50 protein-coding genes, 1 pseudogene and 1 riboswitch (1 of these 52 only partly in view) are annotated in these 55,627 nt (G+C 67.9%); of the genes and pseudogenes, 17 read left to right on the forward strand and 34 right to left on the reverse strand.

All coding sequences use genetic code 11. The annotated features are described in order from the left end of the window. Window positions 1–49, forward strand: the 3' end of a protein-coding gene (locus tag AC1RRR_RS03800) for an IclR family transcriptional regulator (RefSeq protein WP_492810684.1). It extends 680 nt beyond the left edge of the window; 49 of the gene's 729 nt are visible here — the last part of the coding sequence; its start codon lies beyond the left edge, outside the window; it ends in the stop codon at window positions 47–49. A gap of 18 nt (window positions 50–67) precedes the next feature. Here the strand turns inward: AC1RRR_RS03800 and AC1RRR_RS03805 are convergent, their stop codons facing one another. From AC1RRR_RS03805 to AC1RRR_RS03825, 5 genes are all read right to left on the reverse strand, one after another. Next, complete coding sequence (locus AC1RRR_RS03805; RefSeq protein WP_492810686.1) at window positions 68–1,474, reverse strand: glycoside hydrolase family 30 protein; 1,407 nt, start codon at window positions 1,472–1,474, stop codon at window positions 68–70. Further along, entirely contained in the window at window positions 1,471–3,774 is a 2,304-nt protein-coding gene (locus AC1RRR_RS03810) for a beta-glucosidase (RefSeq protein ID WP_492810688.1), read from the reverse strand. The genes AC1RRR_RS03805 and AC1RRR_RS03810 overlap by 4 nt, the downstream gene beginning before the upstream one ends. A gap of 20 nt (window positions 3,775–3,794) precedes the next feature. Next, a complete protein-coding gene (locus AC1RRR_RS03815) occupies window positions 3,795–5,327 on the reverse strand; it encodes a tryptophan halogenase family protein (protein ID WP_492810689.1) in 1,533 nt (510 codons plus the stop codon). A gap of 114 nt (window positions 5,328–5,441) precedes the next feature. Then, a complete protein-coding gene (locus AC1RRR_RS03820; protein WP_492810691.1) occupies window positions 5,442–8,279 on the reverse strand; it encodes a TonB-dependent receptor in 2,838 nt (945 codons plus the stop codon). 155 nt (window positions 8,280–8,434) lie between these two features. Beyond that, window positions 8,435–9,475: a LacI family DNA-binding transcriptional regulator gene (locus AC1RRR_RS03825; RefSeq protein WP_492810693.1), complete on the reverse strand. Its 1,041-nt coding sequence runs from the start codon at window positions 9,473–9,475 to the stop codon at window positions 8,435–8,437. Between the two features lie 185 nt (window positions 9,476–9,660). Between AC1RRR_RS03825 and AC1RRR_RS03830 the strand changes: the two genes are divergently transcribed. Continuing rightward, the gene (locus AC1RRR_RS03830; RefSeq protein ID WP_492810694.1) at window positions 9,661–10,728 is read left to right on the forward strand and encodes an alginate lyase family protein; all 1,068 of its coding nucleotides are present in this window, start codon (window positions 9,661–9,663) and stop codon (window positions 10,726–10,728) included. A 54-nt stretch (window positions 10,729–10,782) separates the two neighbouring features. Beyond that, window positions 10,783–11,355 carry a DUF2939 domain-containing protein gene (locus AC1RRR_RS03835; RefSeq protein WP_492810696.1) on the forward strand — a complete coding sequence of 191 codons (573 nt, stop codon included), beginning with the start codon at window positions 10,783–10,785 and terminating at the stop codon, window positions 11,353–11,355. Here the strand turns inward: AC1RRR_RS03835 and AC1RRR_RS03840 are convergent. Genes AC1RRR_RS03840 through AC1RRR_RS03885 form a run of 10 tightly spaced genes read right to left on the reverse strand, consistent with a single transcriptional unit; the run spans window position 11,352 to window position 21,537 of the window. After that, on the reverse strand, window positions 11,352–11,822 hold the full coding sequence (locus AC1RRR_RS03840; protein WP_492810697.1) for a tyrosine phosphatase family protein: 471 nt from the start codon (window positions 11,820–11,822) through the stop codon (window positions 11,352–11,354). The genes AC1RRR_RS03835 and AC1RRR_RS03840 overlap by 4 nt on opposite strands. Further along, complete coding sequence (gene cobS / locus AC1RRR_RS03845; protein ID WP_492810699.1) at window positions 11,819–12,574, reverse strand: adenosylcobinamide-GDP ribazoletransferase; 756 nt, start codon at window positions 12,572–12,574, stop codon at window positions 11,819–11,821. Before cobS ends, AC1RRR_RS03840 begins: the two co-directional genes overlap by 4 nt. A gap of 2 nt (window positions 12,575–12,576) precedes the next feature. Continuing rightward, window positions 12,577–13,605 carry a nicotinate-nucleotide--dimethylbenzimidazole phosphoribosyltransferase gene (gene cobT, locus AC1RRR_RS03850; protein ID WP_492810701.1) on the reverse strand — a complete coding sequence of 343 codons (1,029 nt, stop codon included), beginning with the start codon at window positions 13,603–13,605 and terminating at the stop codon, window positions 12,577–12,579. 2 nt (window positions 13,606–13,607) lie between these two features. Continuing rightward, window positions 13,608–15,062, reverse strand: coding sequence for a cobyric acid synthase (locus AC1RRR_RS03855; protein WP_492810703.1), 1,455 nt, complete (start codon window positions 15,060–15,062; stop codon window positions 13,608–13,610). Further along, window positions 15,050–15,988: an adenosylcobinamide-phosphate synthase CbiB gene (gene cbiB / locus AC1RRR_RS03860; protein ID WP_492810705.1), complete on the reverse strand. Its 939-nt coding sequence runs from the start codon at window positions 15,986–15,988 to the stop codon at window positions 15,050–15,052. Before cbiB ends, AC1RRR_RS03855 begins: the two co-directional genes overlap by 13 nt. Then, window positions 15,978–16,751 carry an ABC transporter ATP-binding protein gene (locus AC1RRR_RS03865; protein ID WP_492810707.1) on the reverse strand — a complete coding sequence of 258 codons (774 nt, stop codon included), beginning with the start codon at window positions 16,749–16,751 and terminating at the stop codon, window positions 15,978–15,980. The genes cbiB and AC1RRR_RS03865 overlap by 11 nt, the downstream gene beginning before the upstream one ends. After that, on the reverse strand, window positions 16,748–17,749 hold the full coding sequence (locus tag AC1RRR_RS03870) for a FecCD family ABC transporter permease (protein WP_492810709.1): 1,002 nt from the start codon (window positions 17,747–17,749) through the stop codon (window positions 16,748–16,750). Before AC1RRR_RS03870 ends, AC1RRR_RS03865 begins: the two co-directional genes overlap by 4 nt. Beyond that, on the reverse strand, window positions 17,746–18,579 hold the full coding sequence (locus AC1RRR_RS03875; RefSeq protein WP_492810710.1) for an ABC transporter substrate-binding protein: 834 nt from the start codon (window positions 18,577–18,579) through the stop codon (window positions 17,746–17,748). The genes AC1RRR_RS03870 and AC1RRR_RS03875 overlap by 4 nt, the downstream gene beginning before the upstream one ends. Continuing rightward, window positions 18,576–19,577 carry a threonine-phosphate decarboxylase gene (locus AC1RRR_RS03880; protein WP_492810712.1) on the reverse strand — a complete coding sequence of 334 codons (1,002 nt, stop codon included), beginning with the start codon at window positions 19,575–19,577 and terminating at the stop codon, window positions 18,576–18,578. The genes AC1RRR_RS03875 and AC1RRR_RS03880 overlap by 4 nt, the downstream gene beginning before the upstream one ends. 10 nt (window positions 19,578–19,587) lie before the next feature. Next, a complete protein-coding gene (locus tag AC1RRR_RS03885) occupies window positions 19,588–21,537 on the reverse strand; it encodes a TonB-dependent receptor plug domain-containing protein (RefSeq protein WP_492810714.1) in 1,950 nt (649 codons plus the stop codon). A 133-nt stretch (window positions 21,538–21,670) separates the two neighbouring features. Then, window positions 21,671–21,860, reverse strand: a riboswitch (cobalamin riboswitch). A gap of 36 nt (window positions 21,861–21,896) precedes the next feature. On the opposite strand from AC1RRR_RS03885, the gene cobU reads away from it, so the two are divergent. The 7 genes and pseudogenes from cobU to AC1RRR_RS03920 all read left to right on the forward strand — a co-directional run bounded on the left by cobU (window position 21,897) and on the right by AC1RRR_RS03920 (window position 26,808). Beyond that, the gene (gene cobU, locus AC1RRR_RS03890) at window positions 21,897–22,415 is read left to right on the forward strand and encodes a bifunctional adenosylcobinamide kinase/adenosylcobinamide-phosphate guanylyltransferase (protein ID WP_492810716.1); all 519 of its coding nucleotides are present in this window, start codon (window positions 21,897–21,899) and stop codon (window positions 22,413–22,415) included. 18 nt (window positions 22,416–22,433) lie between these two features. Further along, entirely contained in the window at window positions 22,434–22,649 is a 216-nt protein-coding gene (locus AC1RRR_RS03895) for a DUF4287 domain-containing protein (protein ID WP_454716175.1), read from the forward strand. A gap of 11 nt (window positions 22,650–22,660) precedes the next feature. Further along, on the forward strand, window positions 22,661–23,056 hold the full coding sequence (locus AC1RRR_RS03900; protein ID WP_492810718.1) for a Dabb family protein: 396 nt from the start codon (window positions 22,661–22,663) through the stop codon (window positions 23,054–23,056). Then, window positions 23,028–23,134 (forward strand): annotated as a pseudogene (locus AC1RRR_RS03905) (hypothetical protein); the annotation flags it as partial. The gene AC1RRR_RS03900 and the pseudogene AC1RRR_RS03905, both read left to right, overlap by 29 nt. Before the next feature lie 668 nt (window positions 23,135–23,802). Continuing rightward, window positions 23,803–25,203: an MFS transporter gene (locus AC1RRR_RS03910; protein WP_492810719.1), complete on the forward strand. Its 1,401-nt coding sequence runs from the start codon at window positions 23,803–23,805 to the stop codon at window positions 25,201–25,203. Beyond that, window positions 25,160–25,996: a nucleoside triphosphate pyrophosphohydrolase gene (gene mazG / locus AC1RRR_RS03915; RefSeq protein WP_492810721.1), complete on the forward strand. Its 837-nt coding sequence runs from the start codon at window positions 25,160–25,162 to the stop codon at window positions 25,994–25,996. The genes AC1RRR_RS03910 and mazG overlap by 44 nt, the downstream gene beginning before the upstream one ends. Beyond that, the gene (locus AC1RRR_RS03920) at window positions 25,993–26,808 is read left to right on the forward strand and encodes an alpha/beta fold hydrolase (protein ID WP_492810723.1); all 816 of its coding nucleotides are present in this window, start codon (window positions 25,993–25,995) and stop codon (window positions 26,806–26,808) included. Before mazG ends, AC1RRR_RS03920 begins: the two co-directional genes overlap by 4 nt. Here AC1RRR_RS03920 and hflX read toward each other — a convergent pair. The 8 genes from hflX to dusB form a co-directional block, all read right to left on the reverse strand. Next, complete coding sequence (hflX, locus tag AC1RRR_RS03925; protein ID WP_492810725.1) at window positions 26,805–28,142, reverse strand: GTPase HflX; 1,338 nt, start codon at window positions 28,140–28,142, stop codon at window positions 26,805–26,807. The two genes, AC1RRR_RS03920 and hflX, sit on opposite strands and share 4 nt — an antisense overlap. Before the next feature lie 12 nt (window positions 28,143–28,154). Continuing rightward, window positions 28,155–28,403 (reverse strand): RNA chaperone Hfq, encoded by a 249-nt coding sequence (gene hfq, locus AC1RRR_RS03930; RefSeq protein ID WP_013079113.1) that lies wholly within the window; start codon window positions 28,401–28,403, stop codon window positions 28,155–28,157. Between the two features lie 157 nt (window positions 28,404–28,560). Then, entirely contained in the window at window positions 28,561–29,424 is an 864-nt protein-coding gene (locus tag AC1RRR_RS03935) for a D-amino-acid transaminase (protein WP_492810727.1), read from the reverse strand. After that, window positions 29,425–30,813, reverse strand: a complete 1,389-nt coding sequence (gene ntrX / locus AC1RRR_RS03940; protein WP_492810729.1) for a nitrogen assimilation response regulator NtrX — start codon at window positions 30,811–30,813, stop codon at window positions 29,425–29,427. Next, window positions 30,810–33,053, reverse strand: coding sequence for a sensor histidine kinase NtrY-like (locus AC1RRR_RS03945; RefSeq protein WP_492810730.1), 2,244 nt, complete (start codon window positions 33,051–33,053; stop codon window positions 30,810–30,812). Before AC1RRR_RS03945 ends, ntrX begins: the two co-directional genes overlap by 4 nt. Before the next feature lie 70 nt (window positions 33,054–33,123). Further along, the gene (locus AC1RRR_RS03950) at window positions 33,124–34,545 is read right to left on the reverse strand and encodes a sigma 54-interacting transcriptional regulator (protein WP_492810732.1); all 1,422 of its coding nucleotides are present in this window, start codon (window positions 34,543–34,545) and stop codon (window positions 33,124–33,126) included. 2 nt (window positions 34,546–34,547) lie between these two features. Continuing rightward, complete coding sequence (locus AC1RRR_RS03955) at window positions 34,548–35,663, reverse strand: two-component system sensor histidine kinase NtrB (protein ID WP_492810734.1); 1,116 nt, start codon at window positions 35,661–35,663, stop codon at window positions 34,548–34,550. Then, complete coding sequence (dusB, locus tag AC1RRR_RS03960) at window positions 35,660–36,667, reverse strand: tRNA dihydrouridine synthase DusB (protein WP_492810736.1); 1,008 nt, start codon at window positions 36,665–36,667, stop codon at window positions 35,660–35,662. Before dusB ends, AC1RRR_RS03955 begins: the two co-directional genes overlap by 4 nt. Window positions 36,668–36,765: 98 nt before the next feature. Here dusB and AC1RRR_RS03965 point away from each other — a divergent pair, with 98 nt between their 5' ends. Genes AC1RRR_RS03965 through AC1RRR_RS03975 form a run of 3 tightly spaced genes read left to right on the forward strand, consistent with a single transcriptional unit; the run spans window position 36,766 to window position 39,555 of the window. Continuing rightward, window positions 36,766–37,914 carry a bifunctional 2-C-methyl-D-erythritol 4-phosphate cytidylyltransferase/2-C-methyl-D-erythritol 2,4-cyclodiphosphate synthase gene (locus AC1RRR_RS03965; protein WP_492810737.1) on the forward strand — a complete coding sequence of 383 codons (1,149 nt, stop codon included), beginning with the start codon at window positions 36,766–36,768 and terminating at the stop codon, window positions 37,912–37,914. Window positions 37,915–37,947: 33 nt separating this feature from the next. Beyond that, window positions 37,948–38,439: a CinA family protein gene (locus AC1RRR_RS03970; protein WP_492810739.1), complete on the forward strand. Its 492-nt coding sequence runs from the start codon at window positions 37,948–37,950 to the stop codon at window positions 38,437–38,439. Continuing rightward, on the forward strand, window positions 38,440–39,555 hold the full coding sequence (locus tag AC1RRR_RS03975; protein ID WP_492810741.1) for an FUSC family protein: 1,116 nt from the start codon (window positions 38,440–38,442) through the stop codon (window positions 39,553–39,555). Here AC1RRR_RS03975 and AC1RRR_RS03980 read toward each other — a convergent pair. Both AC1RRR_RS03980 and lipA read right to left on the reverse strand, forming a co-directional pair. Then, window positions 39,552–40,004, reverse strand: a complete 453-nt coding sequence (locus AC1RRR_RS03980; RefSeq protein WP_492810743.1) for a type II toxin-antitoxin system RatA family toxin — start codon at window positions 40,002–40,004, stop codon at window positions 39,552–39,554. The two genes, AC1RRR_RS03975 and AC1RRR_RS03980, sit on opposite strands and share 4 nt — an antisense overlap. Window positions 40,005–40,009: 5 nt before the next feature. Beyond that, the gene (gene lipA, locus AC1RRR_RS03985) at window positions 40,010–40,987 is read right to left on the reverse strand and encodes a lipoyl synthase (RefSeq protein ID WP_492810744.1); all 978 of its coding nucleotides are present in this window, start codon (window positions 40,985–40,987) and stop codon (window positions 40,010–40,012) included. Window positions 40,988–41,070: 83 nt separating this feature from the next. Between lipA and AC1RRR_RS03990 the strand changes: the two genes are divergently transcribed. From AC1RRR_RS03990 to AC1RRR_RS04000, 3 genes are all read left to right on the forward strand, one after another. Beyond that, the gene (locus tag AC1RRR_RS03990) at window positions 41,071–42,120 is read left to right on the forward strand and encodes an alpha/beta fold hydrolase (protein WP_492810746.1); all 1,050 of its coding nucleotides are present in this window, start codon (window positions 41,071–41,073) and stop codon (window positions 42,118–42,120) included. Between the two features lie 104 nt (window positions 42,121–42,224). Next, on the forward strand, window positions 42,225–43,778 hold the full coding sequence (locus tag AC1RRR_RS03995) for an AMP-binding protein (RefSeq protein WP_492810748.1): 1,554 nt from the start codon (window positions 42,225–42,227) through the stop codon (window positions 43,776–43,778). 84 nt (window positions 43,779–43,862) lie between these two features. Further along, a complete protein-coding gene (locus tag AC1RRR_RS04000) occupies window positions 43,863–44,258 on the forward strand; it encodes a DoxX family protein (protein WP_291874390.1) in 396 nt (131 codons plus the stop codon). 12 nt (window positions 44,259–44,270) lie between these two features. Here the strand turns inward: AC1RRR_RS04000 and AC1RRR_RS04005 are convergent, their stop codons facing one another. The 8 genes from AC1RRR_RS04005 to eno all read right to left on the reverse strand — a co-directional run bounded on the left by AC1RRR_RS04005 (window position 44,271) and on the right by eno (window position 53,673). Beyond that, window positions 44,271–45,719, reverse strand: a complete 1,449-nt coding sequence (locus AC1RRR_RS04005; RefSeq protein WP_492810750.1) for a DUF6880 family protein — start codon at window positions 45,717–45,719, stop codon at window positions 44,271–44,273. 18 nt (window positions 45,720–45,737) lie between these two features. Further along, window positions 45,738–47,138, reverse strand: coding sequence for a dihydrolipoyl dehydrogenase (gene lpdA, locus AC1RRR_RS04010; protein WP_492810751.1), 1,401 nt, complete (start codon window positions 47,136–47,138; stop codon window positions 45,738–45,740). Window positions 47,139–47,218: 80 nt separating this feature from the next. Next, window positions 47,219–47,695: a glutathione peroxidase gene (locus tag AC1RRR_RS04015; protein WP_492810752.1), complete on the reverse strand. Its 477-nt coding sequence runs from the start codon at window positions 47,693–47,695 to the stop codon at window positions 47,219–47,221. Between the two features lie 24 nt (window positions 47,696–47,719). Then, complete coding sequence (locus AC1RRR_RS04020; protein ID WP_492810754.1) at window positions 47,720–49,009, reverse strand: pyruvate dehydrogenase complex dihydrolipoamide acetyltransferase; 1,290 nt, start codon at window positions 49,007–49,009, stop codon at window positions 47,720–47,722. A gap of 146 nt (window positions 49,010–49,155) precedes the next feature. After that, the gene (locus AC1RRR_RS04025; protein WP_492810756.1) at window positions 49,156–50,520 is read right to left on the reverse strand and encodes a pyruvate dehydrogenase complex E1 component subunit beta; all 1,365 of its coding nucleotides are present in this window, start codon (window positions 50,518–50,520) and stop codon (window positions 49,156–49,158) included. Beyond that, entirely contained in the window at window positions 50,517–51,548 is a 1,032-nt protein-coding gene (pdhA, locus tag AC1RRR_RS04030; RefSeq protein WP_454716210.1) for a pyruvate dehydrogenase (acetyl-transferring) E1 component subunit alpha, read from the reverse strand. The genes AC1RRR_RS04025 and pdhA overlap by 4 nt, the downstream gene beginning before the upstream one ends. Window positions 51,549–51,715: 167 nt before the next feature. Continuing rightward, window positions 51,716–52,018 (reverse strand): FtsB family cell division protein, encoded by a 303-nt coding sequence (locus AC1RRR_RS04035; RefSeq protein ID WP_047405705.1) that lies wholly within the window; start codon window positions 52,016–52,018, stop codon window positions 51,716–51,718. 374 nt (window positions 52,019–52,392) lie between these two features. Then, window positions 52,393–53,673, reverse strand: coding sequence for a phosphopyruvate hydratase (gene eno / locus AC1RRR_RS04040; protein ID WP_492810757.1), 1,281 nt, complete (start codon window positions 53,671–53,673; stop codon window positions 52,393–52,395). A gap of 113 nt (window positions 53,674–53,786) precedes the next feature. Here eno and AC1RRR_RS04045 point away from each other — a divergent pair, with 113 nt between their 5' ends. Next, entirely contained in the window at window positions 53,787–54,551 is a 765-nt protein-coding gene (locus AC1RRR_RS04045; protein WP_492810759.1) for an enoyl-CoA hydratase, read from the forward strand. Window positions 54,552–54,554: 3 nt separating this feature from the next. Here the strand turns inward: AC1RRR_RS04045 and AC1RRR_RS04050 are convergent, their stop codons facing one another. Continuing rightward, on the reverse strand, window positions 54,555–55,541 hold the full coding sequence (locus AC1RRR_RS04050; protein WP_492810761.1) for a retropepsin-like aspartic protease: 987 nt from the start codon (window positions 55,539–55,541) through the stop codon (window positions 54,555–54,557). Between the last annotated feature and the right edge of the window lie 86 nt (window positions 55,542–55,627).

A 55,627-nucleotide genomic window follows, 5' to 3' on the forward strand; every position in this document is an offset into this window, starting at 1 on the left:
CGCCGCCAACGCCATCAGCCGCCGGCTGGGCTGGGGCTGGGAGACCTGAGCGGCCTCCCAGCTTAGATCACCAGGTGAAGGTGCCGGCCGCGCGGGCCGGCAGGGTCGCCTTGAAGGTCTGCTTGCCTTCGGTGATCGCGAAGTCGGCCGGCGCTTGTCCGACGTTCAGCACGATCAGCACCCGGCCGCCGTCCTTGTTCTGGAACGCCACGCTGCGCAGGTCGCCGACCTTGGCCGGAGAACCGATCCGCGTCGCGCCCGGCTTCACGAACCGGCTGGCGTGACCGAAGGCGTAATACTCCTGGGTCCGCGTGATCGCGCCGGTCTGGCTGTCGATCGTCACGAACGGCCGGCAGTCCTTGCAGCCGCCAGCGTGCGGGCCGAATTGCTCGTCCAGGGCGAGGTTCCACATCAGGACGCCGCGTGAGCCGCCGCGCACCGAGCCGATGATCAGGTTCTCGACCATCCAGGCGAAGCTGTCGTCGAACTTCGGCGCCCACTCCCCGCCCGAGCACTCGGTCAGGAAGACGTCCTTGTCCGGATTGGCGTCGGTCACCGGCTGCTGGGCCGAGACGTCGCCCGCGTAGCAGTGCCAGGCCACGCCCGCCAGGAACGCGCGGGCCTTGGGATCGGCCAGCACGGTCGTCGGCTGCTGCGGCTGATCCCAGTTGTGGTCCCAGTCGAGGACCTTGGTGGTGATCTTGTCCCGCTTGAACACCGGGGCCAGATTCTCGCCGAAGAACCTGGCGCGGTCCTTGGCGTTCCACCGCATACCCGGATAGCTGTCGGGCTCGAAGTCCGGCTCGTTTTGGATGCTCAGATAGTCGGTCGGCACGCCGACCTTGCGGGCTTCCTGGATGTAGCGGGTGAAGAAGTCGGCATAGACCGGATAAGCCTCCGCCTTCAGCTGGCCCTGGACCAGCGAGCCGTTGGTCTTCATCCAGGCCGGGGCGCTCCACGGCGAGGCCATGACCTTGAGGTCGGGATTGATCTTCAGCGCCGCGCGGACGGTTGGGAAGACGAACTCCTGCGGCCGCTTCAGCGAGAAGTGCTGGAGCTTTGGATCAGCCGCCCCGCCCGGCGCATCGTCCAGGCTGTAGTGGTCCAGCGAGAAGTCCGAGGCGCCGATGGTGATGCGAGTGAAGCTGAAGCCCAGGCCGCCCTCCCCTCGCCCGTACAGCTCCTTCAGGAGTTTTTCGCGCGCGTCTGGGGTCAGCTTGTTCTGGATCAGCCAGGCCGACGAGTCCGTGATCGCGCCGCCGAAGCCGACGATCGACTGATGGCGCTCCTTGGTGTCGACGGCGATGACCGGCAGGCCGGCCACGACGCCGGCCGCCACCCCGCCTGAAGGCGCTTGAGCGGCCAGCAGTTGGCTCTTGTCGCCCGTGGTGACCCAGCTCTGCAGCTTGGGTGCGGCGACGGCCGGAGCCGCCGCGACAAGCGCGGCGGTGGCGAGGAGAGCGACCCGGATCACGGCTTGCGCGTCCAGGCCTTGAGGTTGGCCGTGCCGGTCAGGGCCATGTCGCCGGCGTGACCGCCGACGTACAGCGGATAAGCCCCGGCCGGGATCGTCCAGCCCGGCTTGGCGACGTCGTAGTCAGCCAACAGGCGCGGTTCGACGGTCAGGGTGATCCGCTTGGTCTCGCCCGGCGCCAGGTCGACCTTCTCGAAGCCCGCCAGGCGGACCATCGACTTGCGCTTGCCGGCTGTCACGTAGAGCTGCGGCGTGTCGGCGCCGGCCACCTTGCCGGTGTTGGTGACGTCGAAGCTGACCTTCAGGCCCGCCGCGTCCTCGACCTTGAGGTTCTTGTAGCCGAACGAGGTGTACGACAGGCCGTAGCCGAACGGATACAGCGGCTGGCGCTTCTCCTGGACGTACCAGCGGTAACCGACGGCGGCGCCTTCCGGATACTTCACCGCGAAGCCCTTGATGCCGTCGACCTTCTGGCCGGCGCGGCGGGCGTCGTCGATGGCGGCCTGCTCGGCGAAGCCCGGCGCGCTGGCGCGGGGCGCCTGGTCGGCGGTCTTCGGGAAGGTCATGGCCAGGCGACCCGACGGGTTCACGTCGCCGAACAACAGGCGCGCGATGGCTTGGCCGCCGCGCTGGCCGGGATACCAGGCCTGCAGCACCGCGCCGACGCGGTCCAGCCACGGCATGGTCACCGGGCCGCCGGTCTCGAGCACGACGATGGAGTTCTTATTGGCCGCCGCGACCGCATCGATCAGGGCGTCCTGGTTCTCGGGCAGGACGATCGACGGCGCGTCCTGGGCTTCGGTCTGCCAGTGCCAGGCGAAGACGATGGCGACGTCGGCGTCCTTGGCGGCGGCTGCGGCGGCGGCCGGATCCTTGCCGTCGACATAGATCACCTGCGCGCCCGGCGCGGCGGCCTTGATGGCTTCCAGCGGGGACGAAGCGTGCCAGGTGACGCGGACGAACGAGGCGGCCTCGCCGCCGTTCAGCGGGATCTCGATCGGCGCGCCACCGACCGAACGCACCTGCGACGAGCCGCCGCCCGAGATCACGCCGACATCGGCATGGGCGCCGATCAGCACGATCTTCTTGGCCGTCTTGGCCAGCGGCAGCAGGTTGGCGTTGTTCTTCAGCAGCACCGAACCGCGCTCGGCCACGGCCTGGGCGACCTTGGCGTGGGCGTCGTAGTCGATCGGCTGGGCGGTCGTCGGGATCGGATTGTCCATCAGGCCCGAGGTGATCACCCCGTGCAGGATGCGGCGGACCATGTCGTCGACGCGAGCCTGGCTGACCTCGCCCTTGGTGATCGCGGCCTTGAGGTCGTCGCCGAAGAAGATCTGGGTGTCCAGCTCCTGGCCCGACTGCTGGTCCAGGCCCGCCAGCGCGGCCTTGACCGTGCTGTGCACCGCGCCCCAGTCGGACATCACAAAGCCCGGATAGTTCCAGTCGCGCTTGAGCACCTTGTTCAGCAGGAAGTCGTTCTGGCAGGCCCAGTCGCCATTGACCTTGTTGTAGGCGCACATGACCGAGGCCGGATTGCTCTTCTCGATCGCGATCTGGAAGGCCAGCAGGTCGCTTTCCCGCAGGTCGGCCTCGCCGATCTGGGCGTCCATCACATGGCGGCCGGTCTCCTGGGCGTTCAGGGCGAAGTGCTTGATCGTCGAGACGATGTGGTTGGACTGCACGCCCTTGATCTGCTCGCCGGCCATCTCGCCGGCCAGCAGCGGGTCCTCACCCAGATATTCGAAGTTACGGCCCGCCCACGGGTCGCGGGTCAGGTTGACGCCGCCGGCCAGCAGCACGTTGAAGGTCTTGGCGCGGGCTTCGGCGCCGATCATCGCGCCGCCGGCATAGGCCAGCTTGGGCTCGAAGGTCGAGGCCAGGGCCAGGCCCGACGGTAGGGCCGTGGCGACGTCGCCCTTGCGTTGCTCGACCTGGTTGGCCACGCCCAGGCTGGCGTCGCTTTCACGCAGGGTCGGGATCTTCAGGCGCGGCACGCCCGGCACGTAGCCGGCCGAAGGGATCATGTCGGCCGGCGCCGGCTTGGTGTTCGGCGGGAACAGGCCGTGCAGGTATCTGATTTTTTCATCAAGCGTCATCTGCTTGACGAGCGCGTCGGCGCGAGCCCAGGCCGGGTCGTTGGCGCGCGGGGCCAGCGGAGCGCTGTCCTTGGTCGGCATGGTCTGGGCCAGGGCGCCCGACATCGGAGTCAGGGCGAGCAACGCCACGGCGGCAGTGGTCCGGCACAGGATCCGCAATCCCGACAAGGACTGGGCGGATGAAGGCTGGGCAGCGGTCGTCATGGCGTTACTCCGTGTGAACATCAGGCTGTTGGAACAAGAGGTGGCGTGGCCAGCGGCGGCGCCTGGCACGTGCGGGCCACGAACTCGGCGTGGCTGGGCATTACGTTCAGGCACTTGCCGATGACCGCTTCGATGTTGCCGAGGTGCTTGGCGATGGCCTCGTCCGAATGGACGCGGACCAGCGGGTCGTAGCTGCGCGGGATCACGCCCTGGCCCAGGAACACCTGGATCCAGCTCTCCTCGGTGAAGAGCTCGTCGTCCTCGCGGAACACCCGGCCGTTTGCGCGGAACAGGTCCATCTTCCGCTGCAAGGTCGCGGGGACCTCCATGTCGCGGCAGTAGCGCCAGAACGGCGTGTCGTCGCGCACGGTGGCCTTGTAGTGCAGGATGATGAAGTCGCGGATGCGCTCGTATTCGAAGTCGCTCTGGCGATTGAACTCGTCGACATTGGCCTGGTCGAAGCCGCCGTCAGGCAGCAGGCGCACCAGGCGGATCACCGCCGACTGGATCAGATGCAGGCTGGTCGACTCCAGGGGCTCCATGAAGCCGCTGGCCAGGCCCACCGACACGCAGTTCTTGTTCCAGATCTTCTTGCGCTTGCCCGTCGTGAACCGCAACCGCATCGGGTTGGCGCGCTGGGCGCCGTCCAGATTGGCCAGCAGGACACGCTCGGCCTCGTCGTCGTCGATGTACTGGCTGGAATAGACATGGCCGTTGCCGGTGCGGTGCTGCAACGGGATGCGCCACTGCCAGCCGGAGTCATGGGCGGTCGAGCGGGTATAGGGCGTGAAGTGCTCCGAGCGCTCGGTCGGCACGGCGATGGCCCGGTCGGCCGGCAGCCAGTGCGTCCAGTCGTCGTAGCCGGTCTTCAGGGCCTGCTCGATGATCAGCCCCCGGAAGCCCGAGCAGTCGATGAAGAAGTCGGCGGCGATCACCGCGCCGTCGTCCATGGTCACCGACTGGACGAAACCGTCCTCGGGCCGCAGCGTGACGTCGACGATCTTGCCCTCGCGCCGCTGGACGCCGCGCGCCTGGGCATAGGTCGACAGGTGCTTGGCGTAGAGGCCCGCGTCGAAGTGGAAGGCGTGGGCGATGTGGCCGATCGGCGAGTCCGCCATGTCGGCCCGGGCGCGCATGAACTTGTCCTGCAGCGCCATGGCGTTGTTGATCGACAGGTCGTTGAAGTCGCCGGCTTGGCCCAGCTCGCGCATGCGCAGCCAGTACTGGTGCACCCGCAGCCAGCCCAGGTCCTGCCCCAGCACGCCAAAGCCGTGCAGGTAGCTCTCGCCCTTGCGGTACCAGTTGCGGAACTCGATCCCGAGCTTGAAGGACCCTTGCGTCTTGCGCAGGAAGTCGTCCTCGTCGATGCCCAGAAGTTCGTTGAATTTCTTGATGGCGGGGATGGTCGCCTCCCCGACCCCGACCGTGCCGATCTGCTCGGACTCGATCAGGACGATCTCATAGAGACCCTGGAACAGCCGCGAACACAGCGCCGCCGTCATCCATCCGGCGGACCCGCCGCCGGCGATCAAAATCTTCTTGAGCGGTTGCAACCACCCGCCTCCCGTTAAGTCGAAGGTCGGGGCCGCCGAAGCGACCCCGCCTCCGTTGGTTCTTGCCTGGCGAGCCCTGGCCGCGGGGGAGCGCGGCCAGGCTCAGCCTCCTGCTTAGAACCGATAGTTGACGCCGAACAGGATCTGCCGGCCGTACTTTTCGTAGGTCTCCGGCAGCGCGCCGCCGTTGCTGGTCTTGGTGCCGGTGCTGTCCAGACCCAGGCGGGTGCGGTACGGCGAGTCCGTCAGGTTGTTGACCTGCAGCAGGATGCCCAGGTTCTCCAGCGGACCGTCCTGGAAGGTGTAGCCGACCTGGGCGTCCACCTGCTTGTCCGCCAGGATCTCGGTGTAGCCGCGGGTGGCGAACAGCTGCACCACTTCGCCCTTGAAGGCCGAGCGGTAGCGCTGGCTGATCCGCGCCTGGAAGCCGCCGCGCTCGTAGTAGCCCGTGATGTTGTACACGCGCTTGGATAGGCCCGGGATGCGGACCGGCGAGGTGCTGGTGGTCGGGTTCAGGTTCGACTTGGTCAGCGACAGGCTGCCCTGCACGCCCAGGCCCTTCAGCAGGCTGGCGAACTGGCCGAAGTCCATCGCGCCGCTGAACTCCAGACCGCGCAGATTGCCGCCGTTGCCGTTGGCGGGCAGCGTGATCTGGCCGATCGGGTTGACGTTGGTGCCCGCCGGGATGCTGGCGCCGACCGGGATCGGAATGCCCGTGAAGTCGAACGTGCCGGTCTGCTGATAGATGTAAGTGTTCAGCTTCTTGTAGAAGCCGGCTACCGACACATAGGTCGCGGGGCTGATGTACCACTCGTAGGCCAGGTCGGCGGCGTCGGCCTTCCACGGGCGCAGGTGCGGGTTGCCGCCCGAAGCCGACCATGGATTGACGGTCGTGCCCGGACCGCAGGGCTGGCTGGAGCAGACCAGCGCATTGAAGCCCGGCGTGACGTTGGCGCGCATCTCGTCCATGCGCGGACGGGCCATGGTCTTGGACAGGGCCGCGCGGAGGCGGTGGCCGCCGCCCAGGTCGTAGATCAGGTTCAGGCTGGGCAGGACGTCGGTGTAGCTGTCCTTGGCGTTGATCTTGGTCGGAACGATCGGCTGGCCGGCCGTGGTGCCATTGATCACCACGCCGCTGGACGACTGCTCCTGGCGGACCACCTGGACGCCGACATTGCCGCGCAGGTCGCCAGCCGCGAAGGTGGCGCGGGCGAAGGCGGTCGTGACCTTCTCGTTGATGTCCCAGTTCTTGTCGTAGAAGTTGGCGTCCAGGATCGGGGCCCAGTTGTAGTACTTGCGCCAGGCGTCGCCGATCTTGACGCTGAGCACGCCGCCGAAGCCGGCGAAGCCCAGTTGGGTCGGATCGACCAGGTCGGCCCCGTCCACATAGACCTGCTGGCGACCGTTCTTGAGGAACAGGTCGTTGTCCGAGACGGTCTTGCCCTTGTCGCGCTCGGTGTAGTTCACGCCGCCCGACAGCTGGGTGATGAAGCCGTCCATCTCGTGCTCGAGACGGATGTCGACGGCGGTGACGTCTTCCTTGACGTGCGGGAAGCGGATCGAGCCGTCGTGGCCCCAGCCACCCCACGGGGCGCGGTCGCCCAGGGTGACGCGGCTGGCGTCGTCGTAGCTCAGGCCTTCGTTGTACTGCGAGAAGCCATCAGTGGAGACGCCGAAGCGGATGCCGTCATAGGTGCGGCCCACATCGCCCGTCGCCGGGGTGACGCCGCCAATGCCGCGGCCGTAACCCGCGTACGTCTCCATGACCTGTTCTTTCCGCTTGTTGGACGAATAGGACAGGTCGGCGACCACCTTGGTCTTCTCACCGAGCTGGTACTCGGTGTTCCAGCCGGCCGAGAACAGCTGGTCCATGCGGGTGTTGTAGTCGTTGCGAAGTTGCAGGACCGCGTTGCGGATCACGCCGCTGGTCGCGAACTTCGAGCCGCCGACATCGGCGGTCGTGACGTCCGAGAAGGTCACGCCGTCGGCGAACGGGTTCGAGAACCACTGGGCGCCGCGCACGACCTCCTTCTGCTTGAAGGTCGAGTAGTACAGGTCCAGCGTCGAGTGGATCTTGTCGTTGGGCTGGTACTCGAAGATGCCGATCCAGGCGTCGCGCTTGTTGTTGCGCGAGGTGGCGAAGATCTCCTGGCCGTTCAGCATCAGCGCGCCATCGGCGCTGTCGGGGCTGGTGGAGTCCGCTGGGAAGCCCTCGTAGCCATAGGCCTTGTAGTGTTTCACCTGAGACGGCGAATCCAGGTGGGCGTAGCCCAGGGCCACGCCGAACGTGCCGTCGGCGAACTGGTTGATGTAGCTGGCGCTGTAGCGGCCGCCCCAGTTGCTGGCGTCGTCATTCAGCTTCTTGCCGGCGGTCTTCTCGCCGCGGATGTTCACCGCGAGGGCGCGCTTGCCGTAGGCCAGCGGACGCACGACGCGCAGGTCGGCGGTGCCCGACAGGCCCATGCCCGAGACCTGGCCGTCCGGCGACTTGTAGATCACGACGCTGTTGAGCAGTTCCGACGGATACTGGTCGAACTCGACCGCGCGGTTGTCGCCCGAGCTGGCCTGCTGGCGGCCGTTCAGCAGCGTGGTGGTGAAGTCGGGAGCCAGGCCCCGGATCGAGATGACCTGGGCGCGGCCGTTGACGCGCTGGGCGGCCAGACCCGGCAGGCGGGCGATCGATTCCGCGATCGAGACATCCGGCAGCTTGCCGATGTCTTCGGCCGAGACGGCCTCGACGATCGAGGTCTCGTTCTTCTTGATGTTGATCGAGTTCTGGATCGAGGCCCGGATGCCGGTCACCACGATCGCGTCGACGGTCTCGTCGTCCTTCTGCGCCGGCGTCTGCGCCCAAGCCGTACCGGCCAGCGCCAGCGTGATCGCGGCGGCCGAGGCAGTAACGTAGAATTTCTGGACGGACGGACGCGCGCCGCCCTGAGTGCGGTTTCGCATAAGCTCTCCCCTCTGGACCCGCCCCTGCGCGGGCGAGCTATCGTTTTTGTTGTACGGCTGAACCTTGGCCGTGGAAGCGCTTCCATGGAAGCGCTTCCAATTGCCGGCAACACGACAACGTTGTCAAGATGGAAACAAACCCAACTTCAGGGAGCTTAGGCCAAGCCTGTCGTCTGGCGTGACACGACCGCGTGTTCCAACTGCTGGAAGATCGGTTCGGGGGAGGAATTCACCCCATTCAGGCGTGAAACCAGAAGTTCCACAGCCCTCTGGCCCAGCACCTTCACGGGCTGGTGGACCGTGGTCAGAGGCGGCCAGACAATGGCCGCGACGGGGGCGTCATCGAAGCCCGTGATCGACAGGTCGGCCGGGATGCTCAGGCCTCGGGCGTGGGCGGCCGACAGCACGCCGGCGGCCATGTCGTCATTGGCGCAGACCAGCGCCGTGGGCTTTAGCGGGTGGTCCAGCAGCTGCGGCGCCAGGTGAGTCCCCGAGCGGAAGGTGAAGTCGCCGCGCAGGACCACGCAGTCGCCCTCCCCCAGTCCCTGCTCTTCCAAAGCGCGCCAGAAGCCCTTCAGGCGGCGATCGGCTGACAAGTGGCCCTCCAGGCCGGCGATGAAGCCGAATCGGCGATGGCCCAGGCGCAGCAGTTCGCGGGTGACGTCGTAGCCGCCGGCCTCGTCGTCGACGCCGACGCCGTCGGTCGTGCCCCTGCCCGGCCCGCCCGGCGAGACGGTGACGACCTTGCACCCTTGCGCCAGCACGGCCTCGATCAGCCCCACGTCGTCGCTGTAGGGCGGCGACAGAATCAGGCCCTCGCAGCGCTGGGTGGTGATCAGGTCCAGCACGCGCTTGCGGTAATCGGGAGTCTGGTCCGGCACGTTCTGGACCAGCACCTGGTAGCCCAACGCAAGGCAGGCCCGCAGCGCGCCCAGTTCCAGGGCGGACTCGTAGTACGAGTTCGGATCGTTCTCCGGGTCCGAGGCGAACACGAAGGCCAGCAGTCGGGTGGCTCCGCCCGCCAGGCTGCGCGCCTGCGGATTGACCTTGTAGTCCAGCTGCTCGACCGCCTGCATGACGCGGGCGCGGACCTCGTCGCGGACATTGGGGCCGCCGTTGAGCACCCGAGACACCGTCACGCGCGCCACGCCCGATACGCGGGCGACGTCGTCGATGGTCGGTCTCTTGCTCGTCAAAACGCACTCCCCACGAAGGGCCGGAAGATGATCAGGAAAACCGCGCAAGACAAGCGATGTCCCGGCAGGTCCGACCAGTTCGTCATATTGGCATGACCAATAATTGACAAGCTTACAAATTGGTCAGATATCTTGCCGCAACACTCGCGCTGTAAGGCGGGTGACAAGCTTATGGGGAGATCGCCTTGAAGACCGCCTGGTTCGCCGCCTGCGCCTTGACCATCGTCGCGCCCGCGGCCCACGCCGCCGACTACGCCCTGCTGGGCCCGTCCTTCGGCAAGGGCGCGATCGCCCCCGCCCTGCCCGAGCAAGTGATCTCGCGCGCCACCGCCAATCTGGACCGCCCGCCCGGCGCCATCCCGCACGCCCACACCGAAGGCACCCTGCCCGGCAAGGGCATCCGCGAGATCAGCATCAAGGCCCGCGAGGACCAGCCGATCGTGCTGAACTTCGCCATCGCCTACCGCCTGACCGGCGATCGCAAGTTCCTGGACGCGACCGCCCGCTATCTCGAGAACTGGGCCGACATCTACCAGATCTCGTTCAACCCGATCGACGAGACGGGCTTCGACACGCTGCTGATGGCCACCGACCTGACGGAGAGCGACCTCCCCGCCCCCATCCGCGCCAAGGTCGACGCCTTCTGGCGCAAGATGGCGGTCGGCTATCTGGACGCCATGGACGCCGGCCCCAAGAACGCCGAGACCAACTGGCAGAGCCACCGCATCAAGCTGGCCACCATGGCCGCCTTCCAGACCGGCGACGCCAAGGTCATCGACCGCGCCCGCAAGGCCTATCAGAAACAGGTCGGCGTCAACCTCAACGCCGACGGCTCAACGTTCGACTTCCACGAGCGCGACGCCTTGCACTACGTCACCTACAACCTCGACCCGCTGCTGATGGCCGTGCTGTCGGCCAAGGCCCACGGCCAGGACTGGTACAGCTGGAAGAGCTCGGCCGGCGCCAGCCTGCCCCACTCGCTGGACTGGCTGACGGCCTTCGCCACCGGCGAAAAGGTCCACATCGAGTTCGCCAACTCCAAGATCCAGTTCGACCGCGACCGCGCCGGCGCCGGTCAGAAGGAATACGCTCCGCACCCGTGGGACGTGGGCAATGGCGTTTCGACCTACACCCTGGCCAGCCTGGCCGATCCCAAGTTCCTGACCCTGCGCGACGACCTGGTGAAGAAGACCAATCGCCGTCCGCCGGTCTGGGCCGAGATCCTGCGCGCTTCGCAAGTCCCGGCCCGCTAAGGGTTTGGTTGACCCGGCCTCCCCCGTCTGCCCCAATCGGCGGGGGAGAATTCGATGACTCGCAAGAACCGTATCCTGATCGGCGCCGGCGGCGTTGTGGCCGTGCTGCTGATCGCGTTGTATTTCGCTTCGCCGATCCTGGCGCTGCACAGCCTGACCGCCGCCGCCAAGGCCGGCGACAAGGTCGCGCTGGCGCAGAAGGTCGACTTCCCCGCCGTGCGCGAGAGCCTGAAGGCTCAGCTCAAGACGGCCATGACCCGCAAGTTCGAGGAAGACCCCGAACTGCGCGACAATCCGTTCGCCGCCTTCGGCCAATTGCTGATGGCGAGCGTGGTCGACAAGGCCGTCGACTCCTTCGCCACGCCCGAGGCCATCGCCAACATGGTGGCCACCAACGAGCCGCCCAAGACCGTCTCGACCGCGCCCGGCGGCCCGGTCCTCGAGCCGGCCAAGCCGAAGGCCAAGTCCGAGACCAAGGTCGGCTACCACTATGAAGGCTTCGACCACTTCCGGGTCAGCTATGCCGATGTGCGGGGCGGCGAGCGACTAGAGCTGGTGCTGAAGCGCCATGGGATCTTCGGCTGGCGACTGGTGCGGATCGACCTGCCAGGCTTGGCCAAGGGCTAGAGCCGCCAGTCGATCACGGTCCCTTCGAAGGCGTCGACGCCGCGTCCGATCCCGGCGATCGCGCGGCTCATGGCGCCGTCGCGCTGCAAGATCGTGTCGGCCAGGGCAACCATCAGGGCGTTCGGAGTCGCTTCCGGGCACAAGGCTCTTAGCTGGGCGGCCAGCACCTGCTCATCACCGCCGCGCGCGCAGGCCAGAATGTAGGCCGCCGCCGTCGAGCGGCTGACGCCAGCGAAGCAGTGGATCAGCAGCGTGGGTGTCGCCGCCAAGCCCAAGATCGTCTCGATCATCGCCGCCGAGGGCGCGACCAACCCTTCACGGTCCTCGGCGATGTCGTTGAACCGCAACAGGGTTCGAGGCCGCGCCACAGCCGGCGCCTCGGCGTCCGGCGAAATCAGCGACAGCACATGATCGGCCTCACCGGCCAGGCGCTCGACCGCCGAGATCGGACCGACCAGCAGCCTCACAGCAGCGCCGCCGCGCCCAGCAGGAAGCCGACCTCGAACAGTTGCTCGACCGCGCCCAGCACATCGCCCGTGTGACCGCCGATCAGCCGTTTGGCCAGCAGGGCCATGGCGATCGCCAGGACGGCGCCGCCCGCGATGCCGAGCAACGCAGCGCACATGGGCAGGAATACCAGCGGCCAGGCGGCAATCAGCAGAGCGACCAGCACCTCTATTGTCTTCACGCCCTGCGGCACAGGCTTCCACTTGCCCGCCTCGCCGCTCGGCGCATACGGCGTGACACGCATGACCACCACGGCGACGGCTCGTCCCAGGCCGTGAGCGGCCAACAGGATCAAGGCCGCCATCGGCGTCGAGGCCAACACGGTCGCCTTCAGGCCTAGCACCAGGACCAGGGCGCAGACGCCATAGGTCCCGACGCGGCTGTCCTTCATGATCTCCAGTCGCCGCGCCGGCGTCTGGCCACCGCCCAGGCCGTCGGCGGTGTCGGCCAGGCCGTCCTCATGGAAGGCGCCGGTGACCAGGAGCCCGACCGCTATCGCGAGTACAGCGGCCACGCCGCCGCCCCACACGCGCTCACCGACCAGCAGCACCAGAGCGCTGACCGCCCCGACGCCCTGTCCGACCAGCGGGAAATAGCGCGCCGAGCGGGTGATCCATTCGGGCTCGAAGGTCTTCAGGTTCGGCACGGGCACGCGGGTCAGGAACTGGATCGCGCAGACCAGCAGCCGAACCTGATGCCGCGCCCAGTCCATGCTCAGATCCGCCCGTTCAGCACGTCGTCCAGACTGGCGACGTCGCTCAGCAGCCGCGAGGCCGCGCGGACGATCGGTAGCGCCAGCAGGGCGCCGGTGCCCTCGCCCAGGCGCAGGCCCAGGTCCAGCAGCGGCTCGACCTCCAGGGCTTCGAGCATCAAACGATGCCCCTGCTCGGCCGAGCGATGGCAGAAGATGCAGTAGTCCTTCGCCGCCGGATCCAGTCGGATCGCCGCCAGCGCCGCCGCCGAACCGATGAAGCCGTCCACCAGCACCGGAATCCGCACCGAGGCGGCGCCGATGATCGCGCCGGCCATCATGACGATCTCCAGCCCACCGAACTGGGCCAGCACCTCGCGGGGCTCGGTCGCGTCCGAACGCGCGGCTGCCCGCTCCAGCACCGACAGCTTGCGCGCCAGGCCATCGTCGTCGTGACCCGCGCCGCGCCCCACGCATTCGGCCAAGGGCGCCGGCGCCAGGCGATGCATGATCAGCGCGGCCGAGGCGGTGTTGCCGATGCCCATCTCGCCCAGCGCCAGGATCTGGAAGCCCTCGGCCACGGCGTCGCGAGCGATCCGCGCGCCGCGCTCCAGGGCGGTGGCGACTTCGGCCTCGGTCAGGGCGGGCTCGGCAGCCGCGTTGCGGGTCCCGCGTCGAACCTTCTCAGCCAGCAGGTTCGGATGCGTCGGCAGGTCGCCATCCACCCCGGCGTCCACCACCCGCAGCTCGGCCCCGATCGCCGCCGCGAAGGCGTTGGCGCTGGCCTTGCCGGCCAGGAAGGTGGCGACCATCGCCTGGGTGACGGCCGACGGATAGGAAGACACGCCCTCGGCCGTCAGGCCGTGATCGCCGGCGAACACCAGCAGCAGCGCCTTGTCGAAGGCCGACGGCGTCTCGGCGATCAGGCCCAGTTGGACCGCCAGGTCCTCGACCCGGCCCAGCGCGCCCAGCGGCTTGGCCTTGCCATCGATCGTCGCGCGCAGGGCGGCGGCGCGACCGTGGTCGACGGCGGTTACAGCGGGAAGCATCATACTCAGAACTCCAGGCCGGCCAGGGCCGCGAGGGCGGGAATGTCGAAGCTCTGCTCGAGCATGGCGGCGATCTCATCCAGCGCCTGATCGACGCGGAGCGCTTGATCCAGGCCGTCGGACGCCGCGCCCAGCTCGGCGAGCAACGCGGCCCGCGCTTCGGCCCGGTCGAACAGCCCGTGGACGTAGCAACCCCGCACCCGGCCATTGGCCGAGACGGCGCCGTCGGTGACGCCGTCCTCGAAGGTCAGCATCGGCGAGACCGCGCCGGTCGTGCGGCCGACATGCATCTCGTAGCCTTCAAACAGTGCGCCGCCCGACAGGCGCCCGGTCACGGGCCGCAGGGTCTTGTCGCCGGTCATCACGGTCTCGACGTCGAGCAAGCCAAGGCCCTCGGCGCTTTCCGGCGCCCCTTCGATCCCGTCGGGGTCCGAGATCCGTCGGCCCAGCATCTGGTAGCCGCCGCAAACGCCCAGCACCCGACCACCACGCCGGACGTGGGCGGCCAGGTCGATGTCCCAGCCTTGGGCGCGCAGGAAGGCCAGGTCCGCGAGCGTGGCCTTGGTCCCCGGCAGGATGACGAGGTCCGCATCACCTGGCAGTGGCGTTCCCGGCGGGACGAAGGCGAACTCGACCTCGGGCTCGGCGCGCAGGGCGTCGAACTCGTCGAAATTGGCGATCCGCGACAGCATCGGCACGACGATCCGCACCTTGCGGCCGTCGGCGGCCACGGCGCGATCTAGGACGACAGCGTCCTCGGCCGGCAGGCGTCGCGCGGCCGCCAGCCACGGCGCCATTCCCAGATCCGGCCAGCCGGTGCGGCGGACGATCTCGGCGCGGCCGTCCTGGAATAGGCTGGGATCGCCGCGGAACTTGTTGATCAGGAAGCCTCGGATCATCGCCCGATCGGCCTCGTCCAGCACCGCATGGGCGCCGACCAGGGCGGCGATGACGTGGCCACGATCGATGTCGCCGACCAGCACCACCGGCACGTCGGCGGCGATCGCGAAGCCCATATTGGCGATGTCGTTGGCGCGCAGGTTGATCTCGGCCGGACTGCCAGCGCCCTCGACGATCACGAGATCGCTTTCGGCTTCCAGCGTGCGGAAGCTCTCGATCACCGTGCCCAGCAGCGCGGCCTTGCGCTCCTGGTAGCCGCGCGCCTTCCAGGTACCGGCCATCTGACCGCGCACGACCAGCTGGGCGCCGATGTCGCTCTGGGGCTTCAGCAGCACCGGGTTCATGTCGACGGTCGGCGGGGTGCGGCAGGCGATGGCCTGCAGGGCCTGGGCGCGGCCGATCTCGCCGCCATCGGCGGTGACGGCGGCGTTGTTGGACATGTTTTGCGGCTTGAATGGCCGGACCGTCAGGCCGCGATTGGCGAACAGCCGGCACAGGCCCGCGACCAGCACCGACTTGCCGACGTCGGACCCGCAGCCCTGGATCATCAATGCGGCCATACGAATCCTCCGACCGCCAGCATCAACCAGAGGATCGCGCAGGCGACCAGATAGACCTTGAGCGCGCGCCTAACATCGGCCGCCTCGGGCGCCCTGCCCTCGCCCAGCATCGGACGCTGCGACAGCGCGCCGTCGTACCAGGCCGGCCCGCCCAGTCGCACGCCCAGCGCGCCAGCCATGGCCGCTTCGGGCCAGCCGGCATTGGGCGAGGCATGCTTGCCGGCGTCGCGCAGCATCACCTTCCAGCCGCCGCATCCGGCAATGGCCACGAGGACGCCGGCCAGGCGCGCGGGGATCAGGTTCAACAGGTCGTCGAACCGGGCCGAGGCCCAGCCGAACGAGCGCCAACGCGGCTCGCGGTGGCCGATCATGCTGTCGGCGGTGTTGACCGCCTTGTAGACAAACAGGCCCGGCAGGCCGCCGATCACGAACCAGAACAGCGGCGCGACCACGCCGTCGCAGAAGCTCTCGGCCAGGCTTTCGATGGCGGCGGCGGCGATGTCGCTCTCGTCCAGGCGCGCGACGTCACGGCCGACGATCATGCCGACGGCGGCGCGGGCGGCCGTCAGATCCCCGGCGGCCAGGGGCTTGGCCACGACATGGACATGGTCCCACAGATTTCGTTGGGCCAGCCCCAGCCAGCCGACCGCGATCACGGCCCACGGACCACCAAGGCGGGTGATCAAAAGGCCCGCGCCGGCGCTGACCGCGACGATGGCCAGCAGGGTCACGACGCCCAGCACACGCCGCAACGGCTCGCCGAACGAGACCTGGTTCAGCATCCGCTCCAGATGTCCGATCAGGGCCCCGATCCAGACCACGGGATGCGGGAACCGCCGATGCAGGGCGTCGGGATAGCCGATGATGGCCTCCACGCCCGCCGCGGCAAGGACGATCCAGGGTATTGGCCAGGGGCTAGCCGGCACGACCCAGCACTTCGATCAGCGGCCCGGCCTCGCCAGCGTGGCGGCGGACGACGACGCCGTAGACCTTCGACAGCAGCTCGGGCGTCAGGGCGGCCTCGGGCGCAGCGTCGGCGACCAGCCTGCCTTCATCCAGCACCAGCACTCGGTCGGCGAAGCGCGCGGCCAGATTCAGATCGTGCAGGGTCACGATCACGCCCTTGCCCTGGTCGTGGGCCAGACGGCGGAACAGCGACAGCGCGTCCAGGGCGTGGCCGGGGTCCAGGCCGGTCAGCGGCTCGTCGGCCAGCAGCCAGTCGGTCTCGCCGGCCAGACCTCGGGCGATCAGGGCGCGGGCCCGCTCGCCGCCGGACATTCGAGTGACAGCGCGGTCGGCGAAGGCCTCCAGATGGGCGGCCTTGATGGCGGCCTCGATCGCGACCTGGTCCTCGCCACTGGGACCGAAGGCGCCCAGGTGCGGCGTGCGGCCCAGGCCGACGAAAGTCCGGACATCGACGTCCCAGGCGATCTCGGGCGTCTGGGCCAGGAAGGCGATGCGGCGCGCGCGCTGGCGGCCGTTCATCGCGGCGATCGCGGCGCCGTCCAGCAAGGCCGCGCCGGAATCGGGTTTCAGCAGGCCCGCCAAGCAGGTCAGCAGGGTCGACTTGCCCGCGCCATTGGGGCCGACGATGGCGATGACGCCGCCCGGCTCGAAGTCGGCGGTGATGCCGGCCAGGACCTGCCGGTCGCCGAAACGGACGGTGATGTCTTGCGCTTGCAGGCTCATGCCATCCTCCGTCGCATCGAGATCAGCATGGCCAGGAAGAACGGCCCGCCCAGGGCGGCCATGGCGACGCTGAGCTTCACCTCGCTGGCCGCGGGGGTCATGCGCACGAGGATGTCGGCCGCCAGGGTCAGGACCGCGCCGCCCACGAACGACGGCAGCAGCACGGCGCTGGGCTTGGAGCCCAGCAGCGGCCGCAGCAGGTGCGGGGTGATCAGGCCGATAAAGCTGATGACACCGGTCACCGCGACGCTGGCGCCGACCGCGATCGCCACGCCGACGGCCATCAGCAGGCGCGTGCGGCCCAGCTCGACGCCCAACGACCGTGCGCCCTGCTCGCCCAGGGTCAGGGCGTCCAGCGAGCGGCCCAGCATCAGCAGAAGCAGGCTGCCCAGCACGACGCCTGGCGCGGCCAGCTTGACCTCCTCGACGCTGCGATCGGCCAACGAGCCCATGATCCAGTTGACGATCTCGTTCACCGCCCAGGGGTTGGGCGCCAGGTTCAGGGCCAGGGCGATCATGGCCCCGCAGACCGTCTGGATGACGAAGCCGGCCAACAGGAAGGTGACGATGCTTGAGCTGATCCCGGACAGGCTCAGCAGGATGGCGACGCCGATCCCGGCTCCGACCATCGCGGCCAGCGGCAGGATCCAGTTGGCCTCGCCCGCCGCGCCCAGATAGAGCGTCAGCACCGCGCCCAGCGCCGCTGAGGTCGAGACCCCCAGCGCGGCCGGGTCGGCCAGCGGGTTGCGGGTGTAGCCCTGCAGCGCCGCGCCGGAGAGCCCCAGGGCCCCGCCGACCAGGATCGCCAGGATGGTGCGCGGCAGGCGCAGGCCAAAGACGATGGCCCAACGCGGGTCCTCGCCGTGCGAGAGCCAGGCGCTCCACGGTGTCCACACGCGTCCGGCGCACAGACTGGCGACGAACAGCACGGCCAGCAGCGCCAGCAGGACGCCGCAGACGAGCCAGGGAGATCTGGCCAAATGGGGTTTAGAGGTCATGCGCCCTCCTTCAGCGCCTGGGCGCGGGCTTTGGCCATGGCGGCGGCGGTCTCGATCAGCACCGGGCCGCCGCAGTACAGAAGCTTCTCGGGCAGGCGCACCTGGCGCATCCGCCCGGAAATGGATTTCAACGCTGGATGGGTCATGACCCGGTCGGCCCAGCTGCGCGCGCCGGGCGCGGGCTCGCCGACCAGCAGCACCTGCGGCGGATCGGCCAGCAGGCGCTCCAGCGCGACATTGCCCCAGGTCTTGAGGCCAAAGCGCCGGGCGACATTGTCGAAGCCGGCATGCTCCATCATCTCGTCGACCAGGGTGCCGGGCCCGGCCGCGAAGCCGTTGGGCTGGTAGATCAGGGCGCTCAGCCGTCGCGCACCGGACGCGGGCGTCGCGGCCGCGATGGCGGCGTTGATCCGGCCGATCAGGGCCTCGCCACGGCCGGCATGGCCGATCATCCGCGCCAGCTTGCGGACCTGGCCCCGGCTCTCGTCGATCGACTTGGGCACCTTGAAGCGCTGCACCGGCACGTCCAGGCGCTTGAGGGCGTTGCGGGTCGCCAGGGCCGAGTGCTGGCTGGCCAGGACGAGATCGGGTCGCAGGGCGATGACCTCCTCGGCGCTCTCCCAGGTGTAGGGCAGCGTCTTGGCCTGGGCCGCGACGGTGGAGCTGTGCTCCTCGCGGGCATAGTGGCTGAGCGCTGTGATCTGGCTGCGATCGGCCAGATGGACCAGCATGGCGTCCAGGCAGCTGTTCAGCGACACGATCCGCCGAGGCGGCGGCGCCGCGCCCGCCGTCAGCGCCAGGGCGCCGGCTACGATCTCACGCCGGTTCATAGCTGAAGCGCCTTCTGGAAGCGCTTGAAATCGTTGATCGAAGGCAGGCCGATGCGAAGTCGGTCGGGCTGATCCGCGAACGGCCTCGTCAGCACGCCACGCTCGCAGAGCCGTGTGAACATCGCATGCGCGTCCGGGACCTCGACCCAGCGGAAGAGATCGCAGCCGCCGACGACCGTGAAGCCGGCTTCGACTACCGCCGCGTCGACTTTGGCCGCCTGCGTCGCCAGCCAGATCCGCGTCGTCTCGCGCCAGGCCTCGTCGGCATAGGCGCCCTGCCCCAGCGCGATCGCGTCGGCGCTGACCGGCCAGTCGCCGAGCAGCAGGCGAAATTCTCGCGAGAAGATCTTGTTTCCAATCAGGAAACCAAGTCGCGCACCCGGCAAGCCGTAGAACTTGCCAAACGAGCGCAGGGTGATCAGCCGATCGATCTCGAGATCGGCCACGCTGAGCTCGGGCGTGACCTCGACGAAGGATTCGTCGACCACGGTCCAGCGGCCTTGATCCGAACGCTCAGCCGCCAGGGCGGCCAGAGCCTCGCGGTCGATGCGACGGCCGTCGGGATTGTTCGGATTGACCAGCACCAGCACGTCGGCGTGGAGCGTTCTGGGGTCATCCAGCGACACGAGCCGGTTCGGGCTGAAGGAAGCCCAGGCCTCGACGTGGCCGCCATAGATCGGGCCCAGCAGCGCCACCGCCCCGCTCCCGATCAGGCCCGGCAGCAGGCGCAGAGCCGCCTCCGCGCCGGAAACGGCCGCCACGCGTCCGGGGTCGCTGACGCCGAACGCGCGAGCCGCGACGGCCTCCAGCTGGGCCAGGTCCTCCGGATCCGGCAACCGCCGCAGGTCGCCCTCCGAGGCGCGAGGCCCCGACCACGGCTGCGGATTGATACCGGTCGAAAGATCCAGCCAGGGCTGAGGCGCGTGCGGGTGGGCGGCCGTCGCCTCGCGGAGACGGCCGCCGTGCCGAAAGGCGCCGAGGGCTGAAATCGACGCCACTCCAGCAGCCTTAGAAGCGCGCGCGCAGGCCGACGAACGCCCCGCGGCCCGGCGTCCCGTAGTTCAGGATGGTCTGGTAGTCCTTGTCGAAGGCGTTCTCGACACGACCGAAGACCTCATAGGTGTCGTTGATCGTGTAGGCCGCCCGCAGGTCGACCAGGGTGTAGCCCTTCACGACCTGGGTGTTGGTGTCGTTGTTGAAGGTCTTGCCCACGTAACGCGCCGCCACCGTGGTGGTCAGGCCCACCGGCCAGCGGTAGCCGACCGACAGGTTGCCCATGTTCTTGGGGCGACGGGTCAGCTGCTTGCCCTTGCTGGCGCCGCTGTCGGACTCGGCCTCGGTATAGGTGTAGTTGGCCGTGACGGTCAGGCCGTCGACCGGCTTGACCTCGCCGATCAGCTCGACGCCCTGAGCCTTGGTCTTCTGGACGTTGTTGTAATAGCCAAAGCGCGAGACGCCGTTGACGGCGCACAGCGGGTCGGGCGCGCCGGTGCACGAGAAGAAGCGGATCTCGTTGTCGGCCTCACGCTGGAACCAAGTGGCCGAGGCGCGAGCCTTGCCGCCGAAGAAGCGCTGCTCGATGCCGGCGTCCCAGCTGTCGAACTCTTCGGGCGACAGGGTCAGGTTGCCGTATTCGCTGTACAGTTCGTAGAGGCCCGGGGCGCGGAAGCCCTGGCCGAAGCTGGCGCGCAGGACCGTGTTGCCCTGGTTCAGCGCCCAGGCGGCCGAGGCCTGGCCCAGGGTGTGCGAACCATAGGTGTCGTGGTCCTCGTAGCGGACGCCGGCGGTCAGGGTCAGGCCCTGGACGACCTCGGCCTGCACCTGGCCATAGACGCTGTCGACGCCGACGCGGCCGGTGCGGAACGGCGGGTTGGCGGCCGTGGCCGACGGCGAGCGGGTGCGCATGCGCGACTTCTCGTGCTCGGCGCCGAAGGTGGCGGTCACCGCCTCGGAGAAGGCGAACACGCCCTGGTACTCGATGCGCTTGTTCTTGCCGGCGGCGTCGAAGGTCAGCGGCACGGCCGGGCGGGCCGGGTTGATGTTTTCGCGGTCGGTGTCGGTGTAGGCGTAGCCCAGGCGGTTGTTCCAGCGACCGTCCAGCAGGGCGAAGTTCAGGCCGCTATAGACGACCAGTTCCTCGGTGCGGGCGAACTCGGGGCTGTCGCCGTTGAAGGCGTCGAAGTCGTTCTTACCCTTCGAATAGACCGAGCGGACCTCGGCCGAGACGTTTTCGCTGAACCGGTAGCGCAGGCGGCCCGACAGGCCCTTGTTGACGTAGCCGTCGGTTTCCTTGCCGGCCTTCCACGACGAGACGCCGTCGGTCGAGTAGTAGCCGCCGGCCACGCGCCAGACGACCTTATCGCCCGCGCCGCCGATTCCGGCGCGCAGGTAGCCCGTCTGACGGGCGCCGCCCTCGACATCGACCGAGCTCTGGAACGGCTGGGTCGGGTCGGCGGTGACGATGTTGACCACGCCGCCGATGGCCTGGCTGCCCCACAGGGTCGATTGAGCGCCGCGCAGCACTTCGACGCGCGAGATGTCGCCGACCAGCAGGTTGCCGCTGTTGAAGCCGCCTTGCGTCGAGGACGGGTCGTTCAGCTTGACGCCGTCGATCAGCACCACGGTGTGCTGGGTCTCGGCGCCGCGGATGTTCAGGCTGGTGGTCGTGCCCGGACCGCCGTTGCGGGTGAAGCTGACGCCCGGCTGCTGGGCCAGCAGCTCGGTGACCGAGATCGCCTGGCTGGCCTCGATGGCGCCTTGGGTCAGGACGGTGACCGACGCGCCGATCTTCTCGATCGGGGTGGCGGTGCGGGTGGCGGTGACGACCAGTTCGGCGACGCCGTTGGCGCCGACATTGCCCGCGACGTCGGCTTCGGGAGCCTTCTGGTCTTCGGCCGAAGCGGCGCCGGCGATCAGGATCGTGGCGAGAGCGGTGGAGCTGAGAAACGCTCGGATCATTTTTATCTTCCCCTGTTGAAACGATCCACGCGCCAGCCAACGCACCCGCAAACACGCGTACGCTGGACCGTCGCGCGGTCCTTGACTGTCGTTTCTCGGGAGATCCCGTTCGTTCGGCGCACCCCGGCCGAGCGATGAACGACTGCGCCGGGCAGGTCTCCTGGCTCGCGGGTCGTCGCTCTTGGCGTCGCCTTCCCAGGGTCCGAAGACCCCAGTGGCATGTGACGCTAGAACTCGCCGCTTACAGTTGCGGGGGCAGCCGAGGTCTTGAACCTCGTTCCCTTTTAATCCTCTTTCGAGGAGCCTGACGCGCGGCCAGCCCTATATGCTGCGCCGCAAACGGTCAATGTGGAGCTCTTATGACATCGACCCTGGTGCTGGGCGGGGCCCGTTCCGGCAAGAGCGCGTTCGCCCAGAAAGCGGCCGAAAGCGCTGCTTCAGCTGGGCGTCCCGTGATGATCGCCACCGGCCAGGCCTTCGACGACGAGATGGCCCAGCGCATCGCGCGCCACCAGGCCGACAGGGGCGAATCGTGGACGACGGTCGAGGCGCCGTTGGCGCTGGCCGAAACAATCGCCGCCCTCCCAGCCGACGCCGTGGCCGTGGCCGACTGCCTGACCCTGTGGCTGTCGAACCTGATGCTGGCCGAGCACGACGTCGAGGCCGCCGCCGACGAACTGGTCACAGCGGTCACCGCCTGCCCTGCCCGGCTCTGGCTGGTCAGCAACGAGGTTGGCCTCGGCATCGTGCCCGAGACGCCGTTGGGCCGCCGGTTCCGCGACGAGGCCGGACGCCTGCATCAGCGGTTGGCCCAGGTCGCCGACGCGGTCTATTTCGTGGCGGCAGGTTTGCCGCTGCGGATGAAACCGCAGGGCTGAAACGAGAAGGAAACGTCAGTGACCGACCAGCCGATCAAGGGCCCCGCGTCCTACTTCCCCTCCATCGAGAAGACGTATGGCCAGCCGATCTCCGCCTGGAAGGAGAAGGTCCGCGCCCGCTATCCGGCCAAGCACATGGAACTGGTGGCCATGCTCAAGGACGAGCACCAGATGGGCCACGGCCACGCCAACGCCATCGTCGCTCACACCCTGGCCGAAGACGGCCTGAAGTAGGAGGGTCTCCCATGCCGTCCTTCGATCGCCGCGTCGTGCTGTCAGGTGCGCTCGCCACCGCCGTGGGGACCTCCGCCACGGCCGCTGAAACCTCAAGCGCCCCGATGATCCACCACGTCTTCTTCTGGCTGAAGAACCCCGGCTCCAAGCCCGACCGCGACGCCTTGATCGCCGGCCTGAACACCCTGCGGGGCATCGAGGTCATCCAGCAGCTGCACATCGGGATCCCGGCCTCGACCGAGAAGCGCGACGTCGTCGACAACAGCTACGACGTCTCGGAGCTGATGCTCTTCAAGAGCGTCGCCGACCAGAAGCTCTACCAGGACCACCCGCTGCACCTGAAGTTCGTGAAGGACTGCTCGCACCTGTGGAGCAAGGTTGTCGTCTACGACTCCATCGCGGCTTAGATCCTCCCCCCAGCGGGGGAGGTGGCGCGAAGCGCCGGAGGGGGTAGTTGTCCTGGCCCGGCCTCTTCCCCCTCTGTCGGCTGCGCCGACACCTCCCCCGCTAGGGGGAGGGTCTATGAGCGTTCGGCCGCCTCTATCCTCGGAATTCGCGAGATCGACTTCAGCAAAATCAATCGCTTGTCGATTTTACACGCCTCCGAATGATCCGCGCTCAGAACCCCTCGACAATGATCCCACCTCGTCGCGAGGAAAGGGCGCATGGCCAGCGACCGATTGCGGCGGCGGGGTGTGGTCGAGCGGTGAAGGTCCGAGGGGGATACTCGGACGGTCCGGGGACCTGGTTCGCTGACCAGGCCCGCCCGCCGTCGGCGTGGTCGAAGGTAAAGGGGTGTGTCTTAGCCATTTTTGGCTCGCCTTCTTCGATCTCTGGAACTTGCCGGAAACGGCGGGGTCCGGGTCCCGGTAAGGCCTGAACAGGGCCACCTGACGGGACGCTGGCGGATAACGATCGCGCGGAGCGTCCTGGCTTCGTCGAAACGGTATTCATTTTTCACACTCCGGACGCTGTCCGGCGCTCCGCATCCCTTTCCACACCTTCAGCGGCTTGCCGCATGAGGCCGCGAAGCCGTGCGACTGCACGAAGAGGCTGGCGCTCGACGACCATTGCCCGCACACTCATTCAAACGGTCGTTCAGCGACCTTCAGTGTCCGAGCGCGACCAACAGCGCGGGGGAAGGAGTAACGGCATGACCGACCGACTTTCGAACGGGTCGATGGCCCGGTTCGCGGCGCCCGCGGTGCCGATAGCCGCGATGGGCCTGCCGCTCGTGGTGTACCTGCCCGAGTACTACATCAACTCCCTGGGCCTCCCCATGGCGACGGTGGGCGCGGCCTTCCTGATCGTCAAATTGCTGGACATGCTGCTGGACCCGGTGCTGGGCGGCATGATGGACCGCACGCGTAGCCGCTGGGGCCGTTTCCGCCCCTGGCTGGCCGCTGGCACGCCGGTGATCGCCATCGGCACCTTCGCCCTGTTCATGGCTCAGCCCGGCGTCGGCCCCATCTATTTGTGGTTCTGGCTGAGCGTTCTGTACGTCGGCTACTCGATGGTGGTGCTGTCGCAGACCGCCTGGGGCGCCGTCCTGTCCTCCGACTACCAGCAGCGCTCGCGCGTCTATGGCTGGTGGCAGGGCGCCAATGTCGTCGGCATGATCCTGGTGCTGTGCCTGCCGCCGATCGTGACCGGCGTGTTCAAGGGCGACCACCTGGACAGCATCAGCGCCATGGGCTGGTTCATCGTCCTGCTGGCGCCGCTCACCGTCCTATTGGCCGTCACGACCGTGCGCGAGCCCGCGCCGCCGCCGCGTCATGGCGACACCGGGCTGAAGCAGTACTTGAAGCTCCTTGGACGTCCGTCGGTTCAGCGCCTGCTGATGGCCGACCTGCTGATGGGCCTGGCGCCGGGCATCACCGGCACGCTGTTCCTGTTCTTCTTCGAGCGCATGAAGAACTTCGACAAGACCCAGGCCGGCGTGCTGCTGCTTATCTATTTCATCGCCGCCCTGGCCGGCGCGCCGCTGTGGCCGGCCCTGGCCAAGCGGATCGGCAAGCACCGCTCTCTGCTGGTCGCTTCGCTGCTGTACGCGGTCGTGCAGCTGGCGGTCGTGGTCACGCCCGCTGGCAATGTCGTGATCGGCATGCTGGTGCTGGTCCTGGCCGGGCTGCCCTACTCGGCCGCGCCGCTGCTGGTGCGGGCCATGATGGCCGATATCGGCGACGAGGAACGGCTGGAGAGCGGCGTCGACAAGACCGGCCTGCTCTACGCCATCGTCACCGGCACCATTAAGCTGGGCTACGCCCTGGCCGTCGGGGTGTTCATCATCCTGGGCGCGATGGGCTTCGATCCGAAGGTCTCGACGCCCACGGGTGACGCGGCCCTGATCGGACTCTACGCTTTTGCGCCGGCGTTCCTGGGACTGGTGGTCGCGGCGATCATGTTGCGCTATCCGCTGGATGCGGACCGTCTCGCCGAGATTCAGCGCCAGCTCGCGGCGCGGGATGCGGCGCAGGGGGACGCCAAGCCCGTAGCCGAGCCGGAACCGCATGTCCTCCCCGACCAAGTCCCCGCCCCTCGCCCCGCCGAGTGAAGATCAACATCCGATCTCCCGTCTCGTGGAGATCATGGCCAAGCTGCGCGATCCGAACGGCGGCTGCCCCTGGGATCTGGAGCAAACCTTCGCGACGATCGCGCCCTACACGGTCGAAGAGGCCTATGAGGTCGCCGACGCCATCGAGCGCAATGACCTGCCGGAGCTGAAGGAAGAGCTGGGCGACCTCTTGCTGCAGGTGGTCTTCCACTCGCGGATGGCCGAGGAGCAAGGCGCGTTCGACCTCAAGGACGTCGCCGCGGCCATCAATGACAAGATGATCCGCCGTCATCCGCATGTGTTCGGCGACCACGCCTATGAAGATCTGTCGGCCCAGGTCGCGGGCTGGGAACAGCTGAAGGCCGAAGAGCGCAAGGCCAAGGCGAAGACCGGCGTGCTGGACGACGTGCCGGCCGGCCTGCCCGCCCTGACCCGCGCCGTGAAGCTGACCAAGCGCGCCGCTCGCGTCGGTTTCGACTGGCCGGACGCGGCGCACGTACTCGACAAGCTGCGCGAAGAAACCGAGGAGATCGCGGTCGAAATCGCGGCCGGCGATATGGCCAAGGCCCGAGAGGAACTCGGCGACATCCTGTTCGTCTGCGCCAACCTGGCTCGCAAGCTGGACGTCGATCCCGAGGACGCCCTGCGCGCCACCAACGCCAAGTTCACCCGCCGCTTCGCCTTCGTCGAGGCGGGGCTGGCCGAGCGTGGCAAGACGCCCGACCAATCCGACCTCGCGGAGATGGACGCCCTGTGGAACGACGCCAAGGCGGCCGAGAAGGCCAAGGGATGAGGATCCAGGCGCTAGCCATTGCAGCAAGCGCCTGGCTGGCCCTGAGCGGCGGCGCGGCCTTCGCTGGCTGCGATGGCCTGGTCGATGTCGGCGGCTACAGCCTGTGGGCTAAGACGCAAGGGTCAGGCCCGGTCACCGTCGTCTTCGAAGCCGGTGGCGGCGCCACGTCGGCGGCCTGGACCGAGGTCGAGCCGCAGATCCGGACGCTGGGCGTCACGACCCTGGTCTACGACCGCTCGGGCCTGGGTCAGAGCCAGCTGGCGCCGACGGCCTATTCGATCGAGCAGGAGACCAAGGCCCTGGCGGCCGTGCTGGCCCGCTGCGGCGTCGCCGGTCCGCGCATCCTGGTCGGCCACTCCTATGGCGGCTACATCGTCGAGCGGCTGGCGGCGCGCGATCCCAAGGTGAAGGGGCTGGTGCTGGTCGACGCCAACCTGCCTCGCCTGATCGACGTGGCCTGGGCGGGCCGGATCCAGGCTCGCTACAGGCCGCAGTACGATGAGCTGAAAGCCAAGGCGCCGGACCTGGCCAAAGCCTTGATCCCGATGATGGAGGCCTATGCCGACACCGCCAGCGCCATGCAGGACGTGACGCTGCCCGCGACCTTGCCGGTCGTCGACATCGTCGCCGAGACCTCGTGGAACGAGACCCCGGCCGAAGGCGAGGCGATGCGGACGGCCCACAAGGCGTTCGTCGCGGAGTCGCCCAAGCGGCGGACGGTGCTGGCGACCGGCAGCGGCCACAACGTCATGCAGGATCGCCCCGACGTGGTGGTCGAGGCGATCAAGGACGCGCTGCTGCAGGCGAACTAGTCGGCCTCGCCCACGACAGCGCCGGGGAACTGGCGCTCGAACCGGCCCAGGGCTTGGCTGTCCAGCCGCGTGACGATCGTGACGTCGCCGTCCGGACCATCGTATCGGCTCAAGACCCGGCCGTTGCGGTAGATCCAGGCGATGGCCTGGCCGTCCTGGGCCTTCAGCTGCACCTCGACCGGCGGCGAGTCGTCGATCAGGCCACTGATCCGGCGCAGCAGGGCTTCGCAGCCCTCGCCCGTCACGGCCGAGACCGCCGAGGCGTTCTTGCGACGGGCATGGCCTTCGACGACCTCGCGGTCGTCTTCGGGCAGCAGGTCGATCTTGTTCCAGACCTCGACGACGGTCTTGCCCTCGTCGAACGTCACGCCCAGTTCGCCCAGCACCGTCTCGACGTCACGGGCCTGGGCCTCGCTGTCGGGATTGGCCACGTCACGGACGTGCAGCACCACATCGGCCTCCTGCACCTCCTCGAGGGTGGCGCGGAACGCTTCGACCAGCTCGTGCGGAAGGTCGGAGATGAAGCCGACGGTGTCGGACATGATCGCCGGCCGCCCGTCGGGCAGCTTCACGGTGCGAAGCGTCGGGTCCAGGGTCGCGAACAGCATGTCCTTGGCCAGGACCTCCGCCTCGGTCAGGCGGTTGAACAGCGTGGACTTGCCGGCGTTGGTGTAGCCGACCAGAGCGACCGTCGGGTACGGCACCTTCTTGCGGGCGCTGCGATGCAGGGTCCGCGTGCGACGCACCTCGTCGAGCTCTTTCTTGAGCTTGATGATGTTGTCGCGGATCAGGCGGCGATCGAGTTCGATCTGGGTTTCGCCGGGGCCGCCGGTCGAGCCGGTGCCGCCCCGCTGGCGTTCCAGGTGGGTCCAGGTGCGGACGAGGCGCGAGCGCTCGTATTCGAGCCTGGCCAGCTCGACCTGCAGACGGCCCTCACGGGTCCGGGCCCGCCGGGCGAAGATCTCGAGGATCAGGCCCGTGCGGTCCACGACCTTGACCTTCAGCGCCTTCTCGAGATTGCGCTGCTGGATGGGCGTGAGCTGATCGTCGAAGACGGCGACGTCGATGTGCTCGACCTCGCAGATCGCCGCGAACTCCTCGATCTTGCCCTTACCGAACAAGGTCGCGGGCGTGACGGCGCGCAGAGGCGCGATCACCGTCTCGACGACGTCGAGATCAAGCGCGACCGCGAGGCCGACGGCTTCCTCGAGCCGGGCATTGGGATCCCGGGCCTCGAGGGCCGCCTGGCCGCGCAGCTGCCGCGCTGGATGGATGACAAGCGCCTTCAGGATCGGCGCGGCGTGGTCAATCGACCGGGAAGTAGACTTGGACAAATGTCTCTAAATTCAGTCGTCGGAATCGGCGCTGGGCTCATAGAGCTGCACAGGCTGAGCCGGCATGATGGTGGAGATGGCGTGCTTGTAGACCAGTTGCGACTGGCCATCGCGACGCAGGAGGACGCAGAAGTTGTCGAACCAGCTGACCACGCCTTGCAGCTTGACGCCATTGACGAGGAAGATGGTGAGCGGCGTCTTCGACTTGCGCACGCTGTTCAGGAAGGTGTCCTGAAGATTCTGTTTCTTTTCGGCGGACATTCGGGGGTTCCCCTCTCATTGTTCTCGGAGGGCAACACGCCCCCCACACAAACAAGACCATGCTAGATGATTTTTCGCCGAAAGCGACAAGCCCTCAGTGAAAATTTCCACGTGGTCGCGCTACCGTAAGCCGCCCTTGTCGAATATTGCTCCGACTTCAGACGGCTTTTTGACGCGCTCGTTCAATATAGAGACGCCGTAGCCGCGTCGCCACCTCACCGGGCTTTCCGTCGCTCAGTTTCACCCCGTCCACCTGAACGATCGGCGTCAGAAGTGACCCCGCCCCGGTGATGAAGGCCTCCTTGGCGGCCTGGGCCTCGGCGATCGTGAAGGGCTTCTCGCTCATCGGGATGCCGCTTTCGCGGATCACCTCCAGCAGGGTCGAGCGGGTGACGCCGCGCAGGATGTTGGCGTTGGTGTCGCGGGTCCGCAGCACGCCGTCGCCATCGACGATCCAGGCGTTGGACGAAGCGCCTTCGGTGACCAGCCCCATGTCGTCGACGAACCAGGCCTCGATGGCGCCGCGCTCGCGAGCCGCCTGCTTGGCTAGCGCATTTGGCAAAAGGCCGATCGACTTGATGTCGCAACGGCCCCAGCGGTTCTCCGGCACGGAGATGATCGACGCGCCGGCCAAGGCCTTCTTGTCGGCGGCCGCGCGATCGACCGACTTGGCGGTGATCACGACGGCCGGCGGCACGGCCGGGTTCGGGAAGGCGTGGTCGCGCTTGGCGACGCCGCGGGTGACCTGCAGGTAGCAGAGGCCTTCCTTGACCTTGTTGCGACGCACGGCTTCCCGCAGCACCAGCAGCAGCGACGCCTCGCTCATCGGGTGAGCGATGCGCAATTCGTCCAGGCTGCGCCACAGGCGGGCGAAGTGCCCCTCGGCGTCGGCCAACTTGCCGTCGAACACGGCCCAGACCTCGTAAACGCCGTCGGCCAGTTGATAGCCGCGATCCTCGATATGCACGGCGGCCTCGCCGTGACGCACGAAGCGGCCGTTCACATAGGCGAAACGCGACATCTACTCTTCCTCTTCCGCCCGGGCTCCGGCCACGCCCAGGGACTTGAGCTTCCTATGCAGCGCCGAGCGCTCCATGCCGATGAAATTGGCCGTGCGCGAGATGTTGCCGCCGAACCGCAGGATCTGGGCGTTCAGGTACTCACGCTCGAACAGCTCGCGCGCCTCGCGCAGCGGCAGGGCGATGATCCGCTCGGCCCCGATCGCGCCCGCATTGCCGGCGCTGGGCTGGTCATTGCCCGACAGCATCTCGGCCGTGATCAGCTCACCCGGTTCGCCCGAGGCCAGGATCAGCATGCGCTCAACGTTGTTGCGCAGCTGGCGGACATTGCCCGGCCACGTTTGAACCTGAAGGGTGGCCAGCGCGTCCTCGCCCAGCTTGCGGCGCTGAAGGCCGGTGGCTTCGCTGATCTTCTCGACGAAGAAGTTGATCAGCTCGGGGATGTCCTCGCGGCGCTCGGCCAGACCCGGCACGCGCACCGGCACCACGTTCAGGCGGTGGAACAGGTCCTCGCGGAAGCGCCCGCTGGTGATCTCGTCACGCAGGTCGCGAGAGCTGGACGAGATGACCCGCACGTCGACCTGGACGTCGTTGTCGCCGCCGACCCGACGGAAGCGCTGCTCGACCAGCACCCGAAGGATGCGGCCCTGCGTCTCGCGCGGCATGTCGGCGACTTCGTCGAGGTAGAGGGTGCCGCCGTGGGCGCGTTCGAACACGCCGATCTTGCGCGGACGACCGCCCTCGCCTTCCTCGCCGAACAGCTCGACGTCCAGGCGCTCGGGGGCCATGCCGGCGGCGCTGACCGCGACGAACTCCTGCTTGGTGCGGGTGCTGGCGCCGTGGATCAGGCGCGCCACCAGCTCCTTGCCCGCGCCGGGCGGGCCCGAGACCAGCACGCGACTATTGGCCGGGGCGACCTTCAGGATCAGCTGGCGCAGGGCCTGGGCCGGCGCCGATTTGCCGATCAGGCTGTCGGGGGCCAGGGTTTGGGCGCGCAGCCGGCGGTTCTCGCGGCGCAGACCCGCCGCTTCCAGCGCCCGCTCGACGATCAGCAGCAGCCGGTCGGACTTGAAGGGCTTCTCCAGGAACTCGTAGGCGCCGCGCTTGATGGCGCTGACGGCGGTCTCGATATTGCCGTGGCCCGAGATCATGATCACTGGCAGGTCGGGATCCAGTTGCTTGACCATGTCCAGCAGCTCCAGGCCGTCCATGCCGCCGCCCTGCATCCAGATATCCAGGACCAGCAAGGCGGGCTTGCGCGCCCGGATGGCGGCCAGGGCCTGGTCGGAATCGGCGGCCGTGCGGACCGCATAACCTTCATCCTCCAGGATGCCGGCCACCAGTTCGCGGATGTCGGCCTCGTCATCCACCACAAGAACATCGGCGCTCATATCATCTCCTCAACGCCACTTTGAGCAGTGGCGTGCAGTCGTACGGTCGTCGGAAACTTCAGGATCACGCGGGCTCCGGGGAGCGCGCGGGCGTCGGTGAGGGCCAGGCTGCCGCCATGGTCCTCCATGATCCGCTTGACGATGGCCAGGCCAAGGCCCGTGCCCTTCTCGCGGGTGGTCACATAGGGTTCGGTCAGGCGATCGCGGTCCTTGGCGGGCAAGCCGACGCCGTTGTCCTCGATCGTCACGCACAGGTCGTCGGCGTCCGAGGTCAGGATCGCGGTGATCCGGCCCGGCAGCTCGGGCTCCAGCGCCCGCCGACCGCCGACCGCCTCGCCAGCGTTCTTCAGGATGTTGGTCAGGGCCTGGCCGATCATCCGCTGGTCGCAGGTGACCCAGACGTCGCCCTCGCCCGGCTCTTCCAGCTTCACCTCGATCTCGGCGTCCTGGAAGCGCTGGGCGAACACCGCCTGACGCAGCATCTCGGTCAGGTTGGCCGGCTCGAAGCGCGGCGCGGGCATCCGGGCGAAGGCCGAGAACTCATCGACCATCCGGCCGATGTCACCGACCTGGCGGATGATCGTCTCGGTACAGCGGTCGAAGGTCTCCAGGTCGCTGGCGATCTCCTTGCGATACTTGCGGCGCAGGCGCTCGGCCGACAGCTGGATCGGGGTCAGCGGGTTCTTGATCTCGTGGGCGATGCGGCGCGCCACGTCCTTCCAGGCGGCGTTGCGCTGGGCGGCCATCAGGCGGGTGATGTCGTCGAAGGTCAGGACCAGCCCCTCGGCCACGTGACCGGCGGCGCGGACCCGCAGGCGGCGGGTCTCGCCCTCGCGCATGATGTCGACCTCGACGTCGGTGTCGGGGCGGCTCTCCTGAAGCGCCTCCATCACCGTTTCGAACTCGGGAGCCAGCTCGACCAGATCCACGCCCAAGGCGTTGTCCGACAGGCCCAGCAGCGTCACCGCCCGGCGATTGACGGCCGAGACCTTGCCGCGCTCGTCCAGGCTGACGACACCGGCGCTGACGCCCGACAGCACCGTCTCGATGAACTGACGCCGGCTCTCGGCGTCCAGGCTGGCGGCTTTCAGCGCCGCCTGCTGCAACTGCAGCTCGCTGGTCATCATGTTGAAGGCGTTGGACAGCGCCCGGATCTCTTCGGGACCGGTATCGGACTCCACGCGGGCGTCCAGGTCGCCGCCGGACACACGTCCGGCCGCCTCGACCAGCCCGGCGACCGGACCCGCGATCGAGTTGGCCGCGGCGATGCCGACCCAGATGGCGGCCACCAGCACTAGCAGCGCCGTTTCCAGATAGCTGAGCCCGAAGATCGCCTGGATCCGGCCGCGGCTACGCTCGGCGTCGCGGTAGGCGACCAGGGCGTCCTGGGTCTCGATCAGGTGGGTCAGGATGCCCTTCTCGATCGGCCGCACCACATAGAGGTAGGCGTCGGGAAAGGCGTTCAGCTTGTACAGCGCCCTGAAAAGGTCGCCCGACACGAAGCGCTGGGCAGTGACCTCGCCGTTGTCGGTGGCCGCGAAGCTCGAGGGCGGCGGCGCCAGGAAGGGCAGCGTCTCGCCGATCTCGGCCCGCGCCAGGATGCGGCCGTCGCGGTCCAGCACGTAGGCGGCGGCAAAACCGGCATCCTTGGTCTGCTCGGCCAGATAGTGACCGAAGGCGACGGGCTGCTGGCCCAGGGCCGGCGCGGCGCGGTTCACCTCGGCGGCCATCGGGCCGATGTGCTCTGAGATGTAGCGGGTCTGCTGCTCGACGTACGAGTTGGCGACCTTGGCCGAGTTGCCGACCACGGTCTGGACCCGCTGGCTGAACCAGCCGTCCACGCCCCGATTGACCAGCACGCCGAAGAACAGCGCCACGATCACCGCCGGGGCCACGGCCGCCAGCGAGAACAGGCCGACGAAACGCAGGTGCAGACGGGCGCCGGCGTCGCTGGCCCGGGCGTCGATCAGGTCATAGAGGCGCAGGCCCACCACGGTGGCCACGCCCAGGATCAGCACCAGGTTGAAGCTCAGCACCACCAGGATGACGGTGGAGGCCGTGCTGATCGAATCGGTCTTGGGCGGCGACGAAGCCAGGGCGACGCCGGCGACGGTGAGGATCACCGCCAGCGCATAGCCCCCGCCGATCAGGTAGCGCGACCGCAGAATCTCTCGCCACCAGGCCCGGCTGAACCGGGTTGGCGGGGTCTCCGATCCCGTCGCGTAAGCCACTGAAGACATCGCCGGGGAGTTTAGGAGCGTGTGTCCTAAATTCAACAGCTATGTGCTGATAAAGCTTCAGCGTTCAGGGTTAGCGACGACCCCGAGTCATTTCGACGCCCAGATCCTGGATCTTCTTGCGCAGGGTGTTGCGGTTCAGGCCCAGGATCTCGGCCGCCCGCACCTGATTGCCCCGCGTCGCCGACAGGGTCAGCTGGATCAGCGGACGCTCGACCTCCTGCAACACGCGGTCGTACAGGCCGGCCGGCGGCACGCCGTCGGGCTGGTCGGCGAAGTGCGAGGCCAGGTGACGCTCGACCAGGGTGGCCAAGGTCACCGGCCCCTCTTCCGAACGCACCGCCGGGGTGTGGTCCTGCAGCTCGCGATCGACGATGCGGGCGGTGATCAACTCCTCGGCATAGAGGGCGCACATCCGGCGCATCAGGTTCTCGAGCTCGCGGACGTTGCCCGGCCACGGGTGCGTCTTCAGGCGATCCAGAGCGCTCTGGTCGATGGTCTTGGCGGGCAGGCCTTCGCGGGCGGCGCGCAGCAGGAAGGTGCGGGCCAGGTCCGGAATGTCCTCGGCGCGATCGCGCAGCGGCGGCAGGCGCACCGGGGCGACGTTCAGGCGGAAGAACAGGTCTTCACGGAACAGGCCCTGCTGGATCAGGCCGCGCAGGTCACGATTGGTGGCGGCGATGATCCGCACGTTCGGACGACGGCCGGTCTTGGGATTGATCACCGGCTCGGTGCCGTCGATCACGCGCAGCAGACGGGTCTGGGCGTCCAGCGGCATGTCGCCGATCTCGTCCAGGAACAGGGTGCCGCCGTCGGCCTCGACCAGGCGGCCGTTGTCGCCGTCGCCGCGCCCGAACAGCTCGACCTCGACCCGCTCGCGCGGCACCGCGGCCAGGTTCAGCACCACGAACTTGCCGTCGCGGCGGCGACCCAGCTCGTGCAGAGCGCGGGCGACCAGCTCCTTGCCGGTGCCGCTCTCGCCCAGGATCAGGACGGTCAGGTCGGCGCCCACCAGGCGGGCGATGGTGCGATAGACCTCCTGCATCGGCGCCGAGCGGCCGATCAGCGGCAGGCGCTCGTCACGCATGGCGCGGGCCTGAGCCTTGGAGGCCTCGGTATCGGCCGGACGCGACAAAGCGCGGCGGGCGGCGGCGGTCACGTCGTCCAGGTCGAAAGGCTTGGAAACATATTCGAACGCGCCCGCGTCGGCGGCATTGACCGCCGTCAGCAGGGTGTTCTGGGCGCTCATCACGATGATCGGCAGCTTGGGCCGCTCCTTGCGGATGCGCGGCAGCACGTCGAACACGTTCTCGTCGGGCATCATCACGTCGGTGACGACCAGGTCGCCCTCGCCGTCCGTGACCCACTTCAAGAGCGTGGTGGCGTTGCCCGTGGCGCGGACCTGATAGCCCAGGCGGGTGAAGGCCTGGCTGAGCACCAGACGCACCGAGCTGTCGTCGTCGGCGATCAGGATCTTCTTGCTCGCGGCGTTCATGCTCAGGCGTCTCCGGAAAGGGTATCGGGGGCAACCGGCAGCAGCACGCGGAACACGGTGCGACCGGGCTCGGATTCGAAGTCGATCAGGCCGCCGTGGGCGGTGACCAGCTTGGTGACCAGGGCCAGGCCCAGGCCGGTGCCATTGGCCTTGGTGGTGACGAACGGCTGGAACAGGTGGTCGCGCAGGCTGGCCGGCACGCCGGGGCCGTTGTCGATCACCTTGACCTCGATCGGCGCGCCGCTGGCCGACTTGCCGTCGGCCCCGCGCACCCGGACGCCGGGACGCCAGGCCGTCTGAATCGAGATCTGCCCCCGGTCGTCGCCACGCATATGGGCGGCCTCGGCGGCGTTCTTGGTCAGGTTCAGGAAGATCTGGATCAGGTGATCCTCGTCGCCCCAGACCGACGGCAGCGAAGGATCGTAGCTTTCCTTCATCTGCAGGCCGTCGGCGACGCCGTTGGCGGTCAGGGCCCGGACGCGGTCCAGCACCTGGTGGATATTGACCGGCTCACGCGGGGTCGGGACCTCGTCGGAGAAGGCTTCCATGCGGTCGACCAGGCGGCGGATGCGATCGGTCTCGTCGACGATCAGCTGGGCCAACGGCTGGTCGACGGCGCTGGCGCCGGTCTTCAGCAGCTGCGCCGCGCCGCGGATGCCGGCCAGCGGGTTCTTGATCTCGTGGGCCAGCATCTTGCCCAGGCCCACAACCGAACGCAGGCCGGCAGCGTCGGCGGCCTTGTCGACACCCAGCACGCCCTTGACGTGCAGGGTCAGCAGCACCGAGCCGTCGCCCAACGGCGCAGCCGCCCCATCGGCCTCGAACGGCGGCTGGCCGAACAGATTGACCTCGACGCCGTGCTCGCGCACCAGCGCGCCTTCGAAGATCGCCCGGTCCAGCAGCGAGACCAGCACCGAGCCCGGCGGCAGGGCGGCGCGGAAACGACCGCGCGCCAGCAGCGACAGGCCGTGGCCGAACAGGGCCTCGGCGGCCTCGTTGACCGCCACGAGCCCGCCCTCGCGGTCGACCACCAGGGCCGGCTCGGGGCTGAGGTCGAAGGCGGCGGCCTTCAAGGCTTCTGGAGTAACCCCTCCCAGGACGCGGGCGCGGTCGGTCATGCGGCTAATCTCCCACCCGCCAGCCACAGGTCGCGCAAGGCGGCCTCCACGGCGGCGGGATCCTCAAGTCGGCACAGGGTTGCGCGAGCGGCCCGTCGCGCTTCGGCCGTTTCGGGCCAGGGCGCGGCTTCGATGTACGAGGCCAGGTGCTTGCGGAACATCTTCAGGCCCAGCGGCTCGCCATAGAAGTCGAGACTGCGGCGGAAATGGGTGAGCGCGATGGCCAGGCGTTCCTCGGCTTGCGGCTCTGCAAAGCCCCGACCTTCGAGCGCGGCCTCGATGGCGCTGGCGATCCAGGGACGGCCATAGACGCCCCGGCCGATCATCACGCCGTCGGCGCCGGATTGTTCCAGGGCTATGCGGGCGGTCTCGCCATCGATGATGTCGCCATTGACCAGCACCGGCACCGAAACGGCCTGCTTCACCGCCGCAACGGCGGTCCAGTCGGCGACGCCCTTGTAGAACTGGCTGCGCGTGCGGCCGTGCACCGTGATCGCCTTGGCGCCAGCCGCCACGGCGCGGCGCGCGATGTCGGGGGCGTTGCGCAGATTGTCGTCCCAGCCCAGCCGCATCTTGACGGTGACGGGAATATCGACGGCCTCGACCGCCGCGCTGACCAGGGCTTCGGCCAGGTCAGGCTCGCGCATGATGGCCGAGCCCGATTGCTGGCCGGCGGACACTTCCTTGGCGGGGCACCCGAAGTTCAGATCGACGATCTGGGCGCCGGCGTCGGCGGCCATGCGTGCGCCCTTGGCCATCAGGTCCGGATCGCGCCCGACCAGTTGGACCACCATCAGCGGCAGCCCCTCGCCCACCGCCGCGCGACGCACGACATCGGGCCGCCCTCGCGCGAACTCGGCGCAAGCCACCATTTCCGTCGCCACATATGGCGCGCCGAGCGCCGTGGCCGTTTCTCTGAAGGGCAGGTCCGAGACCCCGGTCATGGGCGCAATCCACACCCGACCGGGGACCTCGATCCCGCCGACCTCGAGCTTGTTGCTCATTTTGTGATCATCCCCGTAGCTTCCTTTTTAGGCACATTGTGCGGCGCAGTAAAGCCCAATCGGCTGGACAATGACGGTGGCGTGACTAAACAGCCGCCATGACCTTTTCCGCCGTGATCGTCGCCGCCGGCTCGGGAACCCGCGCCGGACCCGGCCAGGCCAAGCAGTGGCGGCTTGTAGCCGGAAAGCCGGTCCTACGCTGGTCCGTCGAAGCGTTCCTGGGCGCAGGCGTCTCGGACATCGTCATCGTAACGACCGAAGACGGCGAAAAGGCGCTGTCCGAGGTGCTGGCCGGCCTGCCCGGCTGGCGCGCTGCACGCGGCGGCGCGACTCGGGCCGAGTCGGTTCAAGCGGGCCTGGCCGCCCTCGCCCATCGCCCTGGCGACGAGCCTGTCCTGATCCATGACGCCGCCCGCCCCTTCCTGACCGGCGCGACCATCGAAGGCGTGCTAAAGGCGCTCGAGACCGCCGACGCCGTCCTGCCCGCCCTGCCCGTCGCCGACACCCTCAAGCGCGCCGAACCTGGCCAGAACCCGACGACCACGTCGCGTGAGCACCTTTGGCGCGCCCAGACCCCCCAGGCCGCGCGCCGCGACACGCTGTTAGCCGCCTATGCCGCCTGGTCCGAAGGCGAGCCGACCGACGACGCCCAGGTGGTAGAAGCCGCCGGCGGCCGCGTGGCCATTGCGCCCGGCGATCCGCTTCTGTTGAAACTCACCTATCCCGAGGACTTCGCCATGGCCGAACGGCTCGCCGGCGCCGCGCGCATCACCCGAGTCGGCCAAGGCTTCGACGCCCACCGCTGGGGTCCCGGCGAAGAGGTCTGGCTGTGCGGCGTGGCCATCAAGCACGACGAGACCCTGATCGGCCATTCGGACGCCGACGCTGGCCTGCACGCCCTGACCGACGCCATCCTGGGCGCCATCGGCGAAGGCGACATCGGTGACCACTTCCCGCCGACTGACGACAAGTGGAAGGGCGCGTCCTCGGACCTCTTCCTCAAGCACGCCGCCGAACTTGTGACCGCCAAAGGCGGCTCGATCGTCAATGTCGACGTGACCCTGATCTGCGAGCGGCCCAAGATCAAACCGCACCGCCTGGCGATGCGCGAGCGACTGGCCGAGATCCTGAGCCTTCCGCTCGACCGGGTCAGCGTCAAGGCGACCACGACCGAGAAGATGGGCTTCACGGGTCGCGGCGAAGGTCTGGCCGCTTCGGCGGTCGTGGCGGTCGAGACCCCGGCCTGAACAGGCTAAGGTAGGGCGAATCCGGAGAGCCGCATGTTTCCGCTGGAAATCCAGACCCTGGCCCGACTGCTGATCGACGAGGCGCGCAGCAAGTCGCTGCGCCTGGTCGCGGCCGAGAGCTGCACCGGCGGCCTGGTGGCCGGCGCGATCTGCTCGATCTCCGGCGCCTCCGACGTCTTCGAACGTGGTTTCGTCACCTACACCAACCGCGCCAAGTCCGAGATGCTGGGCGTGCCGGGCGACCTGATCGCCGACCACGGCGCCGTCTCCGAGCCGGTAGCGCGGATGATGGCCGAGGGCGCGCTGGAAGCCAGCAACGGCCATGTCGCGGTCGCCATCACCGGCATCGCCGGCCCCGGCGGCGGCACGCCGATGAAGCCGGTCGGCACCGTCCACTTCGCCGTCGCCCGCGCCAACCGCTCGGTCGTCCACCGGCACGAACGCTTCGACGGCGAGACCCGCGAGGCGGTGCAGCTGGCGGCGGTGCAAACCGCCCTGGAAATGCTCCGCGAGGCGGTGGCTTAAGTGCCCGAGACCGCGCCCAGCGACTGGAGACGCTTCGCCGGCGTCGGTCTTTCGCAGAAGGCGCTGAAGGCCGCGGCCGCCCGCAAGACCGAGATCCGCCACGCCATCCGCGTCTCGGCCGCCGTCGGCGCGGCCTTCGCCCTGGCGACCCTGCTGCGGCTGCCGCAAGGCTACTGGGCCGTATTCACCGCCGTGATCGTGGTACAGTCGAGCCTAGGTGCGACCATCACCGCCTCGCTTGAGCGCTTCATGGGCACGGTGGTCGGCGCCCTGGCCGGCGCTGGCGCCGCCTATTGCCACGCCCGCTGGCCGGAGTTTGGCGGGATCATCCTGTGCGTGACCGTGGCCCTACTCGCGTTCCTGGCCTCGATGCGGCCCGCGCTGAAGGTGGCGCCGGTCACCGCCGTGATCATGTTGATCGGTACGACGACGCACATGGACCCGCTGCTCGCCGCCGGCTGGCGGGTGGCCGAGATTACGGTCGGCAGCGTCGTCGGCATCGCCGCCACCCTGCTGATCTTCCCGGCCCGCGCCCACGCCTCCGTGGTCAGCAGCGTGCAGAAGATCGCCGGGCTACAGGCCCATATTCTCGACAGCCACGTCCTGACCCTGCGCGGGACACCTGGCCCCACCGACTACCTGAAGGCCCAGGACGATCTGCGCGCGGCGCTAGCCAAGCTGCAGACCGGCATGACCGAGGCCGACCGCGAGAACGCCAGCAAGCTCAGCGAGCGCTCCGTCTCCGAAGCCATCCCCCGCACGCTCTGGCGCCTGCGCAACGATACGGTGATGGTCGGCCGCACCTTGCACGAGCCCCTGCCCGCCGAAGGCCTGGCCCCGGCCGCCGCCGACATGCTGGAGGCCAGCGCCAAGTTCCTGCGCGCCACCGCCGACCTGCTGGCCGGCGGCCCGCGTCCGGATCGCGTGGCCTTCGCCGAGGTCCACCAGACCTTCCAGACCTGTGTCGAGGGGCTGCGCAAACAGGGCCTGACCCGCGAACTGGAATTCGATGACGCCGCGCGGGTGTTCGGCCTGGTATTCGCGATCGAGAACCTGTTCGGCAACCTCGGCGACTTCGAGGAGCGGATCGAGGAAGCGGCCGGGAAGAAGGACTAGGCCTTCTCGCCGTAAACTTGCCGGGCGCGATCCTCGAAGCAGGCGATCAGCTTATTGGCGGCCTTGTCGATATTGGCGGCCAGCATGGCGTCCAGCAGCGCGGCCTTGAACGCGAAGTCGATCACGAACTCGACGCGGGTGGCGTCGCCCTCGGCGACAAAGCGCCAGCCGTTCGAGAGCCGCTTGAACGGACCGTACAGCAGGCTGACATCGATGCTCAGCGCCTCGCCGTCACGACGGACGCGGGTGGCGAACTTCTCGCGCAGGAACGAGAAGCCGACCTGGGCCTCGGCGTCGACCGTGCTGACGGCGCCGTCGACACGGCCGTTCCAGGTGCGCATGGCGGTGATCCACGGCACGAACTTCGGGTAGTTTTCGACATCCCCGACCAGCTGGAACAGCTGCTCGGGCGCGTACGGCAGCACGCGCGTGACCACGTGACGATGCACGGCGTTTACGCCGTGCGGGCGTCGAGGGCGCGGCGGGCGGCCTGCAGCTTGGCGAAGTCCTCGCCCGCGTGGTGCGACGAGCGGGTGAGCGGGCTGGACGAGACCATCAGGAAGCCCTTGGCCCGGGCGATCGCCTCATAGGCCTTGAACTCTTCCGGCGTCACGAAGCGGTCGATGGCCGCGTGCTTGCGGGTCGGCTGCAGGTACTGGCCGATGGTGATGAAGTCGACGCCGGCCGAACGCATGTCGTCCATCACCTGCATGACCTCCTCCTTGGTCTCGCCCAGACCGACCATCAGGCCGGACTTGGTGAACTGGGAGGGATCGCGCTGCTTCACGCGGTCCAGCAGGCGGAGCGAGTTGTAGTAGCGCGCGCCGGGGCGGATCTTCAGATAAAGCCGCGGCACGGTCTCGAGGTTGTGGTTGAAAACGTCCGGACGGGAGTCGATCACCACGTTCTCGGCATTGTCCTTGCGCAGGAAGTCCGGCGTCAGGATCTCGATGGTCGTGCCGGGCGACTTGGCGCGGATCGCGGTGACGACCTCGGCGAAGTGGCGGGCGCCGCCGTCCAGCAGGTCGTCGCGGTCCACCGAGGTGATGACCACGTGCTTGAGGCCCATCTTGGCGACGGCCTCGGCCACGCGGCGCGGCTCGTCCGGATCCAGCTGGGTCGGCAGACCGGTGGTGACGTTGCAGAAGGCGCAGGCGCGGGTGCAGATCTCGCCCATGATCATCATGGTCGCGTGCTTCTGGCTCCAGCACTCGCCGATGTTCGGGCAGGCCGCTTCTTCGCAGACCGTGGTCAGCTTGTGCTCGCGCACGATGCCCTTGGTCTCGTTGTACTGGCCCGAACCCGGGGCGCGCACGCGCAGCCAATCGGGTTTGCGGAGCACCGGGGTATCGGGGCGGTTCTGCTTTTCGGGATGGCGCGCCGCCCGGTCTTCCGAGCCGCGAGCCTTCAGCGTGTCGATCACCGTGGCCATGGCGCCTAAATCGGTCTTCTTGGCCTCCGGATCAAGCGCTTGATCTTGCTTAAGGCCACGATGCACGAAATGACTGTTCGGGTATGCGTCGCCGCCTTCTTGCTATCGCCCTGGCTTTGACCGTTTCCGCCTGCGGCGACGGCGGCTCGCGCGCGCCTTTTTCCGACACCCGCACGCCGCCCTCGCTGGGCTCCCGCTTCTATCCGCCGCAGGGCTGGAGCTGGGGTTATGTGCGCAGCGGCGAAGGCAAGGTGCAGCGCTACGGCGTCTCCGCCCCGCCGGTCGCCCCGCGCGCCGCGTTGCTGATCCTGACCGGTTATGGCGAGAGCGCCGAGAAGTGGTTCGAGACGGTCAGCGAACTGAATGCCCTGGGCTTCACCGTCTGGGTTCTGGAGCGCCAGGGCCAGGGCGGCTCCGAGCGCTCCACGCCTTGGCGCGACCTTGGTCATGTCGACAGCTTCGATCCCGATGTCGCCGCCGTCCGTGCGCTGACACACGGTGTGATCCGGCCTACCGGCGACATCCCGTTGGTCGTCATCGGCCACTCCGAGGGCGGCCTTGTCGCCCTGCGCGCCGCCGAGCAGGGCTTGGGCATGGATGGCCTGGTCCTGACCTCGCCCGCCTTCGGCCTTAGCACCCTGCCCCGCTCGCGCGCCGACTTCACGCGCTTCACGCCGGCCATGCGGACCTTGCGCCTGGGCTGGATCCGCACGCCCGACCAGGCCGGCTGGAAACGCGAAGGGCCGGACGGCGTCCAGGCGGGCCTGACCCACGATGCGCAGCGCGGCAAGGTTCAAGCCGCTTGGATGCAGGCCAACCCGGACCTGCGCATGGGCGGCCGCAGTCTCGGCTGGTTCGCGGCCTTCTTCGACGCGTCCGAGGCCGCCGCCCGCGACATCCGCAAGACCGCCGTGCCGACGCTGATGCTGGACGCCGGCCAGGACAAGGTCGTCACCGCCACGCCGCAGAGCCGCCTGTGCGCGGCGATGATCGACTGCCAGGAGACCCGCTATCCCGCCGCCGGCCACGACCTGCACATGGAATCGGACGCCGTTCGCGGCCCCTGGCTGGCCGCCATTGTCGACTTCACCCGCTCGCGGATGACGGCCAAAGCCTTGCCGCGCAAGGGCTGAGCCTCACGCATTGTGACTCTTTCTTGCAAAGCTGGACCTTCCTCGGCAGACTCGACGTTTAGGAACGAGAGCGCGCTTTCGCTCTTCGGGGAGGTTTCGCCGGCATGCCGGTAGCTTACGACGTTCAGAACGGCCAAAAGGCCATCTTCGACGCCCTCATCGACGCTCGCGACAAGTACGGCGCCAAGAAACCGATCCTGGAGGACCAGGACCGCAATCCGCTGACCTATACGGACCTGATCCGGGCCAGCTTCGCGCTAGGCCGCAAGATCGCCGGCATGACCAAGCCGGGCGAGAACGTCGGCGTGCTGCTGCCGTCGGGCTCCGGGTCGGTGGTAACCTTCTTCGCCCTGCACGCCTTTGGTCGCGTGCCGACCATGCTGAACTTCACGGCGGGCCTGCGGAACATCAAGGCCGCCTGCAAGCTAGCCGGCGTCAAGCGCGTGCTGACCGCCCACAAGTTCATCGAGTTGGGCAAGCTGCACGACATCGTCGACGCCATCGGCGAACACGCCGAGATCACCTATCTGGAAGACGTGCGCGGCACGATCGGCCTGAGCGACAAGCTGTTCGCGGCCGCCGCCGGCCTGTTCCCGCGCCAGTTCCGCAGCCACGCCAAGCCGTCGGACAAGGGCGTCGTGCTGTTCACCTCGGGCAGTTTCGGCGCGCCGCGCGGCGTGGTGCTGAGCCAGGCCAACCTGGTGTCCAACGCCCAGCAGATCGCCGCCCACATCGCGCTGGATCCGGCCTGGGTGTTCTTCAACCCGCTGCCGGTCTTCCACTGTTTTGGCCTGACCGCCGGGGTGATCCTGCCGATCATGACCGGCATGAAGGCGTTCCAGTACCCCTCGCCGCTGCACACCAAGCAGATCCCGCCGCTGATCAAGGACGTCGGCGGCTCGGTGCTGCTGGCGACCGACACCTTCGTCAACCAGTATGCCCGCTCGGCCGAGAGCGACGAGCTGTCGGGTCTGAAGTTCATTGTCTGCGGCGCCGAGAAGGTTCGCGAGGAGACGCACAACATCATCGCCGAGAAGTTCGGCGGCGTGCCGGTGCTGGAAGGCTATGGCGCGACCGAGGCTTCGCCGGTGATCGCGGTCAACAAGCCCGACGACAATCGCCGTGGCACGGTCGGCGGCCTGCTGCCGGGCCAGGAATGGAAGATCGAGCCGGTTGAAGGCATCCCCGAAGGCGGCCGCCTGCTGGTGCGAGGTCCCAACATCATGTCGGGCTATCTGCGCGAGGACGGCGGCGTCGACGCGCCCGAGGGCGGCTGGCACGACACCGGCGACGTGGTCACGGTCACCGACGACCTGTGGATCACCATCAAGGGCCGGGTGAAGCGCTTCGCCAAGATCGGCGGCGAGATGGTCTCCTTGACCGCCGCCGAGGACCTGGCCTCGGCCGTCTGGCCCAACGGTCGCCACGCCGTGATCTCGATGCCCGACAAGAAGAAGGGCGAGAAGCTGGTGCTGGTCACCGACTGCCAGACGGCGGCCGTCACCTCGCTGGTGGCCCATGCCCAGAGCGTCGGCGCGCCCGAACTGGCCGTGCCGCGCAAGATCCTCAAAGTGCAGGAAGTGCCGGTGCTGGGCAGCGGCAAGACCGACTATGTCGCCATCCAGCGCATGGCCGAGACCGACAGCGCCGCCGCCTGACATATCTGAATCGTCTCTCTCGATAGGTTTGGCTAGCGTGAGGTCGAGCAGTCGACTCACGCTCGCCTCAAGGAGAGAAGAAGAATGGAACGTCTCGCTGTCTGGTCACCGCGCGTCCTGAGCCTGCTGCGGATCATCACCGCCCTGCTCTTCATGGAGCACGGCCTGATGAAGCTGTTCCACTTCCCCGCCGCCCAGCCCGGCGCGCCCAGTCCGTTGCCGCCGCTGCTGGTGGCCGCCGGCGCGCTGGAGATCTTTGGCGGCGCCCACATCCTGCTGGGCCTGTTCACCCGCCCGTTCGCCTTCCTGCTGTCGGGCATGATGGCGGTGGCCTATTTCATGGCGCACGGCAGCCAGGGCTTCTGGCCCGCGCTGAACGGCGGTGAGCCGGCGATCCTCTACTGCTTCATCTTCCTGTATCTGGTCTTCCAGGGCGGCGGCGAATGGAGCATCGACGCCCAGATCCGTAAGAAGCCCTAGAAGCTCGCGCCCCTAAAACACGCTACCAAGGGCTTCCAGCTCCGTGCGGAAGCCCTGTTTGCGGCTGTGCATGGCGCGCAGGTCGGCGACGAAGGCCTGATGGTCGGGATATTCCCCGAAGTCGCCGATCATCACCGATAGCGACTCCGCCTCCAGCAGCTGTCGCGCCGCCTCGGCGTAACGGGTGGCGACGCCATAGGTCAGCACGTACTGGATCGAGGCCCGCAGCAGCAGGGTCGCGGCCATCGGATGCGCACCCTCCAGCCGCCTGGCGGCCTCGGCCATCAAGGTGTCATCGGCGCCGTTGATCTCGCCGGCGCGATCCCGGACTAGGCGCGCAGCGGCCGGCAGGTCTGGCCAGGAGACCAGGAACGCCAACGCCCGGTCGAACTGCGGAAAGCGCTTGGCGACCGCCTTGGCCTGATCCTCGGCCTCGACGTCGTCGAAGTCCGGCAGGCCCTTGAGATAGCTCCGCAGGCGCGGGATCGACAGCGTCCGCTCGAACTCCGCCCAACGCCGTTTCTGGGCCTCGTCGTGGTGGCCGGTGGCCTCTAAAGCCTCCAGCATCGCCTCTTCCCAGGCGGAGCGTTCTTCCAGGCTGCTCTGGTGGCGGCCGCTCTTCTCGCTGGGCGCGCCGGCATGCAGCGTGGCCAGGGCGTCCTCGGGCCGCCCGGCCTCCAGCAGGCGGCGGGCGATCTCCGCCGAGACCAGGGGTGTCTTGCGCAGTTCCGGCGCGAACGTCGCCTCAAACGCGTCGACGTCGCCGCTGGCGTCGGCGAGACGGCGCAGGGCGTCACGATAGATCGCGCTGCGGGCGTCGCGGATCGAGCGGGCCGCCAGTAGCTTCTCCAGCGTCTCGCGCAGGTGGCTTTGCCCCTTCTTGCCCAGCAAGGGGCCTAGGGCGTTCACCACGGGTCCGAACTGGGCGTAGTCGTCGCGGCGCAGCAGGTTGGCGATGCGGTCGGCCAGGACGATCGGATCCGGCATGGCCTGGGCGCCGATCGCGCCGATCCCGTCGCGGGCGGCCAGGAAGACGTCGCCGATCGGCCCTTCGGCCTGGCTGAGCCGGTCCAGGGTTGGCGTCGCCAGGTCCAGCAGATCCAGCATCAGGTCGAGGGCGGCGTTGGCGTCGTCTTGCGCCAGCCGCTCGATCATCCCGCGATGCAGGTCGAGGTCCTTGGCGAAGGCCGCGCGCTTGCGCCAGTTGATGCGCGACGAGGACTTGCCGACCGTCGCCAGGCGCTTGCTGATCTCCAGCGCCAAGCCTTCGGTGTTGGACTCGGCGAACAGCTCCAGCCGCAGCACGCGCTTGACGTGGCTGTCGCTGGAGAGGTCGAGCAGGATGGCGGCCAGGCGCTCGGGACCCAGGTCGACCAGATTGGCCTCGGAAAGGGTCGTCTTCGATCCCTTCCGAGCCTTCGCTGGCTTATCACCCGTTGTCGTCGCCGCCTTGCGCGCCATCCAGTCTCCTAGGTCGCCCTAGATGTGCAGGACGCGGCCGTAGGCGTCCAGCGCGGCTTCGTGCATGGCTTCCGACATGGTCGGGTGGGCGTAGACGATGCCGTGCAGGTCTTCCTCGGTGGCTTCCAGGGTGATCGCCGTGACGAAGCCCTGGATCATCTCGGTCACTTCGTGGCCGATCATGTGGGCGCCGATCAGGGCGCCGGTCTTGGCGTCGAACACGGTCTTCACGAAACCCTCGGTCTCGCCCGCGGCCACGGCCTTGCCGTTGACGCGGAACGGGAAGCGGCCCGCCTTGACCTCGATGCCCGCCGCCTTGGCGCCGGCTTCGGTGTAGCCCACCGACGCGACCTGCGGGTTGGCGTAGGTGCAGCCCGGGATCGGCGAGTTGACGTTCGGGGTCTTGTAGCCGGCGATGGCCTCGGCGGCGTGGATGCCCTCGTGGCTGGCCTTGTGGGCGAGCCAGGGACCGCCGGCGATGTCGCCGATGGCATACAGGCCCGGGACGTTGGTCTTGCAGTGCTTGTCGGTAACGGCGTGGCCGCGATCCAGGTTCAGGCCGACGGCGTCCAGGCCTTCGCTGTTGGGCGCGATGCCGACGGCGACGATGCACTTCTCGGCGGTCAGCTGCTCGATCTTGCCGCCGACGTCGACGGTGACCGAGACGCCGTCCTTGGTCTTCTCGACCTTGCTGACCTTGGCGCCGATGCGGAAGGCGATGCCGCGCTTCTCGAAGGCCTTCTGGGCGGCCTTGGAGACCTCGGCGTCTTCGACCGGCATGATGCGGTCCAGGGCCTCGACGACGGTCACTTCGGCGCCGAGGGCGCGGTAGAAGCTGGCGAACTCGATGCCGATGGCGCCCGAGCCGATCACGACCAGCGACTTGGGCATGGTCTTGGGCGCCAGGGCGTCACGATAGGTCCAGATCTTGTCGCCGTCCGAAACCGCGCCGATGGCCGGGATCTCGCGAGCGCGAGCGCCGCTGGCCAGGATCACGTTCTTGGCCTGGACCGTGCGGCTGCCGCCGGCCTTCAGGGCGATGACCAGCTTGGGAGCAGGATTGCCCTTCTCCAGCTTGGCTTCGCCCTCGATCACTTCGATCTTGTGCTTCTTCATCAGGAACGCGATGCCCGAGGACATCTGCTTGGCGATCCCGCGCGAACGCTCGACGATCTTGGGGAAGTCGAAGCCGGGCTTCTCGACCGACAGACCGTAGTCGGAGAGGTGCGACAGCTGTTCGTAGATCTCGCCGGACTTCAGCAGCGCCTTGGTCGGGATGCAGCCCCAGTTCAGGCAGATGCCGCCCAGGTTCTCACGCTCGACGATGGCCGTCTTCAGGCCCAGCTGGCTGGCGCGGATCGCGGCCACATAGCCGCCAGGACCGGCGCCGATGACGACGACATCGAATTCCGTGGACATGTCTTAACCCCTAGCTTGAGCGCCCTTCCGGGGGAGCGGAGAGCGCCGATCGACCGGTCTTGGGGCCGGTCTGGGAGAAACTAAAGCAGCGCCTCGACCGCGACCTTGAGGTCCTCGGGCTTCACCGTGGGCGCGAAACGCTCGACGACCTCGCCGTCCTTGCCGATCAGGAACTTGGTGAAGTTCCACTTGATCGCCTCGGTGCCCAGCAGGCCCTTCTGTTCCTTCTTGAGGAACTTGTAGAGCGGGTGGGCGTCGGCGCCGTTGACGTCGATCTTGCTCATCACCGGGAAGGTCACGTCGTAGGTCAGCGAGCAGAAGTTCGCGATCTCCTCGGCGTTTCCCGGCTCCTGAGCGCCGAACTGATTGCAGGGGAAGGCCAGGACCGTGAAGCCGCGATCCTTGTGGGCCTTGTAGAGCGCCTCGAGGCCTTCGTACTGAGGCGTGAACCCGCACTTGCTGGCGGTGTTCACGATCAGCAGCACCTGGCCGCGATAGTCGGCCAGGCTCACGTCCTGGCCGTCCAGCGTCTTGGCCGAATAGTCGTAGACCGACATGTTCGCCTTCTCCCCGCGCCTAGATCAGACGATCAGGGTCAGCGGCTCTTCGATCAGCGGCTTGAAGGCCGCCAGGAACTTGGCGCCGACCGAACCGTCGACCACGCGGTGATCGCAGGTCAGGGTCACGGTCATGACCGTGGCGACCTTGATCTCGCCGTTCTTGACGACCGGGCGCTGCTCGCCCGCGCCGACGCTCATGATCGCGCCTTGCGGCTCGTTGATGATCGAGGCGAACGACTTGATGCCGAACATGCCCAGGTTCGAGATCGAGAAGGTGCCACCCTGGAATTCCTCGGGCTTCAGCTTCTTGTCCTTGGCGCGCTGGGCCAGGTCCTTCATCTCGGCCGAGATCTGGGCCAGGCCCTTGGTTTCGGCCTTGCGGATGATCGGGGTGATCAGGCCGCCCTCGACCGCCACGGCGACGGCGATGTCGGCGTTGTGGTGCATCGCGATGCCTTCCGGCGTGTACGAGGCGTTGGCTTCCGGCACCTGCTTCAGGGCCACGGCGGCGGCCTTGATGACGATGTCGTTGACCGAGACCTTCACGCCTTGCTTCTCCAGCAGGCTGTTGATCTTGGCGCGGGCCGCCAGCAGCGCGTCGATCTCGAGATCGATCTGCAGCGGGAAGTGCGGCACGTCGCGGAAGCTTTCCGTCATCCGGCGCGCGATGGTCTTGCGCATGCCGTCCAGCGGGATCAGGTCGTACGAGCCGGCCGGGATGCCCTGGTGCTCCAGCGACTGCACCTGACGCGGCGCGGCGGCGGCCGGAGCGGCAGCGGCGGGAGCCGAGGCCGGGATGGCCTTGGCGGCCGGAGCGCCCGACTTGGCGGCTTCGACGTCGGTCTTGACCACGCGGCCGTGCGGGCCGGTGCCCTTGATGCCCTTCAGGTCCAGGCCGGCGGCCGAAGCCAAACGGCGGGCCAGCGGCGAAGCGAAGACGCGCGAACCGTCAGCGGCGACCGGCGCGGCCGGAGCAGCCGGGGCGGCGGCGGGCGCAGCAACGGCAGGCGCCGGCGCGGCGACAGCGGCCTTGGGGGCTTCAGCCTTCGGAGCCAGCGCGGGGCTTTCGCCCTCGCCCGCCAGCTTGGCGATCAGCGCGTTGACCTTGACGTTCTCGGTCCCGGCGTCGACCAGGATGGCTTCGATCACGCCTTCATCGACGGCTTCGACTTCCATCGTCGCCTTGTCGGTCTCGATCTCGGCGATCACGTCGCCGGCCTTGACGGTGTCGCCGACCTTGACGTGCCACTTGGCGAGGGTCCCCTCCTCCATGGTGGGCGACAGGGCGGGCATCAGGATGTCGATCGACATTGAGCTTTTTCCTCAATCGTTCGGGACGGTTTCAGCCTGCATAATGTGCTGGGCCGCCGTCCGCGATACCCCGCTTTGAAGCGGGATGAATTCGTTGGCCAAGACGATGCGGCCCCTGCCCGTCTGGGGCAAGGGCCGCACCGGTCTTAGCGGTAGCTGACCGTCTTGGCTGCTTTCACGATCTTCTCGACCGAAGGCAGCGACAGCACTTCCAGGTTCGCCGCGTAGGGCAGCGGCACGTCTTCCTGGTGCACCCGCAGCGGCGGGGCGTCCAGGTAGTCGAAGCCGAACTCGGTGATGCGGGCGACGATCTCGGCGCCGACGCCCATCGGGCCCCAGCCTTCCTCGACCGTGACCAGACGGTTGGTCTTCTTGACGCTTTCCAGGACCGTGGCGTGGTCCATCGGACGGATCGTGCGCAGGTCGACGACCTCCGCCGAAATGCCTTCCTTCTCCAGCTCCTCGGCCGCCTTCAGGGCGAAGCCCACCATGCGGCTGTAGGCGACCAGGGTCACGTCCGTGCCTTCGCGACGGATCTTGGCCTTGCCGATCGGCACGACCCAGTCCTCGACGTCCGGGATGTCGAACTCGTGGCCGTACATCATCTCGTGTTCGAGGAAGACGACGGGGTTCGGATCGCGGATGGCGGCCTTGAGCAGGCCCTTGGCGTCGGCCGCGTCATACGGCGCGATGACCTTCAGACCCGGGACGTTGCCGTACCAGGCGGCGTAGTCCTGGCTGTGCTGGGCGCCGACGCGCGAGGCCGCGCCGTTCGGGCCGCGGAACACGATCGACGACTTGATCTGACCGCCCGACATGTACAGCGTCTTGGCGGCCGAGTTGATGATGTGGTCGATCGCCTGCATGGCGAAGTTCCAGGTCATGAACTCGACGATCGGCTTCAGGCCGGCCATCGCCGCGCCGACACCCATGCCGGCGAAGCCGTGCTCGGTGATCGGGGTGTCGATGACGCGCTTGTCGCCAAATTCTTGCAGCAGCTCGCGGCTAACCTTGTAGGCGCCTTGGTACTGGGCGACTTCCTCGCCCATCAGGAAGACGCGGTCGTCCTTGCGCATTTCCTCGGCCATGGCGTCGCGCAGGGCGTCGCGGACCGTGATCTTCTTCAGCGCCGTGCCGGCCGGGATTTCCGGATCGGCGAAGGTCGAGGCGGCCGAGATCGGGCCACCAGCGGCCGGGGCAGCCGCGACCGGAGCCGGAGCGGCTTCAGCGGCGACGGGAGCGGCAGCCGGAGCGGCCGGAGCCGCGGCATCGCCCTCGCCCTTCAGGCGCGCGATCAGGGTGTTGACCTTGACGTTCTCGCTGCCGGCCGGGACCAGGATGGCTTCCACCACGCCTTCGTCGACGGCTTCGACTTCCATCGTCGCCTTGTCGGTCTCGATTTCGGCGATCACGTCGCCGGCCTTGATGGTGTCGCCTTCCTTGACGAGCCACTTGGCCAGGGTGCCTTCCTCCATCGTGGGGGAAAGCGCGGGCATCAGGATGTCCGTCACTCGGCGGCCTCCAGGTAGACGTCGGTATACAGTTCCGAGGGATCGGGCTCGGGGCTCGTGCGAGCGAACTCGGCGGCTTCGGCGACGATGCGCTTCACTTCCGCGTCGACGCCCTTCAGGTCGTCTTCGGTCACGCCGGCCTTGGCCAGGCGTTCCTTGATGTGGTCGATCGGGTCGCGGGTCGTCTTGACCTCGTCGACCTCTTCCTTGGTGCGGTACTTGGCCGGGTCCGACATCGAGTGGCCGCGATAACGATAGGTCTTCATCTCGAGGATGTAGGGACCTTGGCCGCTGCGGGCGTGCTCGGTGGCGCGCGTGCCCGCTTCACGGACCGCGACGACATCCATGCCGTCGACTTCCTCGCCCGGGATGCGGAACGAGGTGCCGCGCTTGTGGAACGCGGTTTCCGAGGCGGCGCGCTCGACGCTGGTGCCCATGGCGTACTGGTTGTTCTCGATCACGTACACGACCGGTAGCTTCCAGAGCTGGGCCATGTTGAAGCTCTCGTACACCTGGCCCTGATTGGCCGCGCCGTCGCCCATATAGGCGTACGAGACGTTGCCATTGCCCTTGTAGCTGTTGGCCAGCGCCAGGCCGGTGCCGAGCGCGACCTGCGCGCCGACGATGCCGTGGCCGCCGTAGAAGCCGGTCTCGATGTCGAACATGTGCATCGACCCGCCCTTGCCCTTGGACGAACCGCCGGCGCGGCCGGTCAGCTCGGCCATGACCTCGCGGGGATCCATGCCGGCGGCCAGCATGTGGCCGTGGTCACGGTAGCCCGTGATGATCTGGTCGCCCTTCTGCGAGATCGACTGCATGCCGACCGCGATGGCTTCCTGACCGATGTACAGGTGGCAGAAGCCGCCGATCAGGCCCATGCCGTACAGCTGGCCGGCGCGCTCCTCGAAGCGGCGGATCAGCAGCATGTCCTGATAGAATTTCAGGAGTTCGTCCTTGCCGACGAAGTCGTTGACACCGGTGTCTACGCCCTTCGCCTCAGAGGCCTCAGCCTTGCGCGTACGCGCCATTCAAATCTCCCTGGCCAATCTTCATCGCGGCCTTCGTCCTAAGGGTGCTTCCCGCCGAAAAGTCGTCGGTTCCGCGAAGGAAATACCCTGGTGCACTCTTGGACCAACCCTGGATCTGGCGATCCTCAGGTCGACCCGCAATCGATTCCGAGACATTACGGGATCGGTCAGCTTGGACGCTTGACCCGGATCACATAGTCCCTCGGGTCGGCATATCCTAGGAGGGAACGCGCACGCTCCTCCAGGAGATCAGCCGACAGACTGCCGCTGCGTAATAGACGAGCGCGGGCCTCCAGGTCCATCCTCTCCGCACGTATCTTCCTGAGTTCCTTTGTTTTTGCTGCGAGGTCCGCATTGCGTTGCGAGATCGACAGCAGGCCTCGATCACCCGTCAGAGCGTGAAAGGCGAAGTAGAAAATCAGGAAAAAGATCGCCGCAGTCGGCAGGAAGGGTTGCAGTCGGGCGAACATCTCGGCGTCCCAGAGAGGGACTCACAGAGTCGCAGACCGTGCTTAACGCCTTCTAAATCCAGGCATTGAGAAGGGTTATCACCGGTTCGCGAATTAGGCGAACGATGCTTTCAGATGAGATGGTTTCACCAGCATCTAGATGCCGCACTGCCGAAGCCACTTCGCGCCCGCGAACAAAGCGAAAATGGTCTCGTTTGAAACCACTGCTCAGCTTTTAGAAAATTTGTGGGTTAACCGCCCCGGCAACCATTCCGGCAAGCGAGAAAATGGCGTGGCGAGCGTCAGAATCGCGATCCGAGATCCGCGCAAAACAAAAGGCGCGGCCCCTTTCGGAAGCCGCGCCTTCGTCAATTCCAGCGATCTGGAAGGGTCGCTTAGCGACCCTTCAGCGCCGCGCGAGCGGCGTAAACGCCTTGATCGTCCAGCATCTCTTCGATGCGCAGCAGCTGGTTGTACTTGGCCGTACGGTCCGAACGGGCCAGCGAGCCGGTCTTGATCTGACCGCAGTTCAGGGCGACGGCCAAGTCGGCGATCGTGCTGTCTTCGGTTTCGCCCGAACGGTGGCTCATGACGCTGGTGTAGCCGTGGCGGTGGGCCAGTTCGACGGCGTCGATGGTTTCCGACAGCGTGCCGATCTGGTTGACCTTCACCAGGATCGAGTTGGCCAGGCCCTTGTCCAGGCCCATCTGCAGGCGCTTGGGGTTGGTCACGAACAGGTCGTCGCCGACCAGCTGGACCTTCTTGCCCAGGGTGTCGGTCAGCAGCTTCCAGCCGTCGAAGTCATCCTCGGCCATGCCGTCCTCGATCGACAGGATCGGGAACTTCGACGCCAGGCCGGCCAGGTAGTCGACCATCTGGGCCGGGTCGAGCGACTTGCCCTCGCCTTCCAGCTCGTACTTGCCGTTCTTGAAGAACTCGGTCGAGGCGACGTCCAGGCCCAGGACGAAGTCCTCACCGGCGCGATAGCCGGCCTTCTCGCCAGCCTTGACGATGAAGTCCAGCGCGGCTTCGGCCGACGCCAGGTTCGGGGCGAAGCCGCCCTCGTCGCCGACGTTGGTGTTGTGGCCGGCGTCCTTCAGAGCGCCCTTCAGAGCGTGGAAGATCTCGACGCCCATGCGCAGGCCTTCGCGGAATTCCTTCGCGCCGGTCGGCAGGATCATGAATTCCTGGATGTCGATCGGGTTGTCGGCGTGGGCGCCGCCGTTGATGATGTTCATCATCGGGGTCGGCAGCACGCGAGCGTTCACGCCGCCGACGTACTTGTAGAGCGGCAGGCCGGCCGACTCGGCGGCGGCCTTGGCGGCGGCCAGCGAGACGCCCAGGATGGCGTTGGCGCCCAGGCGGGCCTTGTTCGGCGTGCCGTCCAGCTCGATCAGCAGGTTGTCCAGGCGGCGCTGGTCTTCGGCGTCCACGCCCGACAGGGCGTCGAAGATCTCGCCGTTGACGGCGTCGACGGCTTGCAGGACGCCCTTGCCCAGGTAACGGGCCTTGTCGCCATCACGCTTTTCGTTGGCTTCGTGAGCGCCGGTCGAGGCGCCCGACGGCACCGCGGCGCGACCGAACGCGCCGTCTTCCAGGATGACGTCGACTTCGACGGTCGGGTTGCCCCGGCTGTCGAGAATTTCGCGGGCGATGATGTCGACGATCTCGGTCATGACTGCTCCTCAAGGCCAAAAGGCGCGGCAGGCTTTAGCCGCCATGCGAGCCAGGCGCAACTTGACTTCCCTTTGGGAGGCCGACTGATCGTCGCTCACAAAGGGAGAAGCACATGCTGGACGTCGAACGACGCGGCCCGGTGGCCATCGTCACCCTCAATCGCCCCGAGGCGATGAACGCTCTCTCCAAGGCGCTGCGGCAGGCCTTGTATGACGCCATGGTCGCGCTGGACGCCGATCCGGAGGTCAGCGTCGTGATCCTGACCGGCGCGGGCGAGAAGGCCTTCACCGCCGGGCTCGACTTGAAGGAGCTGGGCGCTGACGGCCTGGGGGCCGCCAATGACCAGGACGCTCGCTCCAACCCGGTCCGAGCCGTCGAAGCCTGCCGCAAGCCGGTGATCGGCGCCATCAACGGCGTGGCCATCACCGGCGGCTTCGAGCTGGCCTTGGCCTGCGACGTACTGATCGCCTCGGAGAACGCCCGCTTCGCCGACACCCATGCCCGCGTCGGCATCATGCCGGGCTGGGGCCTGTCGCAGAAGCTCTCGCGGCTGATCGGCCTCTACCGGGCCAAGGAGCTGTCCCTGACCGGCAACTTCCTGGACGCCCGCACGGCCGCTGACTGGGGCCTGGTCAATCGCGTCGTGCCGGCCGCTGAGCTGCTGCCAACCGCTTTGAAGCTGGCGCAGGACATGGCCTCGATCCCGGTCGAGACGCTGTCGTTCTACAAGTCGCTGATCGACGAGGGCTACGGCCAGGCCTTCGGCGACGGCCTGCAAACCGAGCACGCTCGCTCCACCGGCCACAACCGCGAGGTCACCCCCGAGAAGGTCGAGGAGCGCCGCCGCCAGGTGATGGCGCGCGGACGCTCCCAGTAGGTCCTAGGCGTTCAGGGTCGGGGCGATCAGACCGCCCTGCCCCAGCCGGAACAGCACCCGCCCCAGCCCGAAGTCCAGCTCCACCCGGGCGAACAGGCGCAGCACGTCGACGCCCAGCAGCGCCGCCGGACGATCGTTCAGCCCCCAGACGTCGAAGATATGCAGATCGGCGAAGGCCATCGGGATGTTGGTGATCCGCAGCTCGCCCATCGTGATCGAGGGCACGACGCGGAACTCGCCCAGCAGCATCTCGCCGCCGGCGGTCAGTAGCCTGGCCTGCTGGAAATAGTCGGGCGACCGGCGTCGGCGCGCGGCGATGGCGCGGGCCAGGGCCATATTGCCGATGCTGACCCCGCCCCCGGAATCGATGAAGGCCAGCGACCGCGCTCCGGCGATCCGCGAGTCGGCCAGGGTCAGCCGCCCGAACTTCTCATCGGCCACGACCGAGACCTCACGCGGCAAGCGGAACGAGCCGTTGACCGGTGAGCTGCGGCGGATCTCCAGCTGCTTCTTGCGGAAGTCGATGACGATGTTGCGGTCTTCGAGGATGTCGACGCCCAGCAGGCCGTCCGCGCCGATGCGCTCGTACGGCAGGACCGGCAGGGTCGCGTCCGTCAGGCGCGAATCCCCGCTGCGCAACAGGGTCACGCGCGCCGTCTGGCTCAGGACCGAACCAGAGACCCCGTGCACCATCACGTCCGGCCCGCGCGGCAGGGCCAAGCGTTCGGCGATGCCGGGCGTCAGGACGCTGCGGTCGGCGCCCGTGTCGACGACGAATTGGAAAGGCCCCTGCCCGTTGATCATGACCGGCACGGTCAGGCGGGCGTCCTGGTCCAGGGAGGCGTCGAGGATCAGAAGCGGCTGCTCGACCGGCGGGACGGGAGCGGGTGGTGTCTGAGACAGCGAGACCGACGTGATCGCGCCCGCCAGCGCCGGTGGCGCGGCCAGCGAAAGACCCAGTCCCGCCGCTATGTCGCGGCGTGTGAGCATGGGCGTATCCTCCCTTGCGGGAAGCGTAACACCGTTCTTTTATTTCGCGACGGAAATACGACGAAAAACGCCGCCCGGCGGACCGG

The organism is Caulobacter sp. GW821-FHT12D05, assembly GCF_058807295.1.

What these genes read in the sequence shown, in the direction of transcription:
- AC1RRR_RS03810 (WP_492810688.1), bottom strand. Translation starts at nt 3,774, where the DNA reads ATGACGACCGCTGCCCAGCCTTCATCCGCCCAGTCCTTGTCGGGATTG.
- AC1RRR_RS03820 (WP_492810691.1), bottom strand. Translation starts at nt 8,279, where the DNA reads ATGCGAAACCGCACTCAGGGCGGCGCGCGTCCGTCCGTCCAGAAATTC.
- AC1RRR_RS03835 (WP_492810696.1), top strand. Translation starts at nt 10,783, where the DNA reads ATGACTCGCAAGAACCGTATCCTGATCGGCGCCGGCGGCGTTGTGGCC.
- cobS (WP_492810699.1), bottom strand. Translation starts at nt 12,574, where the DNA reads ATGGACTGGGCGCGGCATCAGGTTCGGCTGCTGGTCTGCGCGATCCAG.
- cobT (WP_492810701.1), bottom strand. Translation starts at nt 13,605, where the DNA reads ATGATGCTTCCCGCTGTAACCGCCGTCGACCACGGTCGCGCCGCCGCC.
- AC1RRR_RS03855 (WP_492810703.1), bottom strand. Translation starts at nt 15,062, where the DNA reads ATGGCCGCATTGATGATCCAGGGCTGCGGGTCCGACGTCGGCAAGTCG.
- AC1RRR_RS03865 (WP_492810707.1), bottom strand. Translation starts at nt 16,751, where the DNA reads ATGAGCCTGCAAGCGCAAGACATCACCGTCCGTTTCGGCGACCGGCAG.
- AC1RRR_RS03870 (WP_492810709.1), bottom strand. Translation starts at nt 17,749, where the DNA reads ATGACCTCTAAACCCCATTTGGCCAGATCTCCCTGGCTCGTCTGCGGC.
- AC1RRR_RS03875 (WP_492810710.1), bottom strand. Translation starts at nt 18,579, where the DNA reads ATGAACCGGCGTGAGATCGTAGCCGGCGCCCTGGCGCTGACGGCGGGC.
- AC1RRR_RS03885 (WP_492810714.1), bottom strand. Translation starts at nt 21,537, where the DNA reads ATGATCCGAGCGTTTCTCAGCTCCACCGCTCTCGCCACGATCCTGATC.
- cobU (WP_492810716.1), top strand. Translation starts at nt 21,897, where the DNA reads ATGACATCGACCCTGGTGCTGGGCGGGGCCCGTTCCGGCAAGAGCGCG.
- AC1RRR_RS03900 (WP_492810718.1), top strand. Translation starts at nt 22,661, where the DNA reads ATGCCGTCCTTCGATCGCCGCGTCGTGCTGTCAGGTGCGCTCGCCACC.
- AC1RRR_RS03910 (WP_492810719.1), top strand. Translation starts at nt 23,803, where the DNA reads ATGACCGACCGACTTTCGAACGGGTCGATGGCCCGGTTCGCGGCGCCC.
- mazG (WP_492810721.1), top strand. Translation starts at nt 25,160, where the DNA reads ATGTCCTCCCCGACCAAGTCCCCGCCCCTCGCCCCGCCGAGTGAAGAT.
- AC1RRR_RS03920 (WP_492810723.1), top strand. Translation starts at nt 25,993, where the DNA reads ATGAGGATCCAGGCGCTAGCCATTGCAGCAAGCGCCTGGCTGGCCCTG.
- hfq (WP_013079113.1), bottom strand. Translation starts at nt 28,403, where the DNA reads ATGTCCGCCGAAAAGAAACAGAATCTTCAGGACACCTTCCTGAACAGC.
- AC1RRR_RS03935 (WP_492810727.1), bottom strand. Translation starts at nt 29,424, where the DNA reads ATGTCGCGTTTCGCCTATGTGAACGGCCGCTTCGTGCGTCACGGCGAG.
- ntrX (WP_492810729.1), bottom strand. Translation starts at nt 30,813, where the DNA reads ATGAGCGCCGATGTTCTTGTGGTGGATGACGAGGCCGACATCCGCGAA.
- AC1RRR_RS03945 (WP_492810730.1), bottom strand. Translation starts at nt 33,053, where the DNA reads ATGTCTTCAGTGGCTTACGCGACGGGATCGGAGACCCCGCCAACCCGG.
- AC1RRR_RS03950 (WP_492810732.1), bottom strand. Translation starts at nt 34,545, where the DNA reads ATGAACGCCGCGAGCAAGAAGATCCTGATCGCCGACGACGACAGCTCG.
- AC1RRR_RS03955 (WP_492810734.1), bottom strand. Translation starts at nt 35,663, where the DNA reads ATGACCGACCGCGCCCGCGTCCTGGGAGGGGTTACTCCAGAAGCCTTG.
- dusB (WP_492810736.1), bottom strand. Translation starts at nt 36,667, where the DNA reads ATGAGCAACAAGCTCGAGGTCGGCGGGATCGAGGTCCCCGGTCGGGTG.
- AC1RRR_RS03965 (WP_492810737.1), top strand. Translation starts at nt 36,766, where the DNA reads ATGACCTTTTCCGCCGTGATCGTCGCCGCCGGCTCGGGAACCCGCGCC.
- AC1RRR_RS03970 (WP_492810739.1), top strand. Translation starts at nt 37,948, where the DNA reads ATGTTTCCGCTGGAAATCCAGACCCTGGCCCGACTGCTGATCGACGAG.
- lipA (WP_492810744.1), bottom strand. Translation starts at nt 40,987, where the DNA reads ATGGCCACGGTGATCGACACGCTGAAGGCTCGCGGCTCGGAAGACCGG.
- AC1RRR_RS03990 (WP_492810746.1), top strand. Translation starts at nt 41,071, where the DNA reads ATGCGTCGCCGCCTTCTTGCTATCGCCCTGGCTTTGACCGTTTCCGCC.
- AC1RRR_RS03995 (WP_492810748.1), top strand. Translation starts at nt 42,225, where the DNA reads ATGCCGGTAGCTTACGACGTTCAGAACGGCCAAAAGGCCATCTTCGAC.
- AC1RRR_RS04000 (WP_291874390.1), top strand. Translation starts at nt 43,863, where the DNA reads ATGGAACGTCTCGCTGTCTGGTCACCGCGCGTCCTGAGCCTGCTGCGG.
- AC1RRR_RS04005 (WP_492810750.1), bottom strand. Translation starts at nt 45,719, where the DNA reads ATGGCGCGCAAGGCGGCGACGACAACGGGTGATAAGCCAGCGAAGGCT.
- lpdA (WP_492810751.1), bottom strand. Translation starts at nt 47,138, where the DNA reads ATGTCCACGGAATTCGATGTCGTCGTCATCGGCGCCGGTCCTGGCGGC.
- AC1RRR_RS04015 (WP_492810752.1), bottom strand. Translation starts at nt 47,695, where the DNA reads ATGTCGGTCTACGACTATTCGGCCAAGACGCTGGACGGCCAGGACGTG.
- AC1RRR_RS04020 (WP_492810754.1), bottom strand. Translation starts at nt 49,009, where the DNA reads ATGTCGATCGACATCCTGATGCCCGCCCTGTCGCCCACCATGGAGGAG.
- pdhA (WP_454716210.1), bottom strand. Translation starts at nt 51,548, where the DNA reads ATGGCGCGTACGCGCAAGGCTGAGGCCTCTGAGGCGAAGGGCGTAGAC.
- AC1RRR_RS04035 (WP_047405705.1), bottom strand. Translation starts at nt 52,018, where the DNA reads ATGTTCGCCCGACTGCAACCCTTCCTGCCGACTGCGGCGATCTTTTTC.
- eno (WP_492810757.1), bottom strand. Translation starts at nt 53,673, where the DNA reads ATGACCGAGATCGTCGACATCATCGCCCGCGAAATTCTCGACAGCCGG.
- AC1RRR_RS04045 (WP_492810759.1), top strand. Translation starts at nt 53,787, where the DNA reads ATGCTGGACGTCGAACGACGCGGCCCGGTGGCCATCGTCACCCTCAAT.
- AC1RRR_RS04050 (WP_492810761.1), bottom strand. Translation starts at nt 55,541, where the DNA reads ATGCTCACACGCCGCGACATAGCGGCGGGACTGGGTCTTTCGCTGGCC.